Source organism: Gluconobacter sp. R75690 (assembly GCF_015244525.1).
Classification (GTDB): Bacteria; Pseudomonadota; Alphaproteobacteria; order Acetobacterales; family Acetobacteraceae; genus Gluconobacter; species Gluconobacter potus.
Genome location: NZ_JABCQB010000008.1, coordinates 1 through 57,671 on the forward strand (window position 1 = coordinate 1; position 57,671 = coordinate 57,671).

Below are 57,671 nucleotides of genomic sequence, written 5' to 3' on the forward strand. Positions count from 1 at the left end.
TGCCAAGCACCAGACGCCTATCAAATCCCCCATCATTTCAATGCCTTGGCACCCGCAGGTTCAAAGCGGGGGTGACCTACACCCGTAACCATCTGCTCCAGATACGGGCGTGCTCTGGCGTAATCGGGCTGAAGAGAATGGGCACTCGTGAAAGTCCTATTGGAATAAGAAAATCTACAGGAAGTGCGTACATTGGCAGCGCGGACACGGTATATCGCTCAAAAGCCGCTGAATCCTTTACAGGCAAGTTGGGCTTTGTCTCGAAGATCCATAGGAAAAAGCTGCATCTCAAGCCGTGCCCTGTCATAGCTAACAATTCAATGCCGCCAGAGCCCCAATCAGGATATTACGGTTTCAATCAACGGTTTTGCGTTCCTTCAGGTTTAACCAGCGAATGCCACGATCCTTTGCCTCATCGTAAGCGTCTTCATAACCAGCATCGGCATAGCGCATTACGCCTAAACTGGTGTCGTTTGTCAGGGCGATCCGCAGCCGCTCGTCTGCCTCGCTGGAGCCGTCTGCGACGATCGTAATACCTGCGCTGGTCATGTACCCGGCATATCCGCCGCCCCCGGAATGGATGGCGACCAGATCGGCCTGGGAGGAACAGGCCAGCATGGCATTCAGCAGCGGCCAGTCTGCAATGGCGTCCGATCCGTCCTTCATGTTCTCCGTCATGATGTTCGGATGGGCCATCGCGCCAGCGTCCAGATGATCGCGCGTGAAGGCGACCGGGCCGGCCAGCACGCCATCACGGACCATCCTGTTTACGGCAAGGCCAACCTGTGTGCGGGCATCATGACCGAGCCAGGCAATACGCGCCGGAAGCCCTTCGAAAGGCACATGCGCCCGGGCCAGTGTGATCCAGTTCACGACGGACGGATTATCCGCGAATGTTTCCAGCAGATAATCGTCGATCCTGCGGATGTCGTTCTCATCGTTCGACAGCGCAATCCAGCGGAACGGTCCGATTGCGCGTGCAAACAGAGGCCGCAGATAGGCTTCCGTAAAGATCGGAATGTCGAACGCATTCTCGATCCCTGCCTTTTTTGCCTGGGTGCGGATCAGGTTGCCGTTGTCGAAGACGATCGATCCTGCGGACTGGAAATCCAGCATGGCCTGCACATGACGGGCGATGGACGTCAGCGAAAGCCCGGCGAGTTTTTCGGGTTCGTTTTCCCGGAATGCCTGAACGTCTTCGATGGACAGTCCGGCAGGAATATAGCCGTAAACCAGATCATGGGCGGATGTCTGGTCCGTGACGATGTCGGGAACGATGCCGCGGGCATGGATTTCGGGCAGGATGTCTGCCGAATTGCCCAGTAGGCCGATCGAACAGCCATCGCCCCTGCGCTGGGCTTCGGCAACCAGTTTCAGGGCTTCGTCGAGTGTTTCCGCCCGGTGCTGCAGATAGCCGGCTTCCATGCGCTTGTTGATGCGTGCGCTGTCCATTTCCACGCACAGGATTACGGCGCCTGCCAGACGCCCGGCGAGAGGCTGTGCGCCGCCCATGCCGCCAAGGCCGGAGGTCAGGATCAGCTTGCCGGACAGGTCCGAACTGAAGTGACGTTCACCGATGCATCGGAAGATCTCATATGTTCCCTGAATGACGCCCTGGGAGCCGATATACTGCCAGTCGCCGGCCGTCAGGCCGCTCCAGCAGATCAGGCCCTTCTTTTCCAGCCGGTAGAATTCTTCCGCCTTGGCCCATTGCCCGATCATGTTGCAGTTGGCCATGACCACGACCGGCGCACGGTCATGCGTGCGCACCACGCCGATGGGCTTTCCAGACTGGACGATGAGTGTCTCGTCATCGCGCATGGTTTTCAGCATCTGCACGATGGCATCATGTGACGGCCAGTCCCGGGCGGCCTTGCCCAGAGCGGCATAGACAACAAGATTGTCAGGATCTTCACCGACGGACAGAACGTTTTCCAGAAGACGGAGAAGCCCTTCCTGACGCCATCCTCGACAGCGCAGTGTGTTGCCGGACGTGACGTCGAAGCTTCGGTTGGTCATGTCTCAGGAGTCCTTGCCAGTGGAAGAGGGGGCGAGCGCATAGCTGGCCAGATCGATGCCCAGGGCGCGCTCGACGGGTGGGTAGACGGCCGGGTCCACAACGCTTGAGGAAAGCGGAAATTTTGATTTTTCTACATGCAGGACGAGGATTTCCATGCCGTCCTCGATCTCGCCAACGCTCAGGGGATAGCCATCCGGTGCGAGGGTCGTGATGATGTCGGGAAAGGATGCCAGACGCTGACCGTCCGCATCTTCCACAGCCATGTATTCGTTCATGACGTGCAGGGTCACGGCAGAGGCTCCCTGTCCGACCGTGATAGTGCCAACGTCGAACGCTTCCGGCGTGTAGGTGACCGATTTCCGGCTGACCTTGCCCTGCGCGAGAATGATCCCGTCGAGCGTCTTCAGGATGGCGTCGACTACGGCACTTCCGCTTTTGCCGGATGCTGCGAGAATGGCTTCTCCCAACGCAAGCGCGCGGGAAATGCCGCCCCATGCCGCGTGGCGCTTGACGTAAGACGCAGGAAGCGGATTGCGGCAGGATGCGATGAAGCCGCCTGACATGTCGGAGGCGGTTCGCAGGATGGGCGAAATGCGGGCAGTCGCCCCCTTCGCAACCATCTCGATATAAGCGTTGCGGGACCTGTTGCCGCCGACAACGGCCTGGATCATTGTTTCCGGTGAGTTGGCCATCCCGATGGAGCCCATGTCACCGGTAGGATGGGCACGCATGTCGCCGACCGCATCAACGACCTTTGTCCCCAGAATAGCGCCAGGCAGCCAGGCGTTGAGCGTGCTGGACTTGCCGTTCTGCCCGATCATGAGACCATAGATCGGCTGGCCCAGTTCCTTCTGCACGAGCTTCACGGCGTTGACGTAATCGACGCCCAGCATCTGCCATTCGGTCGTGCTTGCTGGTGCTCCGATCGCTGCGGCGGTGGCGATGATCGCGTCATCCTCAATCTCTTCTGCGGAGACGAGTTCCGGCTGTCCGGCATTGACCGCTGCCGTTCCCAGCATGCGCCCGTGCTCGACCCAGCCACCGCCGCCACAGGCGAAGACCGATCCACCACGGATCGCGGCTTCCACGTCTTTTTCAACCAGTATTCTGCCCATAGTGCTTCATTCCCGTCTTCCTGCGTCTCACCTGCGCGAGGGAGACCGCATCATTCAAAAATCCCGATCCACGTCCTGAAGAGCCTGCGTCAGAACGCGCGCACCGTTGGCGGCGTCCTGCGGTGTGCACCACTCCTCCGGGTCATGACTGCGCCCGTCACGGCACGGCACGAACACCATGGCTGCCGGACACAGCCGGGCCACGAAGGCGGCATCATGTCCTGCGCCGGACACCATCAGGCGGTGTTTCAGCCCGAGCCGGTCGGCAGCCTGCCCGATCATGCGAACGAGGCCCGCATCACAGGCGACCGGCTTCGTGTCCGACAGGCGGGTGAAACGCTCCAGCCGGACATGAGCGTCCGGGGCAGCCGTGTGGCAGGCGGCTTCAAGTTCTTCCAGAAAAGCCTCGACCACGGCACGTTCCGAAACCCGGATATCGACCACGATCCGTGCTGAGCGTGGCACGACATTGGAGGCATTGGGCGAGATCTCGACGATCCCGCATGTGGCCGTCACATGTCCCTGACCGGACTGCGCCAGTTCACCTGCTCTCCGGCTGACGAATGTGATGACAGACGCCGCTGCCACGGCGGCATCCTGCCGGCGGTCCATCGGTGTCGTGCCAGCATGGTCCGCCCGTCCGCCAAAAAGGATTTCGATACGCGTGACGCCGGCAATGGCCGTGACGGCTCCGATCGGCAGCCTGTCCTGTTCCAGGACGATACCCTGTTCGATATGAACTTCGAGGAAGGCCCGAAGGTCGGTCCGGCGCGGCGTGTCCAACTGGTCCGGACGCCCCCCCATCCGCATTATGGCCTGCGCCAGCGTCTCTCCCCACGGGGCGACGAGGGCGCGCTGTTCCGTGCTTAACGCTCCCGCCATGCCCCGGCTGCCAATACAGGACAGGCCGAAATCACTTGGCTCCTCGGCGAGGAAATCGACGATTTCGAGATCATGCCGCAGAACCAGACCCGCATCCCGCAAGGCGCGGGCGGCTTCAAGCGCGCAGAGTACGCCCAGAATGCCATCGAACCGCCCGCCATCCGGAACGGTGTCGGAATGTGATCCGCTCATGACGGTCCCGAGCCCGGCAGCAGACCCGGTACGCCGCCCGATCAGGTTGCCTGCATCGTCCAGATGGCAGGTGAGCCCGGCTTCGGTGAAGCGCTGTTCCAGCCAGCGTCGTCCGTCGAGGAATCGGTCAGAAAAGGAGCGGCGGGTATGCGGACGCTCCGGGTCGGTGATCTCCGCAAGCGCCATGAGATCGGCCCAGAGACGATCCGGCTGGACGAAGTCTGCGGCGTTCATGGCTGCTCCGGCTTCAAGAAGCGGCCATGCCCCGGTTTCGCCAGAACCTCGCCATTTGCGAAAATGCGCTCGCCACGGAGCCATGTTTCGGAAATGCGCCAGTCCAGGGTCCGACCTTCGTAAGGGCTCCAGTCCTCGAATGCATGGCCGCTGGCTTTCGGATCATAAACCCATTCCTCGTGACGGGCGATCGTGATGTCCGCATCGCGTCCTGCGGCAAGCCCGCCCTTGCGTGCGGTCAGGCGGAACAGCCGGGCCGGATTTTCCGCCAGCAGACGTGCGGCATGTGTCCAGGGCAGGTTTCGCCGTCCCAGTTCCGTCAGGAACAGGGGATAGACGACTTCAAGGGAGGGCGCGCCTGAAGCATTTTTCAGCATGTCCGGATCAGATTTCCGGGTCAGGCTCCATGACACATGGTCGGTGGAGACGACCGTCACGTTCCCGGCGGCAAGATGATGCCACAGCCCTTCCACTTCTGCACGCGGACGGACGGGCGGATTGATCTTGGCGCGGCCGCCCAGCCGGGCCACGTCATGCTCTTCGTCCAGCACCAGATAATGAATGCAGGCCTCGGCTGTCGTCTCGAAACCCTGCTGGCGGTAGGACGCACATAATGCATAGCCCCGGGTCACGGAGCAGTGCACCACATGCGCCGCGCATCCCGTGCCCGCCGCTGTTTCGTAGATCTGCGCCATTGCGAGTGTTTCGGTCAGTGGAGGACGGGACAGGCCGTGCGCCCGCCAGTCCGTAATGCCTGCCTCCGTCACCTGTGCCAGCCGCGCCCGGACCATTTCATCGTCCTCATTATGGACGCCCGCAATCAGCCCGGTCTCACGCACCGCCTCAAAACAGCGCGCCAGAAGATCAGCCGGGATCCGCGGAAAGCGTTTGGGATCGGTTCCGAACGTCGAGAACTTGAACCCGCAGGCTCCGGCCGCCGCCATCTCGCCGATATGGTGCAGGCTGTCACCCGGTGCGATCGTGCCCCAGAGGGCGAAATCCACACGGGCCTGTTCCCCTGCTTCGGCGGCTTTCTGCTTCAGCCGGTCTGCGGTGCAGACAAGAAAGCCCTCGTCATAGGGCATGTCGGCGATCGTCGTAATGCCGCCCGCCGCTGCGGCCCGGGTGGTCCAGATGAAGTCTTCCTGTCCCTTCTGGGAGCGCGAATGTACCTGCGCATCGATCCCGCCCGGCAGGATGAGGCTTGTTCCATGATCATGCACTTCGCGGGCCGCAGGTGGTTTCCCCTGACCCAGACGACTGATCGTGGCACCATCAATGGCAACCCAGCCATTGTCCAGAACGGCCGCGGGGGTCACGACCGTTCCTTTCAGCAATATGTCATGCATACAGGTACTCCATCGGGTCAGACTGGGAAGAGTTGAATTCCGGGGCATGGGGAAGCGGGAAGGCTGCAAGAACAGCTTCGGTCGCCTGCACCACCTTGCCCACCGCGTGGCTGTCGTCGAGCCAGGGAACGTCCTGCGCCAGAGCCGAGATGATCGCGCCGGGCAGCCCTTCGGGCATGGCACCCGAGAGCCGGACGGCCTGTCGGCCTGCCATCGCTTCCAGCGCCACCAGAGGCTCAAGAAGCGTGCATTGCAGCCGCAGCGCGCGGGCAATGGACGGCAGATAGCTGGCCTCGTCCTCAAAGCCGTTGGCGACGGGAACCTGATAAAGCGAGGCCGGCGTGGACTCCCGCAGGATGGATGTCGCCAGATCGGCAGCGAGCTTGGTCGCGGCGCCAAACGCGACCTGCCGCCCCGGTTCGAACGTCAGATTGCGCGAGAGACCGGACAGGTCATTGCGGCACAGCGCCAGAATGCGCCCCAGGACGCCCCGGACGTAATGGCACAGGGCCAGTACGAAGGCCTGCGCGTCCAGCGCCAGTGACAGCGGGAGTGAGGCTCCCGATGTCAGGGCCCGCCCGTCCAGCAGGATCGGATTGTCGTCGCAATGGCTGAAACTGTAGGCGAGGGACGTTTCCACCCGCTCCAGCGCCGACAGAAATGCGCCACCAATCTGCGGCATGCAGCGGAAGCTCAGCGGGTCCTGAAGGTTCCTCCGTGGCGTCCAGCCACCGTCCCCGCTGACGCGTTCGAGAAAACGGGCGATCCGCTGTTCCGTTGGCATTCCCGTTCGCCGGGCGGCTTCCCAGGGAATCCGGAACGCTCCGAACCCGGCACAGGACATCGTATACACCCCGAGCCAGAGCGGCAGCCGTGCCCGGACTTCCGCCACGATCAGTGCAACCCCTGCCACGCCGAGCGCATTGCTCGACAGCACGGTCATCATGTCCTTGGGGCCGGGAACGAGAGGCGCGATTCCGGATTCTTCAAGCAGGGCGACGGTTGCCCGCTGCGTTCCATCGGGCCCGAAAGCCTCGCCCTCGCCCATCAGGACTGCACCCACATGCCCCATCAGACCCACATCCGCACAGCCGATGGAGCCGTATTCCGGAACCACCGGCGTGATGCCGGTGTTGAGCAGACGTGCCAGCGCCCGGGCCAGATCCGGGCTCGCACCCGTATGGCCGCTCAGGATGCCATTCAGCCGGATCGCCATGGCGGCCCGGACGGTGCGGACCGGCAGCGGTGCTCCCATGCCAAGCTGATGCGAGCGCATGAGACGCAATGTATGATGTGGACGATCTTCCGGTGTCACCACGGTGTCCTTGAAGGCGCCGACCATGCTGGTCGTTCCGTAGACGCCGTCGCCACGCGCCAGTGCGTCACCAAGTGCGGTCTGGCCTGCACGAACCTGCTCCAGACCGGCGTCTGAAAGCCTGACCTGTCTGCCATCCGCAATGCTGACCAGATCGGCGAGCGGCAGGGTTCTGCCCGTCAGTGTGATGTCGTTCACAACCGCTCTCCCTTCCGTGATCCTTCCCTGACTGTCCCATCATCCGGGGTGTCACGCGTTATGCTTTCTGTTGCACGTCCCATAGCTTTATCCGGCTGGAAGTGGTCGCCGGTCTGACGCCACAAAGGTGCGCAGAGGGCCAGTCCGGTCGGGAGTGCCGCGAGCAGGACATAGAGTGCCGGAGAGGGCACCCCATGCCAGTCCGGTCCCAGAAATGTCAGGACCATGGGAGCAAAGCCACCGAAGATGGCTGCTGCGATATTGTAGGGCGCCGCGATCCCGGTTGCGCGTACTGCGGGCGCGAACAGACTGGCCAATCCTGCGGGAGCGGCTCCGGCAAAAAGCCCGACCGTCCCGAACAGGACCATCATGACCAGGGTGATGACGAGCGGATGGCTGAACGCTCCAGCCAGCAGCAGGAGCGGCGCCGGAGCCAGTATCACGGCCAGCATTCCGCAGACCATGACATTGCGTGCGCCGTATCGGTCGGCCACGCGTCCTGAAAGCAGTGAGGTGATCACTAGCACAATATTCGCGGTCAGATAGGCTGCATAGCTGACATGGGAAGAAACGCCGAAGGCAGTCTGCATGTAAAGTGGCAGGTAAATCACCAGCGCATATGGGGCGGCAGTCCAAAGGACCGAAATTCCGAATGTGATGCCCAGAGATGGCCGGTACTGCTTTAGCAGGGTTTTCAGGACCGGTGTTTCTGACTGACGCGGGATCGTCGCGGCCCCGGAAAAAGCGGGCGCGCGCCGCAGGAACAGTCCCATGGGAACGATCAGAAGCCCCAGAACAAAGGGCAGCCGCCATCCCCAGGCAGTCATCTGTGCCGGATCGAGCCACAGTGTGGCAAGGGTTGCGACCATGGCACCCAGAATGTTGGACAGGCCCATCGTTGCCTGAAGAAACGATGCTGTCATACTCCGGCTACCCGCCGCCGCCTGCTCCGTCAGGAAAGCCGCGGCGCCCCCGATCTCGCCTCCTGCCGACAGGCCCTGAAGCACGCGCGCCACGCAGATGATGACGATGGACAGGCGCCCCCCTGTGTCATAAGGCGGGTCACAGACGATCATGAGCGTTCCGATCCCCATCAGAAGACAGGTCATCGTGAGCGCTGCCCCCCGTCCGTTCCGGTCTGCGAAGCGCCCGATCAGGATGGCGCCGAGGGGACGGACCACAGCTCCGAGCCCGAAGACCATCAGGCTCTGGGCCAGCTGGGAAAAGCTGTCGGAACTGTGGAAGATGGAAGCGGCGATATAGCGCGCGAACAGCGCGTAGACCGCGAAATCGTACCATTCCAGAAGATTGCCCACGCAGGCCGCTGCAATCAGCCGCCTGCGTATCGTCCTGTTCTCAGAAATGGGCACTGACGGTTCCGAAGAACTGACGTGGCGCACCCATCAGGAAGTAGTTGTATCCGGTATTGACGAAATTGTTGCCAAGCTCGTTGGTTGTCGAAACATAGGTCTTGTTGGCAAGATTGTAGATGTTCAGGCTTGCCGTCAGTCCCTTGAGGACGCTGATATTGCCGAAATTGTAACGCGCCCCGAAATTGGCGAGGAAATAGCCTGGAACGTGCAGGTCGTTCGTATAGGTCAGCTGCCGGCTCGACAGGTAAGTCCCATCGACATGCACCTCAAAGCCGCCGATGCGGTAGGTGATGTTTCCCTTGTACATGAACTGCGGATAGTTCGGCACGAGCTTGCCGCGTGTCGCCTCCACACCGGATGCAGTCGTGACATCCTGATCGTAGGTGGAGTGGGCGTAGGAGAACGAGTTGTAGATCGACAGCCCGTCGACCGGCCGGATCGTGACGCTGGCTTCCGCACCGTTCGTGGTCACGCCGCCCACGTTCTCGACCGCCGTGATCGGATTGATGCCCGACTGGCTGTTGATCAGCTGAAGGCGGTTGGAGAAGTTGATCCGGTACAGGGAGGCCAGGGCGCTCAGGAATGGCGTCGTGTAGCGGTAGCCTCCTTCATAGACCCAGTCGGTTTCGGGGCGCAGCGTGTTCTTCGTGCTCTGGAAAGCGCTCTGCGAGGATGTCCAGGGCGTTGCGGAGACGTTGGTGCCGTATCCGTCTTCGGGGAAGGAGCGCATGTTGTGCGAGACGTCGAAGAACAGTTCATGATGCGGCAGGAAGCGCCAGTTGGCCGAAACCTGCGGCAGGAATGCATTGGAGGCCTCAAGCCGTCCCTGCGCGATCTGCGTGCCGTTGATGGCGAGGCTCTGCGTTGGAACGCTGTTCCCGGCATTGACGATCATGGACTTGAAGCCCGCATTGACTGTCAGGTTCTTCGTGATGCGGTAGGTGTCCTGAAGGTGGAACACGAATGTATTGGTTGAGAATGCTTCCTGCCAGGGTTGGGCAAAAACCTTGCTGGTCGGGAAACCCGTCGTCGGATTGCCAAGCGTGCCCTGTCCCAGAACCGGGGCCTCGGTGAAATAGCGGCTTTCGTCGAAATTGCCGTATTCGTACCAGACGCCGGCGTTGATCGTATGACGCGCAATCTTGTAAGTCAGCGCGGTCTGGAAGCCGCCGCGTGCGATTTCCGGCGTCTGAATGCGCTGTGAGAGCGGCGCGCCATTCGGGGACGGCATGTAAGGTGTGGTCCAGGTGCTGTAGCCGGTATCGGCGTGACCGTAGAGCGTGGTCTTCCAGTTCAGCCGGTCGGTGAAGTTCTCGTCCAGCGTCAGGCCGCCCAGATAATCGACGCGGTTGGCCGTGCCGGCATAATAGGCTGCGTCATACGGATCGTTGGTTTTCTGAAGCGCCGGGCGATAGATGCCCTGCGCTGCCTGATAGGCCGCTGTATAATCCGGATAGTAGTTCGCAAGGTTCGGACCGACCGTATGCAGGTAATTCATGGTCATGTCCTGGTAGTCGAACTGCTGTGTCGAGCTCCAGTCGAAGAAGGCCTTGATGGAGGATCCCCGCGCCAGCGGCTGGACGATCTTCGCGTTCACCTGATCGGAATAATCGTAGCCGCCCCCCTTCCACAGGTTCATGTTCGTGCGGGCATAGGCCACGTAGAAGCGCGTTCCGGTCTTGTTGAGGTCGCCGCTGTCCAGCCGCACATAGGTGCGCATCGCGGAATTGCTGCCGAAGGTCTGGCTGACCGTGCCGCCACGCTTGTGGGCGGGGTCGAGGGAATGGATCTGGATCGCGCCGCCCAGATTGCTGGTGGAGGCCACGTCGATCGCACCGGCGCCCTGTGAGACGTCCACGCCCCCGACATCATCGGAGATGATCGAGCGCGTCACGCTCAGGCCATTGTAGTTGTTGAACTGCTGGTCGCCGAGCGGAATGTCGTCAAGCGTAAAGCCGAGCTGGGACTGGCTGAAACCGCGCATGAAGATCTGGCTCGAATATTCATAGGCTCCGAACGGATCGGCGGACTGGTAAACGACGCCGGGCAGCTGGCTCAGGACCTTGAGCGGCGAGGTTCCCGGTGCGCTCTGCTGCATCATGCTGTGCGTGATGCTGGTCATCTGGCGTGTGGAGCCATGACCGAAGACGGTAATCGCTTCGTCCTGTCCGAGAACCCGGGGTTCCTTTTTTGCCGGCACCTTTCTGGAAGTTTTCGGAGCCACGGAAGCATGTGGCGTTCCGGATGACGCTTCCGGTGCCTTGCCGGGTGTGTCGGCTGCCCTGGCCGGACTGGGAACAAGTCCCAGAAAGAGCGCGGGAACCATTGCCACGCCACTGAGGACGGTTGAAAGCGTGAGAGCCTGTCGCGTGATCATTTGATCGTTCCTTGGTTTGCCGGATCCGGCAGGGAGAAAGGGGACACGGAGAAAGGAGCGTGGCGGTCGGATGCATCCGTTTCACGAAGTCCGAACTGGTAGATGGCGGCGCAGGTCAGCCCAACGCCGCAGGCAACAAGCATCGAAGGTGCGAAGGATCCGAAATGATCCACCATGATGCCGGTCATGACAGGGGCCAGCGCGCCACCAAGCGAGCCACCCGTGTTCTGGATCGCCTCAAGCGTCGCAACGCGATGCTCTGCGGCAATGACGGTTCCGAGCGTCCATCCCGCGCTCATGGCGACCCCGCCCGCGAACAGGGCGGCGGCCATGAAGACCATCGAGATGCTCAGTCCGGTATCAAGCGCGGTCAGCCCGGTCATGACGGCTGCCACCACCATCGAGATCACGAGGGGACGGCGGCAGGCGTCCAGCCGCCCCATGCCCCGCGCCATCAGACGGTCTGAAAGCACCCCGCCCGTCAGGTTGCCGGCAAAACCGCAGATCTGGGGAAGAGCCGAGAGCAGCCCGGCCTGTGTGGCGGTAAGATGATAGGTGGACTGGAGCCATGCCGGGAGCCAGGTCGCATACAGCCAGGTCAGGTAGATGATGCCTGCAAAACCGGCAGTCACGATCCAGCTGGAGCGCTGGCGCAGAAGATATCCCAGATCATCGCGCAGGATGGAGGGCGGCGGCGACGGGGCGGACGCCGTGCGCGTCGGATCGCGGTAATAGAGCACCCAGAGCAGCCCGAGCAGCAGGCTGAGGATGCCAATGCTGACGGACATGCCGCGCCATCCCTGGAATGCCATGATGGTCAGAAGCAGGGGAGGAGCAAGCGCTGGCCCGAGGGCCGCCGAGCCGTTGAAAAGCCCGATGACCGTTCCTCTTTCCGCAGGCGGGAACCAGCGTACGAGCACGCGTGTCCCCGCCAGAAAAAGCGGGGACTCTCCTACGCCGAGCAGGATTCTGCATACGAACAGCCCCGCTACGCCCTGCATCAGTCCGAAGCCGATCTGTGCACAGGACCACAGGCACAGACCGGCCCCGAGCAGCATCCGTCCTCCCAGACGATCCGCCAGAAGTCCTGCGGGAATCTGGCTGACGAGATAGGCCCAGGCGAAGACGGACAGCAGCCAGCCCATGCCGGTGTAGGACATGTGCATGCTGGACATGATGGCGGTGTTGCCGATGGAGAGGGCTGCGCGATCGATGTAGCTGATGCAGCCTGCCATCACGAGCAGGGAGACGCTCAGACGTCGCCGCCAGCCCGGAATGGCCGGAATGACTGTCATGCTGCGGATTTCCGTGGACGACCGTTCTCCGCGCCAGAGCGCCGGCGGTTTTCCAGAAGGCAGGACTTCAGACGTTCGATGCTGGCAGGGTTTGAATGGGTCTTCTTCCAGATCAGGCGCGTGGTCATGCGATAGCGCGCGGGCAGCGGCAGGGAGTCCACGTCCTGCGACCGGAAAGATCCGGCCGGCATGATGGCGCAGCAGGTTCCGTCAATGACGAGCCGCAGCATGAGGGAAAGCGACTGTGTTTCAAAAAGGGATGCAGGAACCGTCCCGGAGTGTTGCAGGAACTGGTCGGTCAGGCGTCGCAACCCCGTGCCGAAGGCAGGTATGGCCAGGGTCTCCCCTTCGATCAGGCTCGTGAGCGTAGAACCGGCCGGCGCGCGATCCCGACTGAAAACGAGATGCAGTCCGGATGTTTCCAGATCCATGTGATCAAGATTTGGAGGAATATCCAGGAGGTCGGTCAGGCCTGCATCATAGACGTCTCCCAGCAGACCTTCGACCATGGTCGGCGCCGCCAGTGTGGAGACTGTCAGGGTGGGTTGATAGCGGCGTTCACGCCACAGACGGACAAGCCTGGCCAGTGTCAGCGTAAGGGAACTGTCACTGCTGGAAGGCATCATGGAGGCCAGTCGCAGTGTCCGGAACTGGCGAAAATAGCTGAAATTCTCGTCTCTCATGATACTGCGATAGATCTGGTCCGCTCGCTGGCAGCCTTCCATCAGCATCCGGGCGGCCGGAACAAGCCGCACTCCGAAAGGAGAGCGTATCAGCAGTTCACGGTTCAGGATTGTTTCCAGCTTCCGGATCTGACGGGAGAGAGTGGGTTGCGAGATGGACAACTTGCGGGCCGCCTTTGCGACGCTGCCCAGTTCGCAGACGGTCAGGAAATACCCGATCATGCGAAGCGTCAGGCCGGTTTGAAGCAGAGCCCTGAGCTCGGGAAGTGTCGGCGATTCCGTTGAGGAGAAAGACGTATTTTCAGCAAGCGAGACGAATGTGCTGCTCCAGAGCAGCAGCGCTGTGGCGGATCGATACAGGCTCTGGCCGCAAGCGGTTGGAACCGCTTCAGGATGCCGACGCTTGGATGTGCGCAGGAGGAGTGGAGATTCCATGGACTGTTCAAGGGTCAGAACAGCATGATTGACCGTGGAAGAACTCACCCCCAGAGCTTGTGCTGCCTGTGCCGGAGATCCGGTATCAATCAGAGCCACAAAATATGTAAGCGCTGTAAGTTCCATGGAGGACCGGTCTCGCAAAAGCATGCCGTATAGAACTATTGTATTTAGTTCTATACGAGAATTAACTAACGGAATTGTATGAGAACACTGTCGTCACGGCACTGCAATAAAAAAGTGCCAAGATGCATATCTTGTGCAAAACAAAGCATATCCCACTCAGACGGCGGCATTTGAGAGCATTTTTAGAAAACCGCGATGGGCTTTACTGACAGGATTGTCTCTGTTCCGGCGGGAAGGCTTTCTGTCCAGGGTCAGTGTTGTGAAGGATACGTCAGACATTGGCCACGGCTCAGGCGTGGGAGAAAATACCACATGATGAATGTCAGGTTATCCAGCCTGAAACCGGTGGGTTGGCGAAGTGGATACAGACAATGGCCTGCTCTTTCCGTGTCGTCTTCGGCAAATGCGTGAAGGGGCCATCGTGTCCGAAGGTTCACGGCAGATCATCGTGCCAGCCTGCCATACAGGAACGTGAGGCGCTCTGAATGCTGCGTTACCTGCTGTATGCGAATACTTGTGCCAGATATTGTAGGATCGGTCACAGAAGCTGCATCTGAAGTTCAATATCTCCAGCGTGGTTCTGTACAAGCGGCTTTATGGTGCAGAACGCTCGTCCGAACCTGTGCGTAATCGCCACGAAGTTGGGCACTTTGAGGCAACGCATATTGCCATGTGAAAAAATCCCGTTCGACCTAACTGTCCACTCTTTGAATGGGGCTTTTCTACATCAGCGGGGCTGACCACCGCTTCAACCGGTGGCTGGCCGGAGAAAGTCACCGCCATCCCCTCGATCGCCTGGCGGCTCCACTGCGCAATCATCGTCTGATGCACGTTGTCGTTCGATGCCAACGTCGCCAGCGTCTGTTCTCCCTGGACCGCTGTAACGTTGCTCATAAACCTGTTCTCTCTCAGGTCGGATTATAGCTTATGCTGTTGCCCGAGGCTCTTGGGGAAAAAGGGCCGCGGACGATTCATCTGGGTATCCGTTAGCCAATACAGGTTTCTCGTGTTCAGCCTCCTTACAGAGTCTGGATCAAAATCGTATCGAAAAATCAATGAATTATGAGCCTAGGAATTTTTGTGGCTGGTTTCCATTCTGTTTTTGCCCGGGAATAGTTTGGAGCAGTGTCTGCGTGTAAGGAGAGGCAGGCTTTCTGAAAATCTGTTCCGCATCACCGTATTCCTCCTGTTTCCCATACCGGATAATGGAAAGCGTATCGGCAATCTGCCTGACAACGGCCAGATCGTGAGAAACGAACACGAATGTCAGGTCGAGTTCTTTCTGCAATTCGGACAGAAGCTCCAGAATTCGGGCCTGCACTGTTACGTCCAGTGCGGAGACGAATTCATCCAGAACAAGGATGTCAGGTTGGGCCGCCAATGCGCGCGCCAGGGCAACGCGCTGGCACTGGCCACCGGATATTTCCGACGGATACCGCTCCAGAAGATGCAATGGCAGATGCACGCGTTCCAGAAGCTCATGAAGACGTGTCTGGCGCCAGGCCTGGCCTTCAGGAAAATAATTGCGCAGAGGCTCTTCAATGATCCGGCGGATTGTCAGCCGTGGATCCAGGGAACTCCAGGGGTTCTGGTAAACGAGTTGCATGTTCCGCAGACGCTGGCGGCGTTCTGCGGATGTTTCGGAGAAGATGTCTTTGCCGTTGACATGAACTGAGCCGGATTGTGGAGATATGAGGCCCATCAGGCATCGCAGGAGCGTCGTCTTGCCGGAGCCTGACTCTCCAATAATACCGTGCGTCGTTCCGGGCTGTACGTCGAATGAGAGGTGGCTGACAGCAGTTTGTGACCCGTATGCGACTGTAAGATCTTTAACCTGAATGGCCGGCCGCATGCCTGAAACAAAGCGAGCGGGTGTTGCCGGACGTGAGTGGAAAGCAGGAGAATCCGCAAGCAGCTTTCTGGTATAGGAAGACCGGGGACTCTCAAACAGAGAGCGGGTCGTGTTCTGCTCTGCGATCCGGCCGTGCTGCAGGACGATCATGTCGTGTGCGCGATCCCGTGCAACGGCAAGGTCATGCGTGATCATCAGCACGGAGGATCCGCTTTCTTCCCGCAGGCGGTCAAGCAGGTCCAGGATCTGGCTCTGAATGGTGACGTCCAGTGCGCTTGTTGGCTCATCGGCAATGATGAGCGCAGGGGCAAGCACCACGGCAATTGCAATGAGCACGCGCTGTTTCATGCCGCCGGACAGCTCATGCGGGAACTGTGAAAAGCGACGTTCGGGTTCGGAAAAGCCGACATGCTCCAGCAGGTGAAGGACGTGTCCTCGTCTTTCCGCCCGGCTCTGGGAGGTATGAAGACGGAGTACCTCCTCAATCTGCCTGCCAACGGGAAGACGCGGATCAAGCGAACTGGAAGGATCCTGCGGAATAAAGCCGATCTGGCGGCCGCGAATGGTATTCAGGCCGCGTGGTGTCGCGTCCGTAAGGGAGATGCCGTTCAGGGTGATGGTGCCGTGCGTAAGGCGGGCGCTGGGTGGCAGCAGTTGGATGATCGCTTTGGCGATGGTTGATTTCCCAGACCCGGATTCCCCGATCAGCGCCATCGTCCGGCCGGGAAATGTCTGCAAGGAGATATTTTCCACGGCCGGTTTCCCGTCATAGGAAATGCCAAGGTGACTGATATCGAGAACAGGATGCTGCGTGTTCATGGCTGATCCTCTCTCGGGCGTGTCATAGCGTGGCTCAGGCGGTTTGTGGCGAATGCGACGGTCAGCAGGGCCAGACCTGGAAATGTGGTCATCCACCAGGCGGTCGCCAGATAGTCGCGTCCTTCCGCAATCATCAGTCCCCATTCCGGCGTTGGAGGGGGCGCGCCATAGCCGAGAAAGCCGAGAGTAGCGAGGGAGAGGATCGCCATGCTGTAGCGCAGGACAGTCAGTCCCAGAACCGGGCGAAACGCATTGGGAAGGATGTGCCACCAGATCATGCCCCCAAACCCCGTTCCCGACAGGCGCGCGGCTTCGATATAGGGCATGGCGCGGAGACTGCGGACCAGGTTGCGGATGATCCGTGCAAAGCTTGCGGTCTGGCTGATGCCAACGGCCAGAGCGGCATGGAGGGGGCCGAAACCCGTCAGGATCACGACGGTCAGCGCCAGAAGAAGTTCCGGAATGGAGAGAAGTACGTCGATGACGCCTGAGAGAGCCCCGTCCACAACCGGCGCGGACAGGGCTGCCAGGCCGCCGATGAAAGCGCCGAGAACCACGCCCGTCAGGGTTGCCAGAAGCGCCGCGGGCAGCGTTTCCCGTGCTCCATAGATGATACGCGTCAGAACATCGCGGCCGAGCTGATCTGTTCCGAACCAGTGTGCCCAGTCAGGGGCCAGAAGATGGTCCTTTGCAACGCCTGTCGTGGGATCGCTGTGGGTCAGGGCGGACGGGAACAGGATGGCCAGCCCGAAAACGGCAAGAACCCCGATGGAGAGGACGCTTTCCGGGCCGAGGGGTGCGAAACGCTTCATGATCCGGATTTTTCCTTCCATGCCGCTGAGGAACGCAGGCTCGGATTGATCAGGGGAATCAGGAGGTCAACCGCCAGATTGGCGGTCACGAAGCCTGTGGCGCCGATCATGACAACAGCCTGCAGGACCGCGACATCCTGTCCGGATACGGCGTCGCGGGTCAGGCGTCCCAGTCCGTTCAGTCCGAAGATGGTTTCCGTCACGATGGCTCCGGCAATCAGTTCACCGAAGGAAAGACCGGCCATCGTCAGACACGGTGTGACGGAATTGGGCAGGATATGCCGGAAGAAGACGGATTCCTGACTGGCCCCCTTGGTGCGGATTGCCATGACGAAGGGCAGTCTTTCGGTTTCCTCGATCTGCTGGAGCAGGAGTTTGGCCTGGGGAGCTGCGATCGGCAGGCTGACGGCAAGGGCGGGAAGAATGATTCCTTCCCAGGGGCCTACGCCCACAACAGGCAGAAGACGGAGTTTAAAGGACAGGATCTGGATGATGAATATCCCCGACCAGTACAGCGGGATTGCACTCCAGAATCCGGGAATCGCCTGAAAAGCCTGACGCAGCGGGCGAGCCGGAAGAAGGCTGGCGCCTGTGGCGATCAGGAGCGTCCAGACAAGCGAAAGGATGAAACCCACCACGGCCAGACGCAGGGTGACGGGCAATGCGGCTGCGATCAGGGTCCGGACAGGCACGCCGAGCTGGACGGAATACCCGAAATCTCCGTGAAGCATCCGCAGGATGGTATGGCAATACTGGAGCACGGGGCTTGAAGAGCCGCTGTAGAGAACGCGCATGGCTTCGATCTGATCGGGAGAGAGGCCAAGCTCGGGATCCATGAACCGGACCATGACGGCATCGCCGGGCATCATCTGCAGCAGGAAGAACGTCACCGTAAAAGCCCCCCACAGGATCAGGATGGCGCGGATGAACTGTATGCCGGCATGACGGAAACTGCTCATGGGCGGTTCAATTCCACATTCTGAAAGACGGGTCTTCCAACGGCCTCGAACCCGAGACCCGTCAGCCTGGGAGAGGAGGCATAAACCTGCGGTTCCTCGAAAAGCGGGATGTCATAAGCCTTGTCGATCAGGTATTCCTGCACCGCAACGACCTGTTTCAGACGTTCGGCGCGATCGGTTTGGGAGGCGATATCGAGCAGCATTGCGTTCAGGGTCTCGTCCTGAAAATGCTGCACCTTGCTGCTTTGCCCACCCTTCTGGAGAAGGGCATCCCGGTTTCTGGGGAAGAACTCGCTTTTCAGTACATCAGGATCTGCCCGTCCGACTTCCGAAACAGTCAGAGGGGTTCTCTGCGGATCAAGGTTGTCGAGCAATACACCTGCGGCCGAGCCGGACATGATATCGAGTTCGACACCCAGCCGTCGCCATTGCTGCGCCACGAGCTCGAGCATCGTCTTGTCTTGCGGGTGAGGGAGGGAGATATGAATTCCCAGACGCAGAGGGTGGCCGTTTTTGTAGCGTAGGCCGTCTTCGCCGAGTTTCCATCCGGCGCTGTCGAGCAGTTGACCGGCAAGACCCGGATCAAACTTTAGTTCCTCCGAAAGATCGACAAATCCGGCGGCTTTCGACGACAGCACGGAACGTGCCAGCGGATAGTTCTCCGAATAGAGAACAGAGACGATTTCCTGTCGGTCCGTTCCGTGCAAAAGGGCCTTGCGAACGCGGATATCCGCCACAAGAGGATTATCGGGACGGAAGGCGATGCCCGTGTTTACACCACGGGTCGAGGGCGCATGGAGACTGTATCCGGCATGTCTGATCTGCTCTTCGTCATATGCTTCGACCTGACGGATGATATCTGCCTGACCGGCCAGAAGGGCGCCGACGCGAATGCTGTCTTCAGGCACGACCAGAATCTTGATCTGGTCCATCTTTGCCCGCGCCGGGCGGTTCTCCGGACCCCAGATGTAGTCCTTGCGGGCAGAAAGAACGACTTCTTTGCCTGGAATATCTGCCGAGACGATGAAGGGTCCGGAGCCGATGATGTTGGTGGCCGTTCCCAGTTCGTCGAAAGAGTGATGCAGGGTGCCGGATGAGACGATCCCCGATCCCAGAACGGAGGTGGCCTGCAGGAAGCCGGGCGCGGGTTGGGTGAAGTGAAACCTTACGGTGAGGGGATCAATGACCTCCGCGCGATCAAAATTGCTGATCGCCTCTGAAACAGGAAAATGCAGCGCCGGATTGCCTTTTCCATAGGTCTGGTAATTCAGGGCTACGGCCCGCGCGTCAAGCGGCGATCCATCCGAGAACGTGACACCGGGACGGATATGGAACGTGTATTCCGTATCATCCTCGTTCATGGACCAGTCCGTTGCCAGCCATGGCCTGATTTCCAGCGTCTGGGGGTCCTGCCAGGTCAGACGGTCGGTAATCTGGCTCAGAATTCCACCATTGGGATAAAATCCTCCAGCGGGAGGATAAAGGTTCGTATGCTCCTGCGGGTCCAGATACGTGATGGTTCCGTCCTGGGAATGACCTTTTGCGCCGGATATGGAAAGCGCGCAGGCTAGGACAAACAGACCTGCGGGCAGCGACCGGAAAGGTGAGGCAGCGGGAACCGGCATTTTTACCTTCGGAATGATGAGGTCGCAGGCAGAAAGAGGTTTATAATTAACAAAAAATATTCGTGTTAATTGGGAATATGCTATCTTGAAATGATAATTATGGACAGGGGTTGGCTACGGAATCAGAAAAATTTCCTGTCTGTTTCAGATGCGCCACGCTCCTTTTATGCCTTGTTGGGGAACGAAATCCTTGGATTTGTGCGGAATTTTAAAAAAACTAAAAATAATAGTAGTAATTAATTAATAACTTGCGAAAATGTTTTTTATGTATCAGGACTTCTTACGGACTTTTCTGTCTGGTGATTCGTGCCTGACATAACATCATTATTGGTAGTGAAATAGAGATGCTGTACAGACGGAGTTATGATCGCCTGCAGTATGCAGGCTTACGCCCTGTGACGTTTGCTACCACCCTGCTTCTGTCCCTGGGCATGGCGCCTCTGGCTGCTGCATCGGATGGGGCAAAACCAACCGATGATGAAGCGGCGGTCCGGAAAAGTCACAAGGAAAGTCGCAGGACTGCTGACGTGACGCAGGCGCGCCCTGAAAGTCATGTGTCCATGCGCCAGACGCTTTCTGGAGTGGAATTGCATCCCGTTCGCGCCAGGGATGTGGAAGATCATGGATCTGTGGAACAGGTCGTGGCCAGGGGAAGTCGGGAGAATGTTGCCTCCGCGTTTCGGGTCTCCACGCCGACGAAAAGTACGGTGCGGGTTGCGACCGTTACGGGTGCACAGCTTCTGCAGACCGGGCAGACCAATGTCATTGCTGCGTTGCAGCAGACATCCCCGGAGTTGAACGCGCCACCGGGCGGGGGCGGGGGTGCCTATTCCACGACCCCGACCCAGACTGTCATCCTGAGGAACCTGAATGCCGATGAAACTCTCGTTCTGGTCAATGGCGTCCGGCGTCATATCAGCGCCATCGGAAACTGGGGAGACGGCCCAGCGAAGGGAACCCAGCCGGCGGATCTGAGTCTGATTCCCCTCAGTGCAATCGATCATATCGAAATCATTACGGAAGGCGCCACGGCTCTTTACGGGCAGGATGCCATCGGGGGCGCCATTAATATTGTTCTTAAATCCGGTGCCAGAAATGGCGGCACCGTCAATCTCATGAACAGTGGATATTACGCTGGGGATGGCCAGGCCGTTGAGGCTTATGGTGACATTGAACGCAGGATTGGCAATCAGGGTGGTGGTATCGATATCGCCTGGCAGGTTCTGAACCAGCTTCCCAGTCATCGTGATGCCCTGAATACGGCCAATCTCTATTCTCTGCCGCAGGATGCGGAGATGCAGCGTCGCGTCGGGCAGGACGTCAATCGCGTCGAAGGTGTCAGCAAATCTCTTGCGGAAGTGTTCAGCTTCAACGGGCATATCCCCATTACGGATCAGGTGGAGGGCTATGCGACCGGAACGTTGGCGCATCGTTCGACGGATCGTGTCGGGTTTTTCCGTGGTCCGGCCAACAACAATACGACACGCGAGCTTTATCCGAACGGATATTCTCCAATCGAAACATTTGATGAGCTGGATTTTCAGGTCAATGGTGGTCTGCGTGGCGTCCTTCGCGAAGGGCTGGCCTGGAACACGTATGTTTCCTTCGGCCGTGAGCGGGTGAACGAAGATGTTGAAAATGATGAGAACCCGACATTTGGCGTTGATAGTCAGACAAGTTTCCATCAGGGCCAGCTTATTTCATCCGAGCTGATCGGCGGGGCGAAGTTCTCGAAGAAATTCGATATTCCCCGTCTCGCCAAACCTGCGGAGCTGAATTTTGGCCTTGAGTACCGGCACGATACCTATCAGATCGGCCAGGGCGACTATCAGTCCTGGGCGACCGGGCCCGTGCTTGTCGGGCAGACGGGTGTCCAGCCAAGCTCCGGTGCAGCGGGGTATGCCGGGTTCGAACCCCAGAATGCCGGCAACTGGTCACGGGATATTTTCGACGGGCACGTTGGACTGGATCTGTTCCTGACGCAAAAATGGGAAATGACGATCGGGGGGCGGGCTGTCAGCTATTCCGACAAGGGAGCAGCGCCGACCGGCTCTATCGGGATGCGGTATAATTTCAGCAAGCGTTTTGCGCTGCGTGCCAGTGTCAACACGGGTTATCGTGCGCCCACTCTGGGCGCCGTTCATTACAATGCAACATCTACCGGTCCGGGGCAGGTGACGGAGAATCTTTCGTCATTCGACCCGGTGGCCAGGCTTCTGGGTGCTACGGGCGTTAAAGGTGAGACATCCCGCAGTTATGATATCGGGTTCGACTGGTCTCCGCTCGATGCGCTTCATCTCTCGCTGGATGGCTATCGCATCGATATCAATGACCGGATCGAAAGCACCACGGAGTTTTCCGGAACCCAGATGAACGAATTCCTTTACGCCCAGGGCATTACCAGCAGCCCGACGGACAGGATATTCGTCAATTACATGACCAATATCGGCAATACGACAACCAACGGCTTTACGGCCAAGCTGAGCTATCAGTTTCCGCTTGCGCCGCGTTGGGGTGTGCTGATCGGAAGTGTGCAGGCCAACGTGGCTGATACGGAAGTCACCCGCTATGCTGCCACACCCGCGGTTCTGCAGCAGTTGGGGCAAACGTATTACGACAGCCTCTCGCGCAACAATCTCCTGAGGGCTTCTCCCAAGAACAAGGAGTCCTTTGCCCTGAACTGGTCCAAGGGACGGTATGATGTGTATGTGCAGGAACAGCGTTATGCCGGGGTTGAATGGATCAACTACAGCGGTGACCCGTCCTCGACCTGGACGCATATCCGCCCGCAGGTTCAGACCAACATTGCGTTCAGTGCACGGGTTGGGCACGGTTTTACCCTGACTGCGGGGGCCAACAACCTGTTCAACAAATTTCCGACCCGGGTGAAGGAGAGCACACTCTCCGAAACCCAGGGAACCATCAAGTATCCGATGACCGCTCCTGGTGGATATGAAGGCGGATATTACTATGCGAAGGTTGGATATGTCTTTTGATTGTCCCTTTCATTTAATTCTTTTGAGGATGAACTGATGACCGAAGGATTTTCCTTTGAATCGGACCCGCCTCAGGACCTGATCGACTCTGTCGTTGGGATCGGGGCAGGATCATGGCTTGATACTCTGAGGCGTGGCCGCAGTGTCCTGCGAGATAATGCCCAGCAAAGCGCCGCGCTTCTTCTCCATCCGGAGCGGGACGAGGGCTTTTCAAGAACGGAGCGCCTGGCCGTCGCGTCATTTGTCGCGGGACTGCATGGGGAACAGGACATTTATCGCCTGTATCTGAACCTTCTGGAAAGGAGCGGGGATGGCGATGCTCTCCCCGCGGCCATCAGGCAGTTCGTGCGTGATGGCAGGACAAGGGGGCCTTACGGGGCTTACCCTCAGGGGACACTGTCCACGGAAGATCTCAATGGCCTTGTGTTCGATGTTTCTGCTGCGGAGATCGGGACGCGACTGTCTGCCGCTCTGAAGCATGCGCATCTTCTTGTGTATCATCCGCGCGATGCGTCAGCCGGCGCACTTGAGGCCCTGCAGGAAGCAGGATGGAGCGAAACGGCCATCGTGACGCTGTCCCAGCTCGTTTCGTTTCTCACTTTTCAGGTCAGGATCATTCATGGCCTGACAGTTCTGCGCCATGCCGGTCCCGCCGTGGGGCAGGGTCTTCCGGAGAGCACATCATGAGCGTTACCCCTCAGAATGCATCACGCCCGGATAACCGGGAACCTGCCCGTTTCACCACAGCCCTTCTGGACTGGCACCCCTGGCTTCCGCCGCTTGAAGAAAGCGAACTGACGGAAGTTCATTATGACGGGCTGGTGGATCGTGCCCGTGCCAAGTCCCCATATTTCATGCTGCTGGCCCGTGATCCGCAGGTTCTCGGCGCGCGGACCCGTAGTGACAGGGATATCTTTTACAACACGGACGGTGGACTTCCGCGCAGGGAGCGCGAACTCGCGGCAACGGCTGTTTCACGTTTCAATGGCTGCATTTACTGCGCGTCTGTTCATGCCCGTTTCAGCGAACGGCAGGGAGGTTCATCCGAGGCTCTGGCCGTTTTGCTCGCAACCGGAAGCCTGCCGGTGGATGCGACGGAGGCATGGCTGCTTGTCGCGGAAGTGGCCCGCCAGATCTCGGAAACGCCCGTTGGTTTTTCAGATGTTCATGTGCGTGTTCTGCGTCAGGCCGGTTTTAATGATGCGGAGATTCTTGATCTGATCAACGCGTCCTCGTTTTTCAACTGGGCGAACCGGCTGATGCTGTCTCTGGGGTATCCGACCCTTCCGGTGGAAAAACAGGACTAAGATTTCCTTCGTGGAAGAAGGCATTATTGTGGACGCATGGAAAAATACTGCATCGTGCGCCCGGCCTTGTTGGGAACAGATTGAAAGTGATTTCGACCGTGTCACGAAAACAGTTCGGATTCTTTACACGTCTTCTGGATGCCGTCCCGGCCAGCCAGCGTTACGCCCTGGCGCTTGAACAGATCAGGGCCGCAGAGACTTACGGTTTCAAGAGCGCCTGGGTGGCGCAGCATCACTTTCATGGAGATGAGGGGGGACTCCCGTCTCCTTTTCCTTTTCTGTCCTATGTTGCGGCGAATACCTCCCGTATTCGTCTGGGTACGGGCGTAGTCACTCTCGTGATGGAAGATCCCGTGCGCGTGGCCGAAGATGCGATCGTGACCGACATCCTGTCGCAGGGGCGGCTGGAAGTCGGGTTCGGTTCAGGGGGAACGCCAGCGTCCTATCTGGCATTCGGGAAGCGTTTTGAGGATCGTCACGCAACATTCAACCGTCATCTGGAGACGGTCAAATCTGCCTGGAAAGGCGCAGAACTTCCCGGCGGGAATCATCTCTGGCCTCAAGGGACAGGACTGGAAAAGCGGAGCTGGCAGGCGACATTTTCCGCCTTTGGCGGGAAAAAGGCGGGAGAAGACAGTGATGGCCTGCTGCTGTCCCGGACGCAGCCACGCCCTGCCGCCCGGCCGGATGCCAGCCTGTCGGATCTTCAGTTGCCGATCGTCGAGGCCTATCTTGAAGCGCTGCCATCGGGGCAGGCCCCCCGGATCCTCGCTTCACGCTCGGTTTTCGTTGCAGACGACCGCGAAGAAGCTCGGCAACTGGCCGGGAAAGGACTGTTGCGGCAGGTGAAAAAGTTCAGGGCCGCCGGGCATACGATTGACGATACCAACATCGATACCCTGATCCGGACGTTTGATGTTCATCTGGGAACGCCGGCCGATGTTCTGGACTCCCTGTCAAAGGACAGAACGCTCGATCATGCTACTGAGATCGCTATACAGGTTCATTCCGTCGATCCGGAACACCGCTTCATTCTTCGCTCGCTGGAGCTCTTTGCTACTCAGGTTGCGCCTCAATTGTAGATGGAAAGCGTGAAGACCCTTTGATGTCGTGGTTGCCCGATTTCATGGCCTCGCGAATGACGAGAGAATGACTCTCTGGGCATCTTCCGCTCTGCTTTCGCGGTAGTTCGAGGAAGTGTCTGAAGGCCGGGGGTAAAAGAACCCCCGGCGGTCGGGTCAGGCCGGAGGCTGGGACTGCATGACGAAGTGCAGTTCGCCACCTGCCAGCACGTCCTGCTGATGCAGGAAGGGGGTGGCGAGAGGCTGGCCGTTGAGCGTCATCTGACCGACATAGGGATGGGCATCATCCAGATTGTCAGCCGTGACCGTAAAGTCATGGCCGTTGCCCAGATGCATGACGGCGTGTGAAACGAACGGACGACCGATCGCATATTCCTGGCTCGCCGGCGCAACCGGATAAAATCCCATCGCAGTGAACAGATACCATGCCGACATCTGGCCTAGGTCGTCATTGCCCGCCAGTCCGTCCGGACGGAGGGCATACTGCGTCTGCATGATCTGCGTCAGGCGCTGCTGGGTTTTCCACGGAGCGCCAGCATAGTCATACAGATAGGCAACATGGTGGTCAGGCTCGTTGCCATGGGCGTACCAGCCAATCAGACCGCTGATATCCTCGACGTTCCTGAAAATTGCGGGATCGACCTTGGCGTCGAACAGCTCGTCGATCCGGGCGGTGAATTTCTCCCGTCCGCCCATGACCTTGATAAGCGCCGGGATGTTCTGCGGCACATACCATGAGTACTGCCACGCATTGCCTTCGGTGTAGTCGCTTCCATAGGCTGCGGCGGCAGGAGTGAAGGGGGTGTGGAAATCCCCCGACGACAGGCGTGCACGCATGAATCCCGTCTTGGGGTCCCATACTTTCCGCCAGTTATCGGACCGCTTTTCGAATGTCCGTGCCACGTCTGTCTTGCCCATCGCACGCGCCATGCGGGCAAGCGCCCAGTCGTCATAGGCGTATTCCAGCGTCTTGGAAGCGCCTTCGGCTTCCTTGTCGATCGGGACGTAACCGATCTTCATGTAATCGGTCAGATCGCCATAGGGACCATAGGTCGCACTGCGGATCATGCCCTTGAGCGCGGCCTCGGCATCAAAGCCCCGCACACCTGCCAGATACGCATCCGCAATGACCGGCACGGCGTGATACCCAATCATGCACCACGTCTCGAGCCCCTGATAGGCCCAGATCGGCAGCAGGCCGAACGGACTGGTCTGCTGGGACGCGATGAGCGAGCGGATGAAATGTGAGCTCATATCCGGGCGCAGAATGGCCAGAAGCGGCTGCTGCGCGCGATAGACGTCCCACATCGACCAGGTGGAGTAGAACTCGAATCCGTCCGCCCGGTGACGCTGATAATCCGGTCCGGTGAAATCGCCGTTCGCATCCATGCTGAGCGTCGGCGCAAGCATGACGTGATAGAGCGCGGTATAGAACTGCGTCCGCTGATCCGGCGTACCCTGCATGTCGATGACCGAAAGGGCCTTGTTCCATGCTTCGAGAGCCGCATTGCGTTGGGCGTCGAAGTTCCAGTCCTGTCCTTCGCCATCAAGATTGGCAATGGCGTTTTCTTCGCTGACCGGTGATATGGAGGTCTTCACCAGAAGCGGCTCTTTCAGCTTCCCGAAATCGAACACGCCTTCCAGTTCCCGGCCGTTCTGTGCCTCATGATCAACGGGATGGTTCCCCGGACCGCCAAAGCCGCGATAGGCCACTTTCGTCTCGCGATCATAGAGCGTGCGCCCGACCATTGGCCTGGAGAAGTGCATGGCAAAGCACAGCGTGCGCCCCGGTGCCCAGCCCCGTGTCGTCCGGCAGCCCGAAACCGTCCCATCGGCCGAGACATGCAGGCGCGCCCATAGCACCTTGCCCGGATAGTCATAGATGCTCGGCCGCAGATCCAGCAGCAGATGCGCGGGTTTTCCCTTGGGGAAGGTATAGCGGTGCCAGCCCACCCGGCGGGAGGCGGTCAGTTCGGCACGGATCCTGTAATCATCGAGCGTCACCGCGTAATAGCCCGGCTTTTCGATCTCCGTGGCGTGGCGGAAGCGCGAGCGATATCCGCTTTCCGGTACGGCAGCGTCTCCCGGCTCCAGCCGGACATCCCCGGAAATCGGCATCACCAGCACGTCCCCGAGGTCGGAATGGCCCGCGCCCGAAAAATGCGTGTGTGAGAAGCCCATGATCGTCGGGTCATCATACTGATAGCCCGCCGCCCAGGCATAGGAATGATGAAAATCCGTCATCGCCGTATCGGGCGAAAGCTGGATCATCCCGAATGGTACGGTCGCGCCGGGATAGGTGTGTCCTGCCCCCCCAGTTCCGATCCGTGGGTCCACGGCGGAGGCGGGAGAGGCATCCGCAGGAACCATGGCCGGTGCTGCCATGGCGAGAGGAGCGGTCCCGGACAGCAGGGTCACGACCAGAAAACTTCGGGCTAATCTGCAAAGCGCCATAACGGCTTAACTCCGTGAGTGAAAATATCCGGGTGGCTGTTGCACGCGGTGCCCCCGGATCTTCTGGGCGAAAGGGTTACCGTGCTGAGGGGGACGTGTGACCCAGCAGTTCGAATTCCCCAGCCTCGGCAGAGACCGGTTTCAGCACATGCCAGCGATACATCCGGTGCGTGGCGCCTTTCGGTAGCAGGAACGGACGTGTCTGGTGCTTCCAGGGGAATGCTTCACCCGTCCGGTGATCCACCACCTGCCACGTCCTGTTGTCGTCGGACGCCAGGATCTCCCACGCGGAAGGCGCGAGATCGGGGCTGCCGGTTGATGTGACGGTGTAGGCCAGAGCCGATGCGTCTGCCGATACAGTGACCGTCACATCCGTACCACCAATGGGTGCTGATGTGAGCGCGTCATTGTCGAACAGCGCGTCCGGCCCGGTATGCGTCGCGCCCGGGACATCTGCCAGATCGACCGCTGGGCTCGGCGTCTGTCCGGCCGGTGTCAGCGACGGCAGGGAGGCATCCGGTGAGCTTCCCCACTGCGAGGGTTGTGGTCCCATCTGGAAGGTCAGATCACCACCCCCGGCAATTTCGTCATGGCTCAGCCACCAGCGCGTCAGCGGCCTGCCGTTCAGGCTGACGGACTGGACGAAGCGGTTGCGGTCGCTCACGCCCGGAGCGTGAACCGTAAGGACCCGATCCTGCCCGACCGTCAGGCGCATGATCTCAAAGCGCGGTGCACCGATGGCGTAGGTCGGCGTGCCCATGCGCAGGGGATAGAAACCTGCCGCACTGAAGACCCACCAGGCGGACATCTCGCCATTGTCCTCATCCCCCGGATAACCCTGCCCGATCGCCGTTCCGCGATACAGCCGGTTCATGACGTCGCGGATCTTGTCCTGCGCTTTCCAGGGCTGCCCGGCATAGTCATACATATAGAGGATATGATGCGCGGGCTGGTTGCTGTGGCTGTACTGACCCATGCGGATATCGTGCATTTCCCGCATTTCATGGATCACCCCGCCGTAATCGCCCGTGTGGTAAACGCCGGGCGTCGCGAAATATGCGTCCAGCTTCCGCGCCAGCCCATCGCGGCCGCCGTAGAGACTGGCGATCCCCTGTCCATCCTGAACGGGATCGAACGCCATCGTCCAGGCATTCGTCTCGGTATAGTCGCCACCCCAGGCGAGCGGATCGAACTGCGCTTTAGAAGCTCTCCATCGGCCATCCGGCCGACGGCCAACGAAAAATCCAACCTCGTTATCGAAGAGATTGACGTAATTCAGCGCCCGGTTGTGCAGATACCAGCTTTCCGCCGCATAATTGGCCTGTGCCGGGCTGTCAGCCGGAGCGGAAGCGGCCAGGGACGCGGCCATCTCGCCGAGGGCAAAATCATTGAGGGTCGCAGCATTGGACCAGGACAGCGCCTCGTCCGTGTCGGTGTCGGTATAACCCCGGAATGCCGAGCGGTTGAGACCCTTCCGCCCGACGCCAGGATCATCGGGCATGACGGTCGCATCTTTCAGACCGGCGCGATAGAACGAAGACGCATCGAAATTGCGGACGTGCTTGTCATAGGCATCCGCGAAAGCCACATCCGCGCTCGTCCCGGTCATGAGGTCCGCATAACCGGGTGAGGACCAGCGTGCGATCCAGCCGCCTTCACGGTATTGCTGGACGAAACCGTCAATGAGTTGCCCGTCTTCTTCCGGCGTCAGCAGGGCATAGGCGGGCCACGCCGTGCGATACGTGTCCCAGAACCCGTTATTGACATAGAGCGGCCCGTTTACGACCGGAACCCCGGTCTGCGTCGGGCTGTCGGGATGCAGCCGCACCCCAAACGGGCTGGCATGCCGCAGGCGCGGCGCACTGGCTGTTCCGACATTTTCCGCCGCGTTGTTGGGATAGAGATACATCCGGTAGAGATTGCCGAAGAGCGTGCGTTGTTCGTCGAGTGCTGCGTCAGGGATCTGCACGCGAGCAAGCCGGCTGTTCCACGCTCTTTTCGCTGTGTCCGCTACGGTTTCGAGCGTAGCGCTGGCTGGTAGTTCGAGTGCGAGGTTATGACGCGCCTGTTCGAGGCTGATAAGCGACGTGGCGATCCGGATCGTGACGGTCGGGTCCGTCTTCGTGTCGAACGCCGCCCAGGCCTGCACGTTGTCCCGCTTCTGTCCGCTCAGGCGCCCCTGTGCGATGGCGCGCCGGTCGAATTCAAGATGGACATACATCCGGCTCGCGCCAGTGGAGAGCTGGCTGGCGACGTCCGTGTACCCGTCGGCGCTGCGTCCGTCCGGAGCAATTTTCAGGCTGCCCTGATTGGTGATGTTGTCGAAGACGACCTGCCCTTGAACTGTGCCCGCGGGATAGCGGAAGCGCAGGATGGCGGCATGATCGGTCGGGGCCATCTCAGCCACAATCCCGTTGTCCAGCGTAACGGCATAACGGTAGGGCAGGGCGGTTTCGTGGTCATGCGTAAAGCCGATAGCGCGCGTTGTCCGGTCTGCGGAGGGCACGTCGGGTCCGGGCGCGGGCATAATCTGGAAGGTGTCGTGATCGCCCATCCAGGGACTGGGTTCGTGGCTGAGAGACAGGGCTTCGAGACGCGGGTGGTTATCGGGGCCGTTGTGCTCCTGATACTGGTAAAGCCAGTTGGAGTTGCCACGCGTCACGGGCGTCCAGAAGTTGAACCCGTGAGGGACAGCGACGGCAGGGAAGTTGTTCCCCCGCGAATAGTGGCCGTTCGCATTGGTCCCGCGTCGTGTGTCCACAAGATCGGCCGGTGTCAGGCTGCTCGGATCGGGAGTATCCGTGATGGAAACCGCATCGAGATAGACACGCCGGGCTTTCCCTTTGGGGGCGCGGGACGTGAGTTCAATGGCGGCGACGGTTCGGCCCGCAGCGACCTCGCCGAGAGGAACATCAACCAGTGTCCACTGATTGGGGTAGAGCGCCCGGCCTGCTCCCTGACCCTGCGCCGTCAGTTCGGCTCCGGACAGATCGCGGGCACCGAGCGTAGAGGCACGGGTTCCGTCGGTGAACAGGACGTCCAGGCTGGTATAAGTCGCCTCATCCGTCAGGGACAGTGGGTCGGCGATCGGGAAAATCGCGTAGGTGAGGTGGGAATGCCTGTCGATGGAGATGTCGCGACCGGGTTTCGCAATGATCGTGTGAACAGAGGCGGCTGTTGCATCAAGGCGAAGCGTCTTCGTTCCGATCAGGCCGCTGCCGGCACGGGCCGTAATGACTTCCTCCTTTGTAGGACCATCGGCGCTGGAGAGAGCCCAGCCCGACCCGGAACCCGTCTGGACTGCGAGGGGCGCAGACATGTCCGAAAGGCTTGAGGGGACGGGGGCTGAAAAGGCTTGCGGTACCCCCATGGCGATTGTCGCCATGAGGAATGCCGCGTGCGAGTAGGATCGCTTGGTTATATTTTGCATCACGCCTTACAGTGTTGCCGTAACTCCGAAGCGGAATGCCCGCCCGAGAACACCATTCTGGGCCCAGGACGAATTGTAAAGGTAGGAACCGTAGGTGCCGAAGTCATACGGAGCCTTGAAACCGGCCAGATTGTAGATGTTGACGTAGCCAGCCCACTGTTTGTTGAACTGGTAATTCACCGTCATGTCGATGTCCCAGAAGTGACGGACATTGCACTGTGAGGGATAGAAGCTGCTGACGTCCTGATAGAGCGCGTATTTGCAGTTTCCGGCCGTGCCTGGACCATCGTTGTCTTCCGCCGTGCCGTGATAGCCGCTGGTGTAATAGACCGTGAACGTCGTCGAGAGCTTGTTCCACGTGAAGGTATTCTGCCAGTTGGCGCGCCAGCGCGGCGTACCTGATGCCGAGGTTGTGTTCCACGGACCTTCGGTTCCGGCAAAGCGCTCCACGCCCACACCCGGAATGGTCTGGTTGAAGCGGTGCACCCATGTTGCGTGACCGTTGCTGTACCAGTTGATCATCTTCAGCGGACCGGGCAGGCGATGGCTGATCGAAAGATTGAGATCCACGCCGTCGGTCATCATGCTGTCAGCATTGATATAGGACGACTCAATGATGCCGGCGCGGCGGGGTGCGTCAGGATGCAGCGGATCCGCAACGTCGGGGATCACCGTATCGCCGTCGATCGTGACCGTCTTGTTGGTGTTCAACGCCTCGTAAGCCGATGCCACGGTGGCTGCCGGGATCGGATTGGAGACAATGACGTTCTTTTCGCGGATGTACCAGTATTCCGCACTGAACGTCATCCATGGGACGGGATGGAAGACCGGGCCGCCCGTGAAGGTATTGTTCGTCATGGGCTTGAGGTTCGGGTTGCCAATGCTTTCGCCACCCAGGCTGTAGGCCTGAGCGTAGTCGTCCTTGGTCCCGTTGGCATTGAGGTGCTGGTTGATCCAGGTCAGGTTCGAGGGGCCATAAGACGTGTAGCCAATCGTGGTGCCGTTTGTTTCGTAGAAACTAGGGACCTGGAAGCCCTGCGACCATGTTCCGCGGAGCATGAACTCCTTGGTCGGTTTGAAGGTGACGCCGATCTTCGGAGAGAAGTGGCTGAAGCCCGTGGAGTAGGAGTCGTAACGCCCCTGGAAATCGGCGTTCAGCATTTTCACGATCGGCGCATTCAGCTCGAAATATCCGGAATAGACGTAACGATGGCCGATCGCGCTGAACGGATTGATGCCTTCATACTGGTCGTTGACGTCGTTGGGATCGATCGGATTGGCATTCGGAGCGTTGAAGCCTTCGTAGCGGACGTTGGTTCCGACAGCCAGGTTCAGCATTCCGCCCGGCAGCCGTACCAGCCCCTTGGTGACAGAAGCCTGCCAGGAATATTCTGCCGTCTTGGAATGGACGATTTCCGTTGGCGCGATGGCGCGCTTTGCCGCGGTAGAGTTTGCAGCCTGATCAACGAAATTATACGTGCCGTTCTCGATCGCATAATCAAGATCGGCGATATTGATGTTGTTGTCATATCTGGTGGAAAGGTCGGTATTCATGCCGACAAAGCTGGAATCATAGTTCCAGTCCCCACCCCAGTTCGAGGGTTCCCATCCTGTCAGATGCATGGATCCGCGATAGTTCTGCGAAAACTGGGTCTCGGCCGTGGGATCGATGAAACGACCGTAAATCTGTGCGCTTTCGCCGAGGGACGCATAGGGATTGTTGGGGTTCAGCGAACCGTTCGGCAGATAGGCAGGGGCAAGCACGCCTTCGCTTGTTCCAAGCTGGGACTGTGTGTTGGCGTAGAATGCGCTCGGGGTGCCCGTATAATAGGACAGGTTCTGCGAGTAAGTGAACATGCTCACCAGTTTCGCGCGCGGACCAAGCTTGACCGTAAGATGAGCGGTTGCTTCCACGCGTCGGTCATAAGGTGAGATGACGCCGTATTTCGAGACCTTGTCCTGTTGGCACATGGTGCTCACCGACCCCGTCGGCGTACCGGCAACGTATCCGGAATGAGCCCCTGACAGTCCGTTGCAGCCGGAGGTGGGATTCAGCAACTGATAGCCGCTGAGTGCTTTGCCGTTGCTATCGACAGCCTGCGCCACGGCGCCTGTGGTCTGCGTGACGGCATTGGTAAATGTGCCGTCGGAACCCAGCAGGTTGCCATCAGCGTTTCCGCCACCAATGCCCGTGAGGTTGCTCGTATTGTATGGATAGCCGAGCTGGCTGTTGGTGATCATGTCATCGGACTGGTATTCCGAGTTGACATAGAAGTTGTAACCATCCTTATCCAGATCGCCCACGCCGTAATTCGCGTAGAGTCGCTGATGGCCGCCGTAGCCGCCCTGGTTGAGGCCGCCTTCCGCGTTGCCTTCAAAACCCTTGATCTGTTCGCGCGTGATCATGTTGATAACGCCGGCAACAGCGTCAGCGCCATAAAGTGCCGAACCGCCGTCCTGCTGGACGTCAATGGTCTGCACCAGTGACGAGGGCATCCAGTTCGTGTCGACGAAGTTTCGCGCGCCGTCGTCACCTGCGGGATAATAAGACAGGCGCATGCCATCCATCATCACAAGCGTCGCGGACGTCTGGAGTCCGCGCAGAGACGGTGCGGATGCGCCACCCGCGAAGGCTCCATTGGCGGAGAACGCGTTCGTCAGGTTGCCCGAACCGTTGGACGACAGAAGCTGAAGAGCGTCAGTCACGGTCTTGATGCCGCGCTGCTGAAGCTGCTTGGCAGTGATCTGTTCGATCGGCGAGGCGCTGCTCAGGTTCTTGTCGTGGAACAATGTGCCCGTGACAACGACGCTCTCGGCATGTGTCGAATTTACGCCGGTATCGGCAGCATTTTTCAATGTCGCTTTGCGCGATGCTGCGGTAGTCGATGTTTTGCTCGTTACAGAGCGGCTGGGCACCTTGTTCTGTTTCGTCTTGTCAATGCTGTCCTGCGCGGTATTGACAGCCTGGGCTCGCGCTGGGCCGGAAGGGACCGCGACAGCGATACCGGTCAACGCAGAAAAGGCGAAAAGCATAACGTTTCGACGAGAGGTTGGCCTGACTTTCATAAAAAACAGTCCTCAAGCTGGGTAGGAAACTGGGGATCAGTAACGGAAAGCCATCGTTATGAAACAATAACGTGTTTCGGTTCATAACTTGGCTCGACCGTTACAAAAACTGTTAATTCTTACAAAAAATCATCGAACATAAATTTAAGAAAAGGTGTTGCATAAAAGCATACATATTTCATGACTGTAACTTATGATACAATATGTATCCATTGTGCAGTGAACGTTGGGAAGGACATCAAGAGATGTCTTTCCGAAACGAGTGGCGGCGTGAACGACTCTTGAGCGCCGTCGCGTGAGGTCCTTCCGGTCTGATTTCGGTTCCTGTGTGATGAATTTTGCTTTGCGTCAGGAACGAATGGGCGGTTCCGAGCTGTTGCTCTGCGGTTGAGTGGCTCTGCGCGTAGTTGCATATCATCACTGGCCGCCGCATCGGGCCGCATCGGTGGTCTTCCGTCTATGGATCGGACTGAATTCCAGTCGATGGCGACACGGGATTTATAGCCAAAGAGTGTGATAGTGCAGTCTGTCGAGGGGATCGTCCTCTCATCCTGTCGTTTTATTTTAGTGAACTGCAGGGGGCATCGGGCATGCCGGTTCTTGCGGGACCGTTTTGCCGGTTTGTCTTGTCGGTATTTCGGGATACACTTCTCCCGAAGATCAACCTTCCCAGCATGAGTGTTACGCTGTTTTTGGCGCCGCCATTAGTGTGGTGTTTAGGATCTGGCCTGACATCGGCAGGGATCCAGCCGACTGCACCATGGCATCGAACCGGTTGAAGAGTTTTTCAATATCGCCCGTCTGGGCCAGACGTTCGCGAAACAGGCAGATCTTTTTGGCATCCGGCATATGATCCGATGCCCCCAGGACCGAGAAAGCGCCTGAAGGACAGGCGGTCGCTGATAGATATTCCGTACCGGGTCAAAGGGGAGACGCCCTTCTTTGTTTGCGTCCGCATAGGACACAGCCTTTTCCCGCCGGGTCGGCCGTTTTAGACAGCAGATCTGCGGAAAGGTCTTTGGAGATGGACAAGAGGGGGCTTTATGCCATCATCCGGCGAGTTCTGTTCCCTGACTGTGGAAAATCAATCGCATGAGCCTGTGTTTCATTACCCAACAGATCCATCCTGATGCCGTAACATGTCTGAATGATGCCGGGATCAGAACCCGCTATGCCACAGCACCTACAATGGAGGCCGTTATTCGTGAAGTCGGGGATGCTGATGCGGTCATCACGCGGGATCTGGGGTTCAGTGAAGACGCGCTGGCGGCTGCGCCGAACCTGAAAATCATTTCATGCCATGGCTCGGGAACGAACCGGATTGCCAAGGCTGCTGCGGCGGCGCGTGGGGTTCTGGTCACGAATGCGCCCAATACCAACAGCCGCTCCGTTGCGGAAATGACGATAGGGCTTCTGCTGGCGGTTGTCCGCCGCATCTGCGAAGCAGATCGTGCCGTACGGGAAGGGAACTGGGAGTTCCGTTATACGGGGCCAGGTCTGGAACTGCATACGCGGACGCTCGGGTTGGTCGGTTTCGGCGCCATTGCCCGGCATGTTGCGCAGATTGCGGGGCAGGGCCTGGGCATGAAGGTCATGGCCTGGTCCCCGAGTGTTCCGGCAGACGTTTTCAGGGCTGCAGGTGTGGAACGGGCGGAAAGCCTTGATGATCTTCTGGTTGCGTCCGATGTCCTCTCCCTGCATCGCCCGGCACAGGGAAGTGGTCGTCCCACGATTGACGCTTCGGCCCTGTCGCGCCTGAAGCAGGGGGCGATCCTCATCAATACCAGTCGTGGGGGAGAAGTGGACGGTCCTGCGCTGGCGGAGGCTCTGAAGGCAGGGCATCTGGGCGGAGCAGGTCTGGACGTGATGTCCCCCGAGCCCCCTCTGCCGGATGATCCGCTGCTTCGCGCTCCGAATGTGGTTCTGACGCCGCATATCGGTGCGACGACGGAACAGGCTCTGCGCCGGATGGCGATGCTGTGCGCGTCACAGGTTCAGGATGCTCTGGCGGGGCGTGTGCCGCCACACTGTCTCTGAACGATGAAGACCCGCGCCCTTCCCGAAACGGAAGGGCGCGTGGCGTTTTCAGACTGCGCCCAGTCCGCCGCCGCCCGGCGTCATGAGGACGAGAACCTCGTCCGGCTTCAGGACCTGAAGGCCCTTGCCGGCGAGCTTCCGGCCTGATGTGGTCTCGACACGGCCTGCCGCGCCGTCCTGTCCGCCGAGTGCGCCACGGGCCGGGTGATTGACGCGGTCGAATGCTGCCAGCAGTTCGAACGGCTGCTTCTGGGTTGTGCCGATCCGCATGATCTGGCCGTCGCCGCCTTTGGTCTGGCCCAGACCACCGCTGTTTTCACGAAGTTCCTTCTCCCAGAAAATGAGCGGGCACTGGATTTCCGCGATTTCCACCGGGGTGCCGTGCACGCCGGACGGGAAGGCCGTTGCAGACAGGCCGTTCAGGCCGGGTCGTGCGCCGGTACCGCCATTCGTCGTGATGGCGAGGGCATAGGTCTGCGGTGTCGTGGCCCCCTTGGGTAGCCATTGGCCTCGGACCGCAATGTTCCACAGGCAGGATGTTCCTTCTGCCGGGACCCTGTCGGGAAGAGGCGTGCGCAGGCATCCGAACACCATGTCCGGCAGCATCTGTCCGATAACATGGCGTGAGGAGACGGGGGCGGGACGGGGGGCGTTCAGGACAGAGCCTTCCGGCGCCTCGACATGATAGGGCGCAAGCGAGCCTGCGTTGTTGGGGACATCTGGTGAGATCGCGCAGGCCAGTCCGAAGACCGTGTAGGCCCGCGTATAGGCCATCGGGACGTTGATCCCGCGACCGACCGTGGGCGGGGAGCCGTCATAGCTGACGCTGACACGGCCTTCGCTGACGGTGAGCTTTGCCTTGAGCGTCAGGGGGGCGTTATAGCCGTCGATCGTCATCTCATGGGACCAGGTGCCCTGTGGGAGGGCTGCGATCTTGTCCAGAACGGCCTGTCGGGAGCGTTCGATGATGAAATCGGCCAGCGGGTCGAGGCTGTCGAGCCGGAATTCGTCCATCATGTCGCACAGGGCACGAACGCCGACATCGTTGCAGGCGGCCAGCGAATAAGTGTCGCCTTCCGTATCCACCGGCAGGCGGGTGTTGGCGCGGATCATGGCCATCAGTGTCTCGTTGACCTGCCCCTGATCGATCAGCTTGAGCATCGGGATCGAGAGGCCTTCCATGAAGACGTCCGTCGCTTCCGGTCCGTTGCCCAGTCCGCCGATATCCATCAGGTGGCTGGTGCAGGAAAACAGCCCGACCAGACGGCCCTTGTGGAACGCCGGGGTGGTGATGACGAAATCGTTGAGATGCCCTGTTCCCATCCAAGGATCGTTCGTGATGTAGGCGTCGCCTTCCTTCATGGTCGAGATCGGGAAGTGACGCAGGAAATGGCCGACGGATTCCGCCATGGAATTGACGTGACCAGGCGTGCCCGTCACGGCCTGCGCGATCATGCGGCCCTTCAGGTCGAAGATGCCGGCCGAAATGTCTTCGCATTCGCGGACGATGGGGCTGAAGGCCGTGCGGATCAGCACCTGCGCCTGCTCGCCGACGACGGCGATCAGGCGGTTCCACATGATCTGGAAATCGATTTCCTTATGGGAGTGTGCATTCATCAGACGGCGTCCTTCATGTCCAGAATGATGTTGCCGCTACCGTCCAGATGGGCGTTGTAGCGGGAGGAGACGTAGGTTGTGGTTTCTTTTTCGGCGATCAGGGCGGGGCCGGAAATACGGCTGCCCGGTCCCATGTCCGTGCGTTCATAAACCGGCAGATCGACATGAGTGCCGGTTGCGCCGTCGAACAGCTTGCGGATGTCGCCGGATTTTGCATCGTGCAGGGCCGGGGCGGCCTTGAAGGGCGGATATTTCTGCGGCGTGGTGGACACGCTGACGGACCAGTTGAGGATTTCGACGGCGGCATGTGGGATGACGCGCGCAAATTGTCGGGCATATTCGGCCTCGAAGGCTCCCCGGAGGGCGGAGAGATGGTCGCTGCTGATGGCGCCTTCCGGAAGTGTTACGATGATTTCGTGCCCCTGGCCGACATAGCGCATGAAGGCGCTGCGCCGGGTGTGAAGCGTTTCGGTCCGGGCATCGTCCTGAACCAGCCCGTGCGCGGCCTGCGTCATGTCATCCAGCAGGGCCGAGACCTCTTCTGAATTGAAGCTGTCGTCCAGGCGCATGGGGAAAGAACGGACCAGCTCGAACGAGACCGGTGCGGCGAGAAAGCCCACGGCCGAGCCGACACCGGCGTTTGATGGGATGACCAGGCGCTGGATGCCGAGTTTTTCCGCGACACGCGCGGCATGGAGCGGGGCCGCGCCCCCGAAGGCGATCATGGTGTGGTCGCCGATGACGGCGCCGCGTTCGGCGGCATGCACGCGGGCGGCGCTGGCCATGTTTTCGCAGACGATTTCATAGACCGCATGGGCCGACATTTCCGCTGACAGGCCCAGCGGGGTGCCGATATCGGCCAGAAGGGCTTCGGCCGAGCGGTCCGGCTGGAGCTGGATGCTGCCGCCCGCGAAGTTTTCCGGACGGATCAGGCCAAGCATCACGTCTGCGTCCGTGACCGCGGGGCGTTTGCCTCCGAGCCCGTAACAGGCTGGGCCGGGAACGGAAGATGCGCTTTCCGGGCCGACGACGACGCGTTTCATGGCGTCCAGATGGGCGATTGACCCACCACCAGCGCCGATCTCGACCATTTCGATCACGGGGATCCGCAGGGGCAGGCCGGACCCTTTCATGAAGCGGGCCGTGCGGTCCACTTCGAAGAAACGGGATGAGGCTGGTTCTCCGTCTTCGATCAGGCAGACTTTGGCGGTCGTGCCGCCCATGTCGAAGGACAGGACGCGGTTCTCGCCCAGACGCTCGGCGCATTGTGCGGCAAAGATGGCTCCGCCGGCCGGACCGGATTCCACCAGACGGACGGGAAACTGCCGGGCCGTTTCAAGCGCGGTGAGGCCGCCGCCTGACGTGACGAGATACAGCGCGCCCTGAAAGCCCTTTGCATTAAGAGCCTCGCGCAGGCGCCCCAGATAGCCTGCCATCAAAGGCTGGACATAGGCATTGGCAACCGTGGTCGAGGTACGTTCATATTCCCGGATTTCGGGACAGACCTCACTTGAAATGGAGATTGTGACGTCCGGCAGGGCTTCCTGAAGGAGTGCCCGAACCCGCTGTTCATGCGCCGGGTTGGCATAGGCATGGAGGAACGCAATGGCGATGCTTGCGACCCGCGCTTCCCGCAGCCGGGGCACAAGCGCCAGCACGGCTGCTTCATCGAGCGGAAGCTGGACCGTGCCGCGGGCATCCATGCGTTCGGGAACGGTAAAGCGCAGGTCCCGGGGGACAAGCGGGCTGGGTTTCTGCAGCATCAGGTCATACTGGTTGAACCGGCTTTCCGTGCCGATTTCCAGAATGTCCCGGAAACCCTGCGTCCCAATGAGGGCTGTGCGGGCGCCCCGGCGTTCGATGATCGCATTGGTCGCCAGCGTCGTGCCATGCACGAAGACTGTCACGTCGGGGAACTGCAGACCTGCGTCCTGGATCACGAGCCCTATGCCATCCATGACGCCCTGTTCCGGTGCGCTGGGCGTTGTGAGGACCTTGCGTGTCAGACGCTCCTGCGGTGTCTGTAGAACCACATCCGTGAACGTGCCACCGATATCAGCGGCGAGACGGATTTGTGTACTGTCGACCATGCCTATGTTTTCCGTATCGGGTTAGAGTATCGTGGAGCGCCCCGGGAGGGCGCGGACTGAAGGAGAGTGAAAAGGGCCATGAAGGACGCGAAAGGCGAGAGCCGCATGCCGGTCATGCCGGATGTTGCGGATATGGAACGGGCCTTCATCGTGTCTTCGTCGCATCTGGCGTTGCCAGGGAACGAAGACCTGAGTGAATTCGAGTTTGCCCTGACGGTCGTGAACCATGCGTTTCATCGCTGGATGTCGCGTGGCATGGCGGCGGCGGGACTGCCGGATCTTTCGGCGCTCGACACGCTCATTCTTCACAGCGTCACGCATCGGAACCGGGAAAAAAGCATCTCGGACCTGATGTTCACCCTCAACCTGTCCGAACGGCATTACCTGAACTACGCGCTGAAGAAGCTGGACGAGCACGGGCTGATCCAGCGGCGGCGTCACGGCAAGGAAGTCTTCGTCAGCACCACGCAGAAAGGCCGGGAAGCCTGCATGGAATATGCCCGTCTGCGCCGGATCTGCCTGCTGGAGCATATTCCCCAGAACCGGGAAGTCGGGGATGTCACGATTGCCGAGGTCGCCAAGGCGCTGCGTGTCCTGACGGGCTTTTACGAACAGGCGTCGCGGTCCGCCGCATCCCTCTGAACGCAGCGTCTCAGCCATCCGGATGAATCCGGAAGAGCACGTCATGATAGCCCACGACGCTGCCATCCCCGGCCAGTGCCCGGCCGAGCGTGCCATTCGCCGTGGCCGTGACAGGAAGGCGGAGGGCACCCGCCTCGACAAATCCCACGATCTCCCCGGCTCGGACCGCCTGACTGTCGCTCAGGCCGTGTCGCCGGAAGAGGCCCATTTCGGGGCTGAGAACAGGTATGTCTTCCGACTTTGCAATTGGTGCAACAGGTTGTGCCTGAGGTATCTGGCACGGGTTCGCCGTTATGGTCAGGGCAAGCGTGCTCGTCCCGTCTTTTAGGGCGACATGACGGATATCGTGATGTCTCATCCGGCCAACCAGACCGGGGAGGTCGTTCAGAAGGTCTTCAAGAAAAGTCATGGGGTGGACTTTCGCATGAGGGCTTCGAGATAGTGCACGCTGACGCTGCCTTCGCGGACGCCGGGCTCGTTCATCAGGCGCAGATGCAGGGGCGTGGTCGTGGCGATGCCGGTGATCTGCATTTCCGAAAGGGCCGCATGCATGCGGTTGAGCGCATCCGTGCGGTCCGTGCCGTGGACGATCAGCTTGGCGATCAGGGAGTCGTAATTCGGGGGCACGACGTAGCCGTCATACAGATGCGTATCGACGCGCACGCCGGGGCCGCCAGGGGCGCGCCAGCTTGCGACTTTTCCGGGGGCCGGACGGAAGCTTTCGGGGTCTTCGGCATTGATGCGGCACTCGATGGCGTGGCCTTGCGTGCGGATATCGGCCTGTGTGAAGGAAAGCGGCTGTCCCATTGCAATGAGGAGCTGTTCGCGGACGATGTCGATGCCGGTCGTCATTTCCGTGACGGGGTGCTCGACCTGAAGGCGGGTGTTCATCTCGATGAAGGAAAATGCGCCGTCTTCGTACAGGAACTCGAACGTGCCCGCCCCCGTGTAGCCCATCAGAGTGCAGGCTTTCGCACAGCGCTCGCCCAGTTCGGCAATGGCCTGCGGGTCGATGCCTATGGCCGGGGCTTCCTCGATCAGCTTCTGGTGGCGCCGCTGGATGGAGCAGTCCCTTGCGCCGAGCCAGACGGCATTGCCCTGCCGGTCGGCCAGAACCTGGATCTCGATATGGCGGGGATGCTGGAGGAAGCGTTCGGCATAGACGGACGGGTTGCCGAAGGCTCGTCCGGCTTCTTCCCGTGCTGTTTCAATGGCATCGCGCAGATCGGCTGCGGCCATCACCACGCGCATCCCGCGCCCGCCGCCGCCGCCTGCTGCCTTGACGATCAGCGGGTAGCCGATGGCATCGCAGATGGTCTGCGCTTCGGAGAGGTCGGTCGGCAGGGCGTCTTCCGTGCCGGGAAGGCACGGGACGCCTGAGCGGCGCATCTGCTGCTTGGCGCTGATCTTGTCGCCCATCAGACGCATGATGGCGGCGGTAGGGCCTGCAAGGATGCGGCCGGACTGTTCCACGGCCTCAGCGAAATCGGCGTTTTCGGACAGGAAGCCGTAGCCGGGATGGATAATGTCGGCATGCGTGAGTTCGGCGGCCCGCAGGACGCGGGCGGCGTCCAGATAGCTGTGCGAGGCGGCGGCAGGGCCGATGCAGATCGTTTCATCCACGAGCCGCAGATGGGCGAGGCTGGCGTCGGCTTCGGAATGGATGCCGATGCTGTGTAGTCCGAGCAGACGGCAGGCCCGCGTGATGCGCAGGGCGATCTCACCGCGATTGGCAATCAGGACCCGGCGCGGCTCACGCATCGAGCGGCTCCACGGTGAAGAGGGGGGTTCCGGGGGAAACCGCGTCTGCGTTTGCGGCCAGAACAGCGAGGATGCGGCAGGGAAACTCGGCCTCGATACGCGAGAGCGTCTTCATGACTTCGAGGATATAGAGCGGCTGTCCTTCCGCCACGATGTCGCCCGGCTTGACGAAAGGCAGCGCATCCGGGGCTGGCGAGGCATAGAACTGGCCGTGCATCGGGGCTTCGATTGTCGTCTCGGCACTGGATGAGGCCGGGGCTGTTTCGGTCGCCGGAAGCGAGGGAGCTGCGACTGCTGGAGGGGTGCCGGTCGCCTGCGGGCGGCTATCCTGTTCCCCGCGCACCAGACGGATGTGCTCGCCGTCGCGGGAATAGTCGAGTTCGGTAATGCCCAGCGCCTGCATCCGGGCCATCAGGGCATCGAGGGTCTTGAGATCGGGGATCATGGGGACGGTCCGTCTTCCGGTCTGCTTCAGGTCAGGGCGCGCAGGGCAATGCCGGCGGCTTCGAAGCCCGCGCGAACCTTGCGGGCCACGTCCACGGATTCCGCGTTGTCGCCATGCACGCAGATCGTATCGATGCGTGTCGGCAGCATTTTTCCGGTGATGGTCTCGATGACGCCGTTCTGGACCATCCGCACTGCGCGGGCGGCTGCGAATTCGGCATCATGCAGGACGGCACCCGGCTCCTTGCGCGATACGAGATGCCCGTCTTCCGTATAGGCACGGTCCGCGAAAATTTCCGAAAACACAGTCAGGCCCCGCTCGCGTCCGATACGTTCAAGATGGCTCAGGGCGATGGCCATGATGGGAAGGTTCGGATCGACGGCCTTGACCGCATTGACGATGGCTTCAGCAACGGCGGGATCGCGTTCCGTCAGATTGCCCAGGGCGCCATGGGTTTTCATGTAGGTCATGCGATGACCGGAATAGGTGGCGAGCGCCTGTGCCGCGCCCATCTGGTAGGCCACGATCCGTTCGATCTGTGCGGGGGTGAAGGGCATGACGCGGCGGCCGAAGCCCCACAGGTCTGGAAAGCCGGGATGGGAGCCGACGGACACGCCCTTTTCGCGCGCGATGCGGAAGGTTTCGGCCATGACTTCCGGATCGCCGCCATGAAAGCCGCAGGCGACGTTGGCGGAGGTCACGATGTCCAGCATCGCGCTGTCATTGCCCATCGTATAATGGCCGAAGCTCTCGCCCAGATCGGCGTTCAGATCGATTGTCTTGGCGGTCATGGTGTCAGAACTCCCGGATATGAAAAACAGGATGGGGCATCAGAAAACGAGTTGCGTGCGGAGCTTCGAAATCTCCGCCGCCAGTGTCCGCAGGTCCGAGGCATCCTGACGGATGGCCTGAACTGCATCATCGCGCGTGATGTCCCGGAAATGGACCGGGGCGCCGACGACGGTCTGGGACAGCAGGCGCAGATCCGGCTCTATGACGGTGGCAATCTTGGGATAACCGCCGCAGGTATTGGCATCCATCATCTGGATGATGGGCTGCCCCGCTGGTGGAACCTGAACCGTCCCAGGCAGGATACCGTGGGAAAACAGGCTCAGAGGGCGCGTCAGTGCCAGTGCGTCCTGTCCTTCCAGACGGTATCCCATCCGGTTGGCGCTGGGCGTCAGGGTCCAGGCCACCGTCTGGAAGGTCTTCAGGCTTTCGGGTGTGAAGATGTCATGCTCGGCGGCGGGCAGGACGCGGACCTGTGTTCCCTCGGCAGAAGGAAGCGGGCAGGCACGGGAGAGGCCGTATCCTGCGGCAGGCAGGCGGATGCTGGTGGCCGTCACACAGGCAAGACGGTCTCCTTTCTGGAGCGCCCGGCCTTCAAGCCCCCCGAAACTACCCTTAAGATCTGTTGAACGCGCGCCCAGGACGGCGGGAACATCCAGACCGCCCCGCACCGTCAGATAGGCTCTGGCGCCCTGCCGTGGTGCACGGATGGTCAGTGTCTGTCCGGGGCGGGCGGTGATGGCCCAGTCACGCGGGAGTTGCAGGTCGTCCAGCGTAACGGGGCAGTCCGCCCCGGTGACGGCAAAGGACATCCCGGCGTGAAAGCGCACACGGAAGGGAAAGAACACGATTTCGATCCCCGCCGCATCCACCGGATTGTCGAGCAGCAGATTGCCGTGGCTCAGCGCCAGACGGTCCATGGCGCCCCCCTGGGCCACACCCATGGCCATCGCATGGCGGCGACCAAAATCCTGAATCGTGTTGAGGGAGGAGCCTGTCAGGATTTCGATCATGAGGCCCTCACGAAACGGACGGTGTCGCCCAGCCGCAGAAGACCGGGTTCGGGGCGGAAGGCATCAAAAAGGCAGAGATCCGTCCGCCCAAGGATATGCCAGCCCGACGGCGAGGTGCAGGGCATCATCCCGGCATGGCCGCCGCCGATGACCACGGCCCCTTTCTCGACGCGCAGGCGCGGGGAATCCCGTCGGGGAACGGCCAGCCGGGGATCAAGCCCGGTCAGGTAGACGAAGCCGGCCATGGCGCCGATGGCAGCCACGCTATAACGCCCGGCCATATGGACTTCGATGGTTTCTTCTTCCGTCAGGTTGGCGAAGCGGGCTACGAGGGCCAGATCCTCGCCAAACGTGCCACCATAAACGACGGGCACCACGATCTCGCGGGTGGGGATCTCATCGTCCGAAGCCTGCGTCCACACGTCCCGCAGCAGGTTCTCCATGGCGGCAGGATCGGTTTCGGCGGCATCGAACATGACGAGGAGGTTGTTCACACCGGGGATGGTCTGGACGATGTCCGCTCGCGCGTTCAACTCGCGGCTGGTGGCCCAGATGCGGCGTTGTGTCATGTCGTTGAAAGCGCCGTCGGCAGCATCAAGGAGAAGGCCGCCCGCGCCTGCCATATGAATGCGGGTCATGGAGTGTGATCCGGCTGGAGGCGACCATGGAACGGATGCCGTGGAAGAAGGGCCGCGGCGAGGGCGCCGCATAGGATGATCAGGCCGGTGATGTAGAAGACCCCGTGGAAATTGCCGGTGGCTTCCAGCAGATAGCCCGTCATGACGGGGGCCAGGATGCCGAGCCCGTTGGAAAAAGTCAGCGTCAGGCCAGTCACGGAGCCGAGGATTTCATCTTCTACCAACAGGTCTGCCAGAAGGGCCATATTTGCTCCCGTTCCGCCTGCCATAAAGGCCATGGATATGGCGAGGAGCGGGATAATGGTCCCCGCACTGGTGCACAGGGGCAGGAATCCCATGGACGATGCCAGTACGAGATACAGACAGACAACCTTGCGGCGGCTCCCCTGAGACAGGTCGGACCGCCGTACGAGTGTCTCGCCAATCTTTCCTGCCGTGATCGAGATGATGGCGGCGCCGACATAACAGTAGGCCGTGTAGGCTCCGGACTGCGCAAGATCCAGATGCAGTGTCTGGCGCATGATGATCGGCAGCCAGGACATCAGCAGGAAATTGGCGTAATTCGCGCAGCACTGTGCAATCACGATGCCCCAGAACGCCGGCGAGCGAAACAGGGTCGGCACGGAAATCAGGGCGAAGGGTGTGGCAGCCGGGCCGCGGGCCGGGCGGGGATGGGTCAGAAGCCAGATGGCGGACCAGACCAGCCCCAGAGCGCCCAGCAGCGAGAAAGCCGGGCGCCAGCCATAATGGGCAATGAGCCATCCCCCCGATGCGGCGCCGCAGGCCAGTCCGATGGGAATGCCGCAGATGAACGCCGTCATCATGAGGCCGCGTTCATGTAAGGGGGCCCAGGCCCGGACAACCTTGTTTCCAAGAGCGAAAGTCGGGGCTTCACCGACGCCCAGAAGGATACGGGTCGCGATGAAGGCGGGGACGGTGGCGGTCAGGCTGCCGAGGATCATGGCGATCGACCACAGTGCAACCGCTGCCGCACCGATGATGCGAACCCCGAAGCGGTCCAGAAGGATCGCTCCGGGAAGATTAAGAATGAAATAGGACCAGAGGAAGCTGGACAGGACCCAGCCCGTTTCCCCGGGTGTCAGAGCAAATTCGTGGGCAATCTGGGGCATGCCCACGGAAAGGGCAGCCCGGTCTCCGTAACAGATCACGCACATGGCGATGGTCAGGGCGTATATGACGAACCGGAAAGGCCGGCGATCTTCTGGAACCGTCTGGGAAGCTCTCTGCAAGAAATTGCGCCTTTTTCCGTTAAGTCTCAGAAGGTCAGCCCGGTCTGGATATAATACATGCCTCCGTTGAAACCGTAAGGCGAGTAGTAGGCATATTTGTATTCATTGAAGAGCGGGGCTGCCGTGGCCTTGGGAACGCGGGTCGGATATTTGTTGCCCAGGTTGTTTGCGCCTACCGTGACGCTCCATTTCGGCAGGATCTTGTAGCTGACAGACATGTTGGTCAGGAACGCCGGGCGCTGTTCCATCGGAGCCGCTGTCGGGCTTGCGAGGAAGATGATGGAACCGTAACGCTGCTCCTGCACCATGACGTTCCACTTGCCGTAGTTCCAGTTGACCGTAAGGTTCTCGCGGTTCTTGGGCGCGGAATGCAGGAGCATCTCTTCGGCATAGGTGTTGAACGTGGACAGGCCCATGTTCGCCAGAACGGAAGGGGTCTTGTTACGGCTGCGGATTTCGTTGTCGGAGTAGTTGAATGTGAAGTCGAACCGGAAGGTGCCGGCGCGTTTGGTGTGCAGCGTGTAGTTGGTGTCGACGTCGCCGCCATAGGTCTGGGTATTGACGGGGTTGGTATAGTACGACGCATAGGTGACGTTGTTCAGGCCAGAGGCGGCGAGAATGTCAGCCACGCCGGTGCCGCCCAGGGTCGTGGTGCTGGCCAGACGGTCATTGATCGCGATGTAATACAGGTTCGCGGTGACGTTCCAGTCCTTGAGGGGCGTGGCGTCGATGCCGATGCTGTAATTGCGGGAATATTCGCCCTTGATGTGTCCTGCGCCGAGCGCCTTTGCGGCGGCGCTGCTGTTGGGAAGCTGGTCCACGGCGTAGGTGGCGAAGGGCGCGTTATAGAAATAATAGGTCTGCCCCAGCGTTGGCGGACGATAGCCGGTGTTGATGCTGGCGCGGATGGCCCAGTGCTTGTTGAAGTTGTAACGCGTTCCGATCGACCCTGTGGTGACGGTGGCAAGATGGCTGTAGCTCGTGGCGCGACCACCGAGGGACCATTCCCATTTTTTCGTAACGTAGAAATCCAGGTTGACGTTGCCGTCATAGATATCACGCCCGCGGTTCGTGACGGCCAGAGGCACGTTACCGGCATGATCTGTTGCACCCAGCCCGATCCAGGAATCCTCGTCACCGCCCGTCATCTGGAAGGTGTCACGCCGATATTCGCCGCCGAAGCGCAGGGAAATCGGCTTCGGAAGCCATGACGTGTGGAAAGAGCGGGACCCGCGCAGGCCGGTGGAAAGCTCGGATGTTATGGTCTTGCCGTCATAGAAATCACGCGGGCTGGCATCACCAAGCGAGATGTTGTTGCTGTCGAGGGTCGAATAGGCCTGATCATCACGACCGTAATTGACATAGGCGTCCCAGGCGAAGCCGAACTTGCGGGCCTTGATGCCATTATCGGTTTCGAAGTCGTACTGGTCCATGCCGATATAGGGCTGGTCACCGTTGGGCCACAGATCGATATTGGTCAGGCTGTTGCCGGCGCTTCGATAGGTCTCGGCCACGTGGGCCTTGCGATGACTGAAGGTCGACGTGCTGTAGAGATCCAGATTTTCTCCCAGCGGGACCGACATGTTCTCGCTCAGGGTTTCCAGTGTGGACTTCGGAATCCCGAGGCCACGCTGCACATCGCGATTGGCTGTTTCTTCGCGGGAATCCCCTGTCGGATAAAGCTGCCCCACGAAAAGGCCGCTGCGGTTGGTGGGAAGCTGGTGGGTGACCTGCGCCGCGAGATCGAGATAGCCACCGCTTTTGCCAAGTGCTGTGGCCCAATCCGCATACCCGTTCAGCGCCTGTCCGTCGCCGGCGTAGAAGCCGCTGTTCTGGAAGTTGATGGAACCGCCATGCGTTCTCTGTTTGAGGACGATATTGACCGCACCCGCCAGTGCGTCCTGACCGTAAAGGGCCGATGCGCCTTCTGTAATGACTTCGATGTGGTCGATAGCCGAAATCGGGATCAGCGAAATATCCGTCGGCTCAGTGCCCCAGTTCGGACCCGCATTGGCATTGAAGTTTGCGCCGATATGGCGGCGATGTCCGTTGACGAGAATCAGCGTGTCATCGGCCGATTGTCCCCGAAGCTGCATGGTCTGGATAAAGCCGCTGTTGCCGACGCCGGACTGGGGCGGCGAGGTGATGGACGCGGACGCCTGGGCCAGCGCCTGCATGACGTTTGTCTGGCCGGTGGCAAGAAGCTGGCTGCCGGACACGACCGTGACCTGAGTGGTGCCGTGAACCGGCGTCGACGGGTTCATCACCGACTGCCCGGTGGGCGTCGTGCCCGTGACGCGCATTTCTTCCGGCCCGGATCGTGAGATGATTGACGTCCGGCGGGCGGCGGACAGCGTGTGGCCTGTCGTGACTTTCGGCGCGGGTGCCACCGGATGTCTGTGAGACTTCGTGGCAGAATGCGTCGGTGTTTTAGCCAGTGCGGATGAACCCGAAACGGGCGGACAAAGTGATACGAGCGTGCTCAGGGCAGCACCGCCCATCAGGAAAGCCTTGGGTCCGAAACGCTTGCTCATGGGCATCCCCTTTTCCGGCCGGGAGCGGCGGGATAGTCAGAAATATATGCTTTTCATGAGCAAATCATACATATAACGGAACGGCAACTAAAATGTTGCTTTTTGGAAATGGCTCTAAGGAATTTTTAGATTTTCCCAAGGGAAAATTATCATTTCGTCGTTGGGAAAGGGGCTCTTATCTCCGGGTATACAGGTGGGGGTATCTTGAATGGCAAAAAAAAATGTCGCATTCTTGTTGTAAGAAGAATTTTTTATGTCTGTCAGACCATGATTCCTGAACTCAGAACATTCATTATTGCAGCACAGACGGAGAGCTTTGCCTCCGCAGCCAAGGTAATCGGTCTGACCCAGTCGGCAATCAGTGCCCAGATACGTCGGCTGGAAGAAGAACTTGGCTATGATCTCTTTGAGCGTACTGGCAGGTCTGTGACGCTGACTTCTGCGGGAAACGCGATTCTGAGTCAGGTCGAGGATATTCTCTCTTCCTTCGAGGCGCTCCGAGGTTTGAGACGCCCCCCGACAGACAGCGTACCCCTGCGTATCGGAGCGATTTCCACGGTTCAGACGAGCCTGCTGGCCCCCGCCATTGCAAGGTTGCATCTGGAGCTTCCGGATCTGAAAGTCCGAATCGTTCCCGGGCTCTCAATGGTTCTTCTGGACCGTCTCGATGCAGGGGAACTGGATGCTGCACTGATCGTACGCCCGCCCTTTGGCCTGATGCCGGACATGCAGTGGCACCCTCTTGTCAGGCAGACCTATGTCATGGTGGTGCCCGCCCATACGGAGCACGAGAACTGGCGTCAGATCCTGCAGACGCAGCCTTTCATCCGGTACGATAGCCGTTCTTTCGGGGGGCGCACTCTGGACCGGTTCCTGAAAGCACAGGGAATTGCTCCGCGTCAGGTCGTTGAAACGGAAGAACTTCACACGATCCTGCAGATGGTGGCTAACAATATGGGGTGTTCGATTGTTCCCTATATTTTCGCGGTCAGCGTCGTCCCCAATATCCGCGTCCTGCCTTTAGGGGAGCACCGGATAGCCCGCGAAGTGGGGGTCATGACTCTGCGCGGTCATATGGCGGAGGGACGGGAAGCGCTGATCCGGTATTTGGATGAGGCATCCCGGGATAATGTCCCCCCTGAGCCGTGGAATTCCTGAGCTCCGTTCAGGATTCGGCCTGCCACAGAAGAACAGGAGCGTCGCTGGTCCCATCCATTTTGAGCGTGGTTCCAAAGGGAACTGACAGGGCTGCGAATTTTTCCAGGATCTGCCGTCCTTCGTCCCCGTGCGCCAGAGAGGGAACCCCGCGCACATGCGCGGCCGGGCTGAGGCTGAGCGTGATCGGATGGATTTCCAGACGCTCCAGTTTGCCATTCTCGCAGGTTCCAATCGGCATGACCGTTTCCCAGAAGCGCGTCTCGGCCGGAAAGCCCTTGGCATCGTTATTGCTGCGAGCCTTGTAGAGCTTATGAGGAGTCAGATCCGGGCTTACACGGTTCGCCAGATAGGATTCCACCGGCAGGCGTTCCACGAGCTCATTCTGGCCGATGAAATTGCCCAGACTGTAGAAAATTGGCTTGCCGTTATGGATTTCCATGCCACGCAACAGGTGCGGTCCATGACAGGCGACAATATCCGCGCCGGCATCGATTGCCTGACGCGCGGCGGTGACGAGGAAATCGGCCGGGATTTCGACATCGAGCTGGCCTTTGTCGTTATAGCCGCTTTCATGGGCATGGATGCTCAGGATCACCATGTCGGACACCATACGGGCTTCAGCGATCCAGCGTCTGATCGCCTCGATATCCGTTGCATTGGGTGTGGTAACGACTTTCGTCTCGTCGGCAGTCCGGAAATTCAGGTTCTCAAAAGCAAGGACACCTTCGGGAGCCGGAAAGCCAAAACCCAGCTGGATCTTGTCGTCCTTGACGCGCTGTAAACCAAGTTTCTGGTAGATGTTCCGAAGTGAGATCATTTCTTCTTCAGAAACATGATGCATGGTGCTGTAACGGAGTGGATTTACACCGGGGCGTCCCTGCATCATGGCAGTCTGCAGTGCCGCTTCCTGTCCTCTGGCGAAAGTGGACGTACAGGAGAGCATTGCTACTGTGCCCGTGGGGTGGGTGAAATAGGTCGGACGGCGAGCCTCTTCCAGATGGGTGCCGATGCCGGCGTAACGCAGTTTCCGGCTGTTCAGTTCTTCGAGTGTCTTGCGCAGACCCGAGATGCTGTAATCCAGGGAATGGTTGGTGGCCGCGGCAAAAAGGTCAAATCCGGCTTCGCTCAGTTCATCCAGCACCCAGGAGGAAGCTCCGAAATGGGTGCCGCCCATGTCCAGTGCCGGATCACCCGCGAAGTCATTCGGGACCAGTTCCAGATTGGTGAAGGAGACGTCGCAGGAACGGATCATGTCGAAGAGTGGAGAAATTTTGGGATCAGTTCGGCTGTTGAGTTGCCGAAAAAGAATACTGTCACCCGTGAGGCAGATTTTCATCAAAACAGTCCGGAAAAGAGATTTTTGAACGAAGACGCTCCCTGGAAGTATGGTTATGGAAGATTGATGGCCTGTCCAGTAGCGGGTTTCCCAGCAGGTGGCCTTCTCCGAAGGGGGAATATGGCCCACAGGACATCCATTCGGGCTTCAGTGATCAAGGTTGTGGCCATCATCGGGGCCTTTGAGCAGGCGGCTCGGTTCACCGGTGACACTGACGGGAATGTCTCCGTGCACCGTGATCCGGCGCAGGAGGCGGGGATGGGTGTCGAAATCGGTCGTGGCGTAATGCTGGGTGGCGCGGTTGTCCCAGATGGCGATGTCACCGGGTTTCCAGTTCCAGCGGACGGTATTGTCGATCTGCGTGATGTAGGACTGGAATATTTCCAGGAGCCGGTTGGCGTGCTGGGTGGGAATGCCGCGGATTTCCTTGAAAAAATGGCCCAGGATCAGTGTGCGTTCGCCGGTTTCGGGATGGACGCGGACCACAGGGTGTTCTGTTTCGTAAATGCGTGAAATGAAGCGGGCGCGGAAATCGGCGATTTCCTCGTTGCGGGTATCGTATTTGTAAAAATTGGTGTCGTAGTCGTTGCCATGAACCGCCCAGAGCGTGTCCGCGAGCTGTTGCAGCGAGGCGGGCAGGTCGTCGTAGGCCGTGGCGGTATTGGCCCAGAGCGTGCTGCCGCCATAGGGCGGGATCGTGATGGCGCGCAGGATCGAGGCCTTGGGATAGGCGGGAACGAACGTGACATCCGTGTGCCAGGAATCCGTGGAGCGGCCGTTGCGGGATTTCAGTTCGAATGTGTAGGGGGTGCCTTCGGCGGCGGGGATGGTCGGGTGGAGGATGGGGTCTCCGAAGATGCGGCTGAGAGTTTCATGCTGGGCGTCATCAAGGAACTGGTCGCGCAGGAAAATCACCTTGTGGCGCAGCAGGGCCTCATGGAGAAAGGCTTTGTGCTCTTCGGGCAGGGGCTTGCGGGCGTTGATGCCGTGCACGATGGCCCCGATGCGGGATGTGACCTTTTCAGTCGTGAGGCTGTCGGCGGCCGTGGGGTCGCGGGGGACTATACGCAGGGTTGTCATGAGGGGACTCCTTCGGACTGGGGGAGTGTGGTGTGGTTGCTGACGCGGCCGGGACGCGTGACGGTCGGTGGTGTGATGAAGAAGGTGAGGAGGGCGCTGGCCAGGAAAAGTGCGGCGTAGATGAGGATGATCCCCTGTGTGCCGACGGTGCCTTCGAACGCGTAAACGATGAAGGGGCCGATCCAGACGCTGCTGCCCGCGCCGAGATTCAGGAGGGACATGGCGATGCCCTTGTGGTCTGGCAGAAGGGACGGGGTCAGGGCTGAGAGTGGCACGTATCCGGCGAGCGTCATGCCGAAGATGGCGGCGGAAGTGTAGACGGTCAGAAGGCTGCTCTGGGCGTAAAGCAGAGGAATCCAGTACAGGCCGACGCAGCTCAGCGCACTGCCGATACCGCCGAACCAGATGACTGTCTGGCGCCAGGAAATATAGTCGCTGGCAAAGCCGATCAGCAGGTTGAAGACGATGTTGCTGGCGAAAATGATTTCCAGAAACCGGATCCACACGTCCTGCGACAGACCCAGACGGCCCGTGAAGAAGAACGGCATGAAGACGATCAGGCCATGCGTGGCGCTGGAATTGACCGCGCGCACGATGCACGCCAGCCCCACACCCGGATTCTGCCGGATCTGACGGACTGTTTCGCGCAGGGTAGGGCCAATGTCTTTCAGACTCCCCGTTTGTGTACGCGGGGTCGCGGGCAGCGGCAGGACGGCAAGCACGCCACCTGCTCCGACGCCGAGAAGCGCGATCCAGAGCGTAACGTATTGTCCGTAAACCGGCAGAAGGAGCTGCGCCACGATGGACCCGACCGTAGGCAGGCCGCAGGTAAAGCAGAACCAGAACAGCCCGACGGCACGGCCCAGACGGTCCTGCCGGATTGTGGTGACGAGCAGGGTCAGCAGTCCGTAGGAGAACAGCGGATAACCCGCCCCCCGCAACCCGTAGGTTAGCAGAAGAAGCGCTGGAGAGTGGGCCGGGATGGCCACGCCAAGGAACAGGAGCTGCGGGAGTATCCAGAACAGCAGGCCGGCCGTCATAACGGTCCGGCTGCCGAAAATATCGCATAGCAGTCCCGAGAACCAGGCAGCCAGCGCCGCGACCAGTCCATAGGCGGTGAAGAGAAGCGCGACGAAATGCTCCGTCTGGCCCGTCTGGACCAGGAACGGCGACAGATATCCGACTTCAACGCCATCTCCGATCATGAAGACCAGAAGCCCGGCATACTGGAGAGCAAAGCTCCGCGGCAGGCGGCTGGCGGGCAGGAGCGGACCGTTTGAAACAGAGGGGGCGGGAAACGTCGTCTGCATCTCAGAAATCCGCATGAACGGCGCCGAAATACTGGCGTGGCGCACCGAGGACGACGGACTGGTAATCGCCGGACATGGGATAGCCGTTCTGGCCCATGGTGGAGATGTATTTCACGTTCGTCAGATTATAGACGTTGAAGTCCAGCGAGAGGTGCTGGAGGAAGCCCGTATGGGACAGGCGGTGGAGCTGCTTGGTCAGGTCATAGCGGGCGCCGAAATTGGTCAGCCAGTAGGACGGGACTTTCGTGTCGCCCGTGTAGCTGAGGTTTCGCTTGCCAACATACTGGGCCTCGATATGGGCCTGAAGATCGTGCCAGGTGTAGGACAGATCAGCGTGGTACATCAGGCGCGGATAGGCCACGACCTGCTGGCCCCGGATGTTGTAGGTGACGACTGCGCCGTTGACGGTCTGGGTGATGTTGTTGTCGTAGACAGCATGGTTGTAGCTGATGCTGTTGGTCAGGCTCAGCCCCTTGACGGGGGTGAGTGTCACGGCCCCGTCCACGCCGGTCATCGTTACGCCGCCGACATTCTGGATGGTCGTGTAAGGCTGGGTTGTCGGGCCAGTGGAGATGCGCTGCAACCGGTTGGAAAAGATCGTATGGTAGCCGTAGAGCGAGCCACTGACGAGGCGGCCGGTATATCGGTAGCCACCGGCGAAATTCCAGTCGGTTTCAGGTTGCAAAGTGTTCTTCGAGGCCAGATAGGCCGCCTGTGAGGTCGAGAACGGGGATGTGCCGCTGTTGTAGCCCGAGACGGGATAGACCTTCACGTTTTCCGCAATGTCGAAATAGAGCTGATGGCCGGGAGCGAAACGCCATTCCCCGCTGAAATGCGGCAGGAAAGGTTTGCTTGATGTCAGGGAATCGCCGCCTGCGATGGCGGTGGTGCGCGTGTAGGTTTCCCAGTTGGCGAGTGCACTGACGCGGGTCGTGTTCAGGACGGAACGGAAACCGGCATGAAGCGAAATGGTGTTGGTGACGCGGTAGGTATCCTGGAAATAGGCGACGAACGTGTTGGTATTGAAGACCTGTCTGTAGCCGTCTTCGAAGGGATTCTTGAGATTGTCGAGACCGTTGACCGGCGTTGCCGTGCCATTGAGCACGTCTTCCAGCAGGGGCTCCTGATAGAGCGGTTTACTGATGTCGAAATGGGTGTTTTCGTACCAGATTCCGGCATTCAGGACGTTATGCGCGATGCGGTAGGACAGCGATGTCGTGAAGCCGAAGCGGTCCGTGTCGGGCTGCGTAACCTGATCGATCAGCGGTGCGCCGTTGGGGGATGAGATCAGCGGGCTTGCGACCGAACCGCGCTGATAGGAACGGTGTCCATATACCGTGCTCTGCCAGCGCAGGCGGTCGGTCAGGGCAAGATCGGCCGAGACGCCCCCGATATAGGAATGCTGCATCTGCGCGCCTTCGTAATAGGACGCGGTATAGGGGCTTTTGAGGTTGGCGTAGGCGGCCGGGACCTGTCCGCCAGGCAGACCACGCTGGGCCAGTGCCAGACGATAGGCTTTTTCGTAACCGCCGGGCTGACCGATGAAATTATCGATCGCGTAGCCACCGTTGTTGAACATGTCCAGGCTGTAGTCCTGGTAGTTCTGCATCTCCAGATCGGCGTAGTCGAAGAACGCCGTGATGCGGCTGTCCTGCCCGATCGGATGCAGGACCTTGGCGTTGACCTGCTGCATGAACTGGTCCTGTCCGCCGCGCCATTTGTCTGTGTCATTGCGGGCATAGGAGACATAAAAGCGCGTGCCCTGGCGGTTCAGGTCCCCGCTTTCGAGGCGCAGGAAGGTGCGGTAGGTCGAGTTGCTGCCAAAGGTCTGGTTCACGCTGGCACCGCGCTTATGGGACGGATCACGGGAGATGAACTGCACCGTGCCGCCCAGATTGGAGGTGCTGGCCACGCTTTCCGAACCCGTGGAGGCCGAGACATCCATGCGTTCGATATTTTCGGACGAAATGGCCGATGTCGGGCTCAGGCCGTTGACGTTGCTGAACTGCTGGTCCCCGAGCGGGATGCCATCCAGTGTCATGCCGATCTGGCTCTGGTCAAAGCCGTGCATCAGGAACGAATTTTCCCAAGTGTTTACGCCCTGCGGATCACCGGAATTGAACAGCACTCCGGGCAGGCGCGTCAGGGCCTTGAGCGGATTGGTTCCGGCCGCATATTCGCGGATCGTGACGGCAGAGACGGGATTGGATACCCAGTTCGCCTGCCGGTGCCCTTCCACACCGATGTTTTCGGTGCTGTGAGAGGTCAGGGCGTGTGTTTTGGCAGATGGCTTGTGAGCGGGCGTCGCCGGTGTGACGTGACGGGGCTTCTCACCGGGCTTTGTGGTCGGTGTGGTTGTTGCGGCGAAGGCATGGGTGCTGACGGAGAGCGTCAGCAGGGCAATCAGGGAAACGGAGCTGCTGGACGTGCGGATGGCAGCGCGGCTCGAAAACGGGAAAGCGGGCATGGAGAGACACTCACAAGATACAGGAAACGGGGATTTTCAGGTCTTGGGAGGATCAACAGCGCCAGGCCGGATGGTCGGCGGCCGGGTGTGCGGATGTGTTCTGCGGGAAAAGGCTTTCGCGCAGGGTTTTGCCAGGTTTGGGTTTGATGCGACCGCGCCGCTTCAGTTCCGGCAGGACGAGGCGGATGAAGTCGTTGTAGCTGTCCGGGTTGACGACCTGGATCAGGTTCAGCCCATCGGTTTCTGAATCTTCGAGCCAGCGTTCGATCTGGTCCGCGACAGTTCCGGGGCTGCCGACGAAAGTCTTGGCGCGGCCAAATCCTTCCGCGGGGCTCGTTGCTTCGGCGATGGTCCAGGACCGGCCGCTGATGGCAGGGTCGAACTGTTCGAGGACGGACTGGCTGGCTTCCGTCGGGCGATAGGTCAGGACCTCATCCGTCTGGTTCTTTGAAAAATCCACGCCCGTCATGGAGGAATAATGAATGAGCGATCCGGTCGCGTCGTAGAACGCCTTGTATTCCGCGAACTTGCGGATGGCCTCTTCTTCCGTCTCGCCCACCACGACGGCGGCAGCGCAGATGAAGCGCAGGCTTGCAGGATCGCGGCCTTCACGGGCGGCTTCTTCCCGGATGCGCCGGACGTTCTTTCGCGTCCCTTCCGCCCCGGCTCCGACAACGAAAATGACTTCCGCATGTTTGGCCGCGAAAGCGCCGCCCCGAGCGGAGGCGCCGGCCTGAAGAAGGACGGGAACACGCTGCGGGCTGGGTTCAGCGGTATGGCCATCCGGGACGCGGTAGTACTGGCCGTCATGGCGGATAGGGCGGACTTTTTCCGGGTCTGTGTAGATCCATTCGCCTGAAGCTGTCTGGCCGCGGATGACGGCGTCCTCTTCCCAGGATTTCAGCCAGAGCTTGTAGACGACATCCATGAACTCGTCGGCGCGGTCATAACGCTCATCATGCGGGATCTGATGGTCCAGCCCGAGATTGCGGGCCGCGCTTTCCTGCTGCGAGGTCACGATGTTCCAGCCCAGACGCCCCTTCGTCAGATGATCAAGGGTCGTGAGCTTGCGGGCGAGTAGATAAGGATGTTCGTAGGTCGTGGACAGCGTAATGCCGAAGCCGAGCGACGTTGTGGCAGCGGCCATGGCAGACACCAGCAGCAGCGGGTCGATCAGCGGGGACTGGATGCCGTGCTTCAGGGCGGCGTCCGGGCTGTTGCCGTAAACGTCGATCTGACCAAGCGCATCTGCGATGAACAGGGCATCAAAGCCGGCATCATCGAGCGTCCGGGCCAGCTCGGTCCAGTAGCTGATATCCTTGTAACGGTGGGTCTGGTCCGCGGGATGGCGCCACAGGCCATAATTCAGGTGCGAGACGGTGGCCATGGTGAAGCCATTGAGGATGATGTGCTGTCCCATTACGCCACTCCCACGCGCCACTGGAGTGGCGGAAGAGTGCCGTTGACAGCATAATCTCCGACGACACGCGTGCGATAGACGCGCGGGT

40 protein-coding genes and 1 pseudogene (1 of these 41 running past the window's edge) are annotated in these 57,671 nt (G+C 60.0%); 7 read left to right on the forward strand and 34 right to left on the reverse strand.

Annotation, left to right across the window (positions count from 1 at the left end):
* Positions 1 to 354 precede the first annotated feature (354 nt).
* The 14 genes and pseudogenes from HKD27_RS10525 to HKD27_RS10590 all read right to left on the reverse strand — a co-directional run bounded on the left by HKD27_RS10525 (position 355) and on the right by HKD27_RS10590 (position 19,661).
* On the reverse strand, positions 355 to 2,019 hold the full coding sequence (locus HKD27_RS10525; protein ID WP_194689582.1) for a urocanate hydratase: 1,665 nt from the start codon (positions 2,017 to 2,019) through the stop codon (positions 355 to 357).
* Positions 2,020 to 2,022: 3 nt separating this feature from the next.
* Complete coding sequence (locus tag HKD27_RS10530) at positions 2,023 to 3,135, reverse strand: DUF917 family protein (protein ID WP_194689581.1); 1,113 nt, start codon at positions 3,133 to 3,135, stop codon at positions 2,023 to 2,025.
* Between the two features lie 54 nt (positions 3,136 to 3,189).
* A complete protein-coding gene (locus HKD27_RS10535) occupies positions 3,190 to 4,443 on the reverse strand; it encodes a Zn-dependent hydrolase (RefSeq protein WP_194689580.1) in 1,254 nt (417 codons plus the stop codon).
* The gene (locus HKD27_RS10540) at positions 4,440 to 5,762 is read right to left on the reverse strand and encodes an amidohydrolase family protein (protein WP_197436610.1); all 1,323 of its coding nucleotides are present in this window, start codon (positions 5,760 to 5,762) and stop codon (positions 4,440 to 4,442) included. Before HKD27_RS10540 ends, HKD27_RS10535 begins: the two co-directional genes overlap by 4 nt.
* Before the next feature lie 22 nt (positions 5,763 to 5,784).
* Positions 5,785 to 7,305 carry an aromatic amino acid lyase gene (locus HKD27_RS10545; protein WP_194689578.1) on the reverse strand — a complete coding sequence of 507 codons (1,521 nt, stop codon included), beginning with the start codon at positions 7,303 to 7,305 and terminating at the stop codon, positions 5,785 to 5,787.
* The gene (locus tag HKD27_RS10550; protein WP_194689577.1) at positions 7,302 to 8,675 is read right to left on the reverse strand and encodes an MFS transporter; all 1,374 of its coding nucleotides are present in this window, start codon (positions 8,673 to 8,675) and stop codon (positions 7,302 to 7,304) included. The genes HKD27_RS10545 and HKD27_RS10550 overlap by 4 nt, the downstream gene beginning before the upstream one ends.
* Complete coding sequence (locus HKD27_RS10555) at positions 8,662 to 11,055, reverse strand: TonB-dependent receptor (RefSeq protein WP_081107241.1); 2,394 nt, start codon at positions 11,053 to 11,055, stop codon at positions 8,662 to 8,664. The genes HKD27_RS10550 and HKD27_RS10555 overlap by 14 nt, the downstream gene beginning before the upstream one ends.
* Positions 11,052 to 12,350: an MFS transporter gene (locus tag HKD27_RS10560; RefSeq protein WP_194689576.1), complete on the reverse strand. Its 1,299-nt coding sequence runs from the start codon at positions 12,348 to 12,350 to the stop codon at positions 11,052 to 11,054. The genes HKD27_RS10555 and HKD27_RS10560 overlap by 4 nt, the downstream gene beginning before the upstream one ends.
* The gene (locus HKD27_RS10565; RefSeq protein WP_062495524.1) at positions 12,347 to 13,594 is read right to left on the reverse strand and encodes a LysR family transcriptional regulator; all 1,248 of its coding nucleotides are present in this window, start codon (positions 13,592 to 13,594) and stop codon (positions 12,347 to 12,349) included. The genes HKD27_RS10560 and HKD27_RS10565 overlap by 4 nt, the downstream gene beginning before the upstream one ends.
* Before the next feature lie 671 nt (positions 13,595 to 14,265).
* Positions 14,266 to 14,488: pseudogene (locus HKD27_RS10570) on the reverse strand (IS3 family transposase); the annotation flags it as partial.
* Positions 14,489 to 14,654: 166 nt separating this feature from the next.
* Positions 14,655 to 16,265, reverse strand: coding sequence for an ABC transporter ATP-binding protein (locus HKD27_RS10575; RefSeq protein WP_194689574.1), 1,611 nt, complete (start codon positions 16,263 to 16,265; stop codon positions 14,655 to 14,657).
* Positions 16,262 to 17,077 (reverse strand): ABC transporter permease, encoded by an 816-nt coding sequence (locus tag HKD27_RS10580; RefSeq protein ID WP_194265257.1) that lies wholly within the window; start codon positions 17,075 to 17,077, stop codon positions 16,262 to 16,264. The genes HKD27_RS10575 and HKD27_RS10580 overlap by 4 nt, the downstream gene beginning before the upstream one ends.
* The gene (locus HKD27_RS10585) at positions 17,074 to 18,036 is read right to left on the reverse strand and encodes an ABC transporter permease (RefSeq protein WP_194689573.1); all 963 of its coding nucleotides are present in this window, start codon (positions 18,034 to 18,036) and stop codon (positions 17,074 to 17,076) included. The genes HKD27_RS10580 and HKD27_RS10585 overlap by 4 nt, the downstream gene beginning before the upstream one ends.
* Positions 18,033 to 19,661 carry a TIGR04028 family ABC transporter substrate-binding protein gene (locus HKD27_RS10590; RefSeq protein ID WP_194689572.1) on the reverse strand — a complete coding sequence of 543 codons (1,629 nt, stop codon included), beginning with the start codon at positions 19,659 to 19,661 and terminating at the stop codon, positions 18,033 to 18,035. Before HKD27_RS10590 ends, HKD27_RS10585 begins: the two co-directional genes overlap by 4 nt.
* A gap of 395 nt (positions 19,662 to 20,056) precedes the next feature.
* Here HKD27_RS10590 and HKD27_RS10595 point away from each other — a divergent pair, with 395 nt between their 5' ends.
* The 4 genes from HKD27_RS10595 (at position 20,057) to HKD27_RS10610 (ending at position 25,046) form a co-directional block, all read left to right on the forward strand.
* A complete protein-coding gene (locus tag HKD27_RS10595) occupies positions 20,057 to 22,657 on the forward strand; it encodes a TonB-dependent receptor plug domain-containing protein (RefSeq protein WP_370544264.1) in 2,601 nt (866 codons plus the stop codon).
* A 36-nt stretch (positions 22,658 to 22,693) separates the two neighbouring features.
* Positions 22,694 to 23,344, forward strand: a complete 651-nt coding sequence (locus HKD27_RS10600; RefSeq protein ID WP_062495514.1) for a CMD domain protein — start codon at positions 22,694 to 22,696, stop codon at positions 23,342 to 23,344.
* Entirely contained in the window at positions 23,341 to 23,964 is a 624-nt protein-coding gene (locus tag HKD27_RS10605; RefSeq protein ID WP_062495512.1) for an alkylhydroperoxidase domain protein, read from the forward strand. Before HKD27_RS10600 ends, HKD27_RS10605 begins: the two co-directional genes overlap by 4 nt.
* Positions 23,965 to 24,062: 98 nt before the next feature.
* A complete protein-coding gene (locus HKD27_RS10610; RefSeq protein WP_194689571.1) occupies positions 24,063 to 25,046 on the forward strand; it encodes a putative FMN-dependent luciferase-like monooxygenase in 984 nt (327 codons plus the stop codon).
* A gap of 156 nt (positions 25,047 to 25,202) precedes the next feature.
* Here HKD27_RS10610 and HKD27_RS10615 read toward each other — a convergent pair whose 3' ends face one another.
* From HKD27_RS10615 to HKD27_RS10630, 4 genes are all read right to left on the reverse strand, one after another.
* Positions 25,203 to 27,464 carry a GH92 family glycosyl hydrolase gene (locus tag HKD27_RS10615; protein ID WP_370544265.1) on the reverse strand — a complete coding sequence of 754 codons (2,262 nt, stop codon included), beginning with the start codon at positions 27,462 to 27,464 and terminating at the stop codon, positions 25,203 to 25,205.
* 112 nt (positions 27,465 to 27,576) lie between these two features.
* Positions 27,577 to 30,885 (reverse strand): GH92 family glycosyl hydrolase, encoded by a 3,309-nt coding sequence (locus HKD27_RS10620; RefSeq protein WP_228518474.1) that lies wholly within the window; start codon positions 30,883 to 30,885, stop codon positions 27,577 to 27,579.
* Between the two features lie 51 nt (positions 30,886 to 30,936).
* Positions 30,937 to 33,786, reverse strand: a complete 2,850-nt coding sequence (locus tag HKD27_RS10625) for a TonB-dependent siderophore receptor (protein ID WP_194689568.1) — start codon at positions 33,784 to 33,786, stop codon at positions 30,937 to 30,939.
* A gap of 891 nt (positions 33,787 to 34,677) precedes the next feature.
* Positions 34,678 to 34,845, reverse strand: coding sequence for a hypothetical protein (locus HKD27_RS10630; RefSeq protein ID WP_155723149.1), 168 nt, complete (start codon positions 34,843 to 34,845; stop codon positions 34,678 to 34,680).
* A 243-nt stretch (positions 34,846 to 35,088) separates the two neighbouring features.
* Here HKD27_RS10630 and HKD27_RS10635 point away from each other — a divergent pair, with 243 nt between their 5' ends.
* Positions 35,089 to 36,033 (forward strand): hydroxyacid dehydrogenase, encoded by a 945-nt coding sequence (locus HKD27_RS10635; protein ID WP_194689567.1) that lies wholly within the window; start codon positions 35,089 to 35,091, stop codon positions 36,031 to 36,033.
* Positions 36,034 to 36,081: 48 nt separating this feature from the next.
* Here HKD27_RS10635 and HKD27_RS10640 read toward each other — a convergent pair whose 3' ends face one another.
* Together HKD27_RS10640 and HKD27_RS10645 are read right to left on the reverse strand one after the other, a co-directional pair.
* Positions 36,082 to 37,650 (reverse strand): hydantoinase B/oxoprolinase family protein, encoded by a 1,569-nt coding sequence (locus tag HKD27_RS10640; RefSeq protein ID WP_194689566.1) that lies wholly within the window; start codon positions 37,648 to 37,650, stop codon positions 36,082 to 36,084.
* The gene (locus tag HKD27_RS10645; RefSeq protein WP_194689565.1) at positions 37,650 to 39,740 is read right to left on the reverse strand and encodes a hydantoinase/oxoprolinase family protein; all 2,091 of its coding nucleotides are present in this window, start codon (positions 39,738 to 39,740) and stop codon (positions 37,650 to 37,652) included. Before HKD27_RS10645 ends, HKD27_RS10640 begins: the two co-directional genes overlap by 1 nt.
* Before the next feature lie 78 nt (positions 39,741 to 39,818).
* Between HKD27_RS10645 and HKD27_RS10650 the strand changes: the two genes are divergently transcribed.
* Positions 39,819 to 40,382: a winged helix DNA-binding protein gene (locus HKD27_RS10650; RefSeq protein WP_194265576.1), complete on the forward strand. Its 564-nt coding sequence runs from the start codon at positions 39,819 to 39,821 to the stop codon at positions 40,380 to 40,382.
* Positions 40,383 to 40,392: 10 nt separating this feature from the next.
* Here the strand turns inward: HKD27_RS10650 and HKD27_RS10655 are convergent, their stop codons facing one another.
* Genes HKD27_RS10655 through HKD27_RS10690 form a run of 8 tightly spaced genes read right to left on the reverse strand, consistent with a single transcriptional unit; the run spans position 40,393 to position 48,812 of the window.
* Positions 40,393 to 40,791, reverse strand: coding sequence for a hypothetical protein (locus tag HKD27_RS10655; RefSeq protein ID WP_194689564.1), 399 nt, complete (start codon positions 40,789 to 40,791; stop codon positions 40,393 to 40,395).
* Positions 40,788 to 42,143, reverse strand: coding sequence for an acetyl-CoA carboxylase biotin carboxylase subunit (gene accC, locus HKD27_RS10660; protein ID WP_194689563.1), 1,356 nt, complete (start codon positions 42,141 to 42,143; stop codon positions 40,788 to 40,790). The genes HKD27_RS10655 and accC overlap by 4 nt, the downstream gene beginning before the upstream one ends.
* Positions 42,136 to 42,588, reverse strand: coding sequence for a biotin/lipoyl-containing protein (locus HKD27_RS10665; protein ID WP_194689562.1), 453 nt, complete (start codon positions 42,586 to 42,588; stop codon positions 42,136 to 42,138). The genes accC and HKD27_RS10665 overlap by 8 nt, the downstream gene beginning before the upstream one ends.
* Positions 42,589 to 42,614: 26 nt before the next feature.
* On the reverse strand, positions 42,615 to 43,379 hold the full coding sequence (locus HKD27_RS10670; RefSeq protein WP_194689561.1) for a LamB/YcsF family protein: 765 nt from the start codon (positions 43,377 to 43,379) through the stop codon (positions 42,615 to 42,617).
* 39 nt (positions 43,380 to 43,418) lie between these two features.
* Entirely contained in the window at positions 43,419 to 44,390 is a 972-nt protein-coding gene (locus HKD27_RS10675; RefSeq protein ID WP_194689560.1) for a biotin-dependent carboxyltransferase family protein, read from the reverse strand.
* Positions 44,387 to 45,028 carry a 5-oxoprolinase subunit PxpB gene (pxpB, locus tag HKD27_RS10680; protein ID WP_194689559.1) on the reverse strand — a complete coding sequence of 214 codons (642 nt, stop codon included), beginning with the start codon at positions 45,026 to 45,028 and terminating at the stop codon, positions 44,387 to 44,389. Before pxpB ends, HKD27_RS10675 begins: the two co-directional genes overlap by 4 nt.
* Positions 45,025 to 46,278 carry an MFS transporter gene (locus HKD27_RS10685; RefSeq protein ID WP_194689558.1) on the reverse strand — a complete coding sequence of 418 codons (1,254 nt, stop codon included), beginning with the start codon at positions 46,276 to 46,278 and terminating at the stop codon, positions 45,025 to 45,027. The genes pxpB and HKD27_RS10685 overlap by 4 nt, the downstream gene beginning before the upstream one ends.
* A 26-nt stretch (positions 46,279 to 46,304) precedes the next feature.
* Positions 46,305 to 48,812, reverse strand: a complete 2,508-nt coding sequence (locus tag HKD27_RS10690) for a TonB-dependent siderophore receptor (protein WP_194689557.1) — start codon at positions 48,810 to 48,812, stop codon at positions 46,305 to 46,307.
* Positions 48,813 to 49,079: 267 nt separating this feature from the next.
* On the opposite strand from HKD27_RS10690, the gene HKD27_RS10695 reads away from it, so the two are divergent.
* Entirely contained in the window at positions 49,080 to 49,970 is an 891-nt protein-coding gene (locus HKD27_RS10695; RefSeq protein ID WP_062495557.1) for a LysR substrate-binding domain-containing protein, read from the forward strand.
* A gap of 7 nt (positions 49,971 to 49,977) precedes the next feature.
* Here HKD27_RS10695 and HKD27_RS10700 read toward each other — a convergent pair whose 3' ends face one another.
* The 6 genes from HKD27_RS10700 to HKD27_RS10725 all read right to left on the reverse strand — a co-directional run.
* Complete coding sequence (locus HKD27_RS10700; protein ID WP_194689556.1) at positions 49,978 to 51,306, reverse strand: CapA family protein; 1,329 nt, start codon at positions 51,304 to 51,306, stop codon at positions 49,978 to 49,980.
* Between the two features lie 147 nt (positions 51,307 to 51,453).
* A complete protein-coding gene (locus HKD27_RS10705) occupies positions 51,454 to 52,386 on the reverse strand; it encodes a TauD/TfdA family dioxygenase (protein ID WP_194689555.1) in 933 nt (310 codons plus the stop codon).
* Positions 52,383 to 53,696, reverse strand: coding sequence for an MFS transporter (locus tag HKD27_RS10710; RefSeq protein WP_194689554.1), 1,314 nt, complete (start codon positions 53,694 to 53,696; stop codon positions 52,383 to 52,385). Before HKD27_RS10710 ends, HKD27_RS10705 begins: the two co-directional genes overlap by 4 nt.
* Before the next feature lies 1 nt (position 53,697).
* Positions 53,698 to 56,163, reverse strand: a complete 2,466-nt coding sequence (locus HKD27_RS10715; protein ID WP_194689553.1) for a TonB-dependent receptor — start codon at positions 56,161 to 56,163, stop codon at positions 53,698 to 53,700.
* A 52-nt stretch (positions 56,164 to 56,215) separates the two neighbouring features.
* Positions 56,216 to 57,583 carry an LLM class flavin-dependent oxidoreductase gene (locus HKD27_RS10720; protein ID WP_194689552.1) on the reverse strand — a complete coding sequence of 456 codons (1,368 nt, stop codon included), beginning with the start codon at positions 57,581 to 57,583 and terminating at the stop codon, positions 56,216 to 56,218.
* Positions 57,583 to 57,671, reverse strand: partial view of an acyl-CoA dehydrogenase family protein gene (locus HKD27_RS10725; protein WP_062495473.1) — the 3' end only. Its footprint extends 1,141 nt past the window's final position; 89 of the gene's 1,230 nt are visible here — the last part of the coding sequence; its start codon lies beyond the right edge, outside the window; its stop codon occupies positions 57,583 to 57,585. Before HKD27_RS10725 ends, HKD27_RS10720 begins: the two co-directional genes overlap by 1 nt.

Coding starts and splice junctions, on each gene's coding strand:
- HKD27_RS10525 (WP_194689582.1), bottom strand. CDS start 2,019: ATGACCAACCGAAGCTTCGACGTCACGTCCGGCAACACACTGCGCTGT.
- HKD27_RS10530 (WP_194689581.1), bottom strand. CDS start 3,135: ATGGGCAGAATACTGGTTGAAAAAGACGTGGAAGCCGCGATCCGTGGT.
- HKD27_RS10535 (WP_194689580.1), bottom strand. CDS start 4,443: ATGAACGCCGCAGACTTCGTCCAGCCGGATCGTCTCTGGGCCGATCTC.
- HKD27_RS10555 (WP_081107241.1), bottom strand. CDS start 11,055: ATGATCACGCGACAGGCTCTCACGCTTTCAACCGTCCTCAGTGGCGTG.
- HKD27_RS10560 (WP_194689576.1), bottom strand. CDS start 12,350: ATGACAGTCATTCCGGCCATTCCGGGCTGGCGGCGACGTCTGAGCGTC.
- HKD27_RS10565 (WP_062495524.1), bottom strand. CDS start 13,594: ATGGAACTTACAGCGCTTACATATTTTGTGGCTCTGATTGATACCGGA.
- HKD27_RS10575 (WP_194689574.1), bottom strand. CDS start 16,265: ATGAACACGCAGCATCCTGTTCTCGATATCAGTCACCTTGGCATTTCC.
- HKD27_RS10580 (WP_194265257.1), bottom strand. CDS start 17,077: ATGAAGCGTTTCGCACCCCTCGGCCCGGAAAGCGTCCTCTCCATCGGG.
- HKD27_RS10585 (WP_194689573.1), bottom strand. CDS start 18,036: ATGAGCAGTTTCCGTCATGCCGGCATACAGTTCATCCGCGCCATCCTG.
- HKD27_RS10590 (WP_194689572.1), bottom strand. CDS start 19,661: ATGCCGGTTCCCGCTGCCTCACCTTTCCGGTCGCTGCCCGCAGGTCTG.
- HKD27_RS10600 (WP_062495514.1), top strand. CDS start 22,694: ATGACCGAAGGATTTTCCTTTGAATCGGACCCGCCTCAGGACCTGATC.
- HKD27_RS10605 (WP_062495512.1), top strand. CDS start 23,341: ATGAGCGTTACCCCTCAGAATGCATCACGCCCGGATAACCGGGAACCT.
- HKD27_RS10620 (WP_228518474.1), bottom strand. CDS start 30,885: ATGGCGACAATCGCCATGGGGGTACCGCAAGCCTTTTCAGCCCCCGTC.
- HKD27_RS10630 (WP_155723149.1), bottom strand. CDS start 34,845: ATGCCGGATGCCAAAAAGATCTGCCTGTTTCGCGAACGTCTGGCCCAG.
- HKD27_RS10635 (WP_194689567.1), top strand. CDS start 35,089: ATGAGCCTGTGTTTCATTACCCAACAGATCCATCCTGATGCCGTAACA.
- HKD27_RS10640 (WP_194689566.1), bottom strand. CDS start 37,650: ATGAATGCACACTCCCATAAGGAAATCGATTTCCAGATCATGTGGAAC.
- HKD27_RS10645 (WP_194689565.1), bottom strand. CDS start 39,740: ATGGTCGACAGTACACAAATCCGTCTCGCCGCTGATATCGGTGGCACG.
- HKD27_RS10650 (WP_194265576.1), top strand. CDS start 39,819: ATGAAGGACGCGAAAGGCGAGAGCCGCATGCCGGTCATGCCGGATGTT.
- HKD27_RS10655 (WP_194689564.1), bottom strand. CDS start 40,791: ATGACTTTTCTTGAAGACCTTCTGAACGACCTCCCCGGTCTGGTTGGC.
- accC (WP_194689563.1), bottom strand. CDS start 42,143: ATGCGTGAGCCGCGCCGGGTCCTGATTGCCAATCGCGGTGAGATCGCC.
- HKD27_RS10665 (WP_194689562.1), bottom strand. CDS start 42,588: ATGATCCCCGATCTCAAGACCCTCGATGCCCTGATGGCCCGGATGCAG.
- HKD27_RS10670 (WP_194689561.1), bottom strand. CDS start 43,379: ATGACCGCCAAGACAATCGATCTGAACGCCGATCTGGGCGAGAGCTTC.
- HKD27_RS10675 (WP_194689560.1), bottom strand. CDS start 44,390: ATGATCGAAATCCTGACAGGCTCCTCCCTCAACACGATTCAGGATTTT.
- pxpB (WP_194689559.1), bottom strand. CDS start 45,028: ATGACCCGCATTCATATGGCAGGCGCGGGCGGCCTTCTCCTTGATGCT.
- HKD27_RS10690 (WP_194689557.1), bottom strand. CDS start 48,812: ATGAGCAAGCGTTTCGGACCCAAGGCTTTCCTGATGGGCGGTGCTGCC.
- HKD27_RS10695 (WP_062495557.1), top strand. CDS start 49,080: ATGATTCCTGAACTCAGAACATTCATTATTGCAGCACAGACGGAGAGC.
- HKD27_RS10700 (WP_194689556.1), bottom strand. CDS start 51,306: ATGAAAATCTGCCTCACGGGTGACAGTATTCTTTTTCGGCAACTCAAC.
- HKD27_RS10705 (WP_194689555.1), bottom strand. CDS start 52,386: ATGACAACCCTGCGTATAGTCCCCCGCGACCCCACGGCCGCCGACAGC.
- HKD27_RS10710 (WP_194689554.1), bottom strand. CDS start 53,696: ATGCAGACGACGTTTCCCGCCCCCTCTGTTTCAAACGGTCCGCTCCTG.
- HKD27_RS10715 (WP_194689553.1), bottom strand. CDS start 56,163: ATGCCCGCTTTCCCGTTTTCGAGCCGCGCTGCCATCCGCACGTCCAGC.
- HKD27_RS10720 (WP_194689552.1), bottom strand. CDS start 57,583: ATGGGACAGCACATCATCCTCAATGGCTTCACCATGGCCACCGTCTCG.